Below are 54,659 nucleotides of genomic sequence, written 5' to 3' on the forward strand. Positions count from 1 at the left end.
CCCCAGCGCACCACCTTGGCCGTGATGGCTGGATCGACCTGCCATACGCCAAGGCCGATTTGCGGAATGGCGGAGCCGTCGTTCAATCTGATCTGTTCAGGTCTATTCAGGGTAATCTGTTCAGGCATGTTCACGTCCTTCTGCATCGTTCCGCCCGGCGCACGCTCTATCTAGTCTGGATGACCGCCAAAGCGAGTCAATATCAGGAGAATGTGAGGAGACGGACGTGAAGCGCTGATCTCGATGTCCGTTCGGGCCGACAGCGTTCCAGCTTTTGACCCATTGGACTCCAGTACAGGAGCCGCCATTATCGCGGATAATGTGGTATTCTATCGACTATCCGAGGAGGCGACTGCGTTGACCAACAGCTTGGAAGCCGAAGGGGCAAGAGACTGGTCGCCTCTGCTGGTCGCGGCAGAAAAAGGCGATGCGGAGGCGGTTCGATCGGAATTGGCGGCTGGCGCCGATATCAATCAGCCGGACGATGGCGGCTGGTCTGCACTTCACCTTTCAGCCCTCAATGACCACACAGCTGTGGTGGAGGCGCTGATCGAAGACCCGGAAATCGACGTGAATTCCAGAAACAAGTGGAAGAGCACGCCCTTGAGCCTTGCGTCCGCCAGGGGACATTACGCGTGTATCTCAGCCCTGGTGAAACACCCCCAAATAGAGATCAACGCGCGAGCTGACTACTACGGCAGAACGGCTCTTATCGAGGCGGCGAAGAACGGGCATCTCGAAGTCGTCAAGTTGCTCGTGGAGAATGGCGCGGAAGTAAATCTGACCGACAAGACGGGGAGAAACAACGCGCTCATCGAGGCTATCAAGGGGCGGCACTACCAGATCGCGGAATACCTGCTGGATTGTGGGAAGGTGAGCTTTATCAACAAGGAGATGAGGCTAAACGCCCTGATCTGGGCTGGCAGCTGCCACAACCCTCAGCTTATCGAAAAGCTGGAAGCCGCGATCCACGCTTTCTTCGAAGGCAAATAAGGGCCTCGCCCTTACTGTCGCGGGGCGCGTCCGTATCTCCCGTCACGTCGACGCGCTCGATGGCGCAAACAGCCCCGCAGCGCTTCACATAAATTATTCAACCAAACGGTTGACTATCTCAAAGCGTGTGCCTATATTCAACTACATGGTTGAATTAGAGACATCCCAGATGGACGCGGTTTTTCACGCCCTTGGCGACGCCACCCGCCGGCACATGCTTCGCGATCTCGCCGATGGCGAGAAAACGGTAAGCCAGCTGGCGGAACCCTTCGTGATGTCGCTCGCGGCCGCCTCCAAGCACATCAAGGCGCTGGAGAACGCAGGGCTTATTCGTCGAGAGGTGAGGGGCCGCACGCATCTGTGCCGACTAGCCCCTGGACCGCTGGCCAGCGCCCATCAGTGGCTCAGCTTCTACGAGCGCTTCTGGACCGGTCGTCTCGATGTTCTCGAACGCCTTCTTCGCGAAGAGGACGCACGCAAAGCCCAGGATGAGCCCAGGAAATCGCCCAATCCGAAAGAAGGAGACGAGCAATGAACCAGATGAGAACCATCGGCGCCTATGGCGAGCTGACCGAGCCCGCCACGTTCACCATCCAGCGCCTTTTGCCCGGCCCCATCGAGCGCGTCTGGGCCTATCTCACCGAGAGTGACTTGCGACGGCAATGGATGGCCGCAGGCCAGATGGAAATGAAGGCCGGCAGCTCGTTCGAGTTCGTCTGGCGTAACGACGAGCTGACCGACCCGCCTGGCCAGCGCCCCGCGGGCTTCCCCGAAGAGCATCGGATGGAGGGCCGGATCACCGAACTCGATCCGCCGCGCAAGCTTTCCATCACCTGGGGAAATACCGGCGGCGTCTCCTTCCTGCTGGAGGCGAAGGGTAGCGATGTGCTGCTCACCGTCGTCCATCGGCGCCTGCCGGAACGTGCAATCCAGCTCAACATCACCGCCGGCTGGCACGTGCACCTCGACCTGCTGGCCGCCCGCCTGGCGGGTAAGACACCGACCTCGTTCTGGGGCGACTGGAGCCGCCTGCGGGACGAATACGACCGCCGCCTGCCGGCCTGATGTAACTCGCGGCGGCCATCCCTGAGGTCGCCGCCAGCCACACGAAGCAACGATGATCCGACGAAACGTGCTTGCATCCCGCAAGCCTGATGGAGGAAGTCATGCGTAAATTGATCACTGGAATGAAAATTTCCGTCGACGGCAAGATGGAGGGACCCGAGGGTTACGCTGATTGGGTCGATGCGTGGTCTGAGGAATACGGCCTGACGCCGCAAATCGATGCCTGCCTGCTTGGCGGCGTCATGTATGCTGGCTACGAGCGCTACTGGAGCGCCATCCAGAACGAGCCCGACAAGCCGCTGCCGATGACCGGCAAATTGCCGAAGCCGGCCGAGCTCGAATGGGCCCGCTTCGCCGCGCAGACGCCGCATTATGTGCTGTCGAACACAATGACTTCGGCGGCCTGGCCAAAGACGCGCTTCGTGCGGAATTTCGAGGATATCGCTGCGCTGAAACAGCAGCCCGGCAAGGACATCTACCTTATGGGCGGCGCCCGAATTACCGCGAGCCTTATCGATGCCGGGCTGGTGGATGAACTCAGGCTGATCGTCTATCCGCTGCTCGCCGGTGAAGGAAAGGCGCTGTTTGGAACGGCGAAGAATCGTCGTGGGCTCGAACTGCGCAAGGTTGAGCAGCTGTCGGACGGCCGCGTCGGGCTGGTCTATGGGATTGGCTAAAGCGCGTCGCGTTCGATCGGCCTCATGGGACGCGCTTTAGATTCTTTGTTATGCATGTCGTTATCGCAAACCGATACACACTTTTGCGCGACATGCATTAGCGCCAACGTCAGGCAACGACACCGCGGCAGGCCCAGGCGACATTGGCAAAGGACCTCGGGCCGTCGGGCCGGCCGGCCTCATAGGCGTCGCGCATGGCGGCGTCGGTGCGCGCCCGCTCTTCTGGATCGAGCGTGGCCACATACTTGCCGAGCGGCCCTTCGCCGGCGGCAATCGGCGCCCAGTAATCATCGAAGTTTTGGTAGTCCATGCGGATCATCAGCTCGGTCTCCGTAACGTCGCGGAGACCCTGCTCGACAAAGGTCCGTTTCATTTCGCCCGGCTGCACCATCGGCTGGGTGCAATAGCGGGCGCGCAGCTGGCGTCCGCCTTCACTGAGCACTGCCACCGTGTCGATCATCATGCGCATTCCGGGCATGCCGCCGAGATGGTCCCATACGGTCGCCGCGACCACGCCGCCCGGCCGCACGACGCGTCGCATCTCAGCGACTGCCTTGCCGGTTTCGGGCACGAAATGGAGCACGAGCAGCGCCAGGGCGCGGTCAAACGCGCCGTCCTCAAAGGGCAGAGCGCAGGCATCCGCCTGGCGGATTTTTATCCGCGGGTCGGTGTTGCGCCGGATTGCCTCCTCGACGAAAACGGCCGAAAAATCGATCGCGGCGATCTCACGGAGTTCAGCGGCCTTGACGAGCGCGAAGGTCAGGCTGCCGGTGCCACAACCGACGTCGAGGATCTTTTCGCCGTCCTTAAGGCCCGCGAAGTCGATGAACAGCGGCGCGAGCCTTTGGCTCCAGCGACCCATGAGCTGCTCATAGCCGGCAGCATGGTGAACATTGAAACTTGAAGTCATCGAACCCTCCCTTAGCATAAGCTAAACCTCGACACAGCGATTGCCAAGGCGGGCGAGCATTCGTCCCACCGTGAGGCGGCCGCTGGCGAAAGCCACCTTACGGATGCCGGGGCGCGAAGACTTCGCCGGCATCGTGGATTTGATGCGGCCGGCGAGCCGACCTCGATCAGTCTGGGCCACCCATTTGGCGGGCAGTCCGCGGCGCTGGCACTGGATCTCCAACACGGAAGGCGAACGACACGACTTTCGTCGCATCCGGATCGACCTCGCAACGAAAGCTCAGAGCGTACCACTGCCCGCCGGCGCGGAACTCGGTCCTGGAGACTTGCATGATATTGCCGGCCTTCAACCTGAAGGGACGCAAGACGTCAGGAAAGTAGGGGGGCGAAGCATGGCGCAACTGTTCGCGCACTTCCCAGAAGCAGAGCTGACCGATCCGATCGGGGCGCGGCACATTTCTCATGGCGGTTGTCGCGATCGGATCACCGGTTGCTGTTTGCGAGAACAATCTTTTCGCTTCTTCAAGCTTCAGCGGCTTTTGCACCTTGGCCGCTCGCTTGGGCTTAGGCGACGCGGATGCGCCAGGCGGCGGAGCGGGGTCTTTGCCGTCTACCGCAGTCACGTCCGGCGGCTGCGCAAGATCCTGTTTATCGGGATCTTGCGGCGCCGTCGGTTGTTCCGAACCATCCTCCGCACTGTTGCCGTCCAGAGACTTGCGAGGGCCGGCGTCCTTCTCGCCGAATTGGAAGACAGGCCTCTGAGGGCCGGCTTCCGGATGCGCCGGCGTCTCGATCTTTGCTTCCGGCGGCTTTTCGGGCTTGGGCGGTTTCGCAGGAGGCGGAGGTTTGGCTTTCTCCGATGGTTTGGGCGGCGGCACCAGATCCACCCCGATGGCCTGCTCCTTCTGCGGCTGCGGGGGCGACACCGGCAGCGCGGACAACAGAAGCGCCGCGGCGAGCAAATGCAGGACCGCGGAGGCAGGCAAGGCCCACCTGAATACCTGGCGCTGATCCCGTATCTCGTCCGTCATCGTGACCGGTGTGTGGAATGAAATATTGGCGGCATCAAGCACCGATGCCGCCAGACGTCGAAATAACCGGTTCATGTCGAGCTTCGACGGTTTTGCGGCGGCCGAGCAGATGCCGCCCAACGCGTTCGTTGGAACTGTCGCCGTCGCTACGAATCGCGCCATCGGCGACTGCCGCGAGGCGCGTCATTCAAATACACGAGGACAGTGGCCGAGCCTGTCCCTAGCGTGGCGTCGGCCAGAGCGCACGGTCAGGGGGTGAACCCGTATTCGGGGGAGGCGAATGTTCGCTCCTTAACGGCGCTGCACGAGAGGGATATTCAGTCATGAATTTCAAAGGTTTGATCAAGCGTGCCGAGACTGTGGAGAGGGCGTTCAAGGAGCTCGAAACCGATTTGGCGGATGCGTTTAGCGAATGTCTCAACGTGGACGATCAGTCGCCGTTGAACGACGTCACTGTCCCGGATGAGACTGTGTCGGATGGGAATCTCGCGGCAATGGATGACAGCTCGCAACTTGAGGCCAATGCGGATGCCTTCGAGACCGCGCGACGGCTGACGCCCCACACGCAAACCCGGCTCGCTGCCTTAAGTGCGGTCGATGGGCTCTTTCACGACGCGCAGGAGTATCTTGGGGAGATCCATGCGAAACTGTCGGAGATCGCGACCTCGCATCATCTGACAGGCGAATTCCTGAAACTCCTCCACGGCGACATTCTTCGCGCCAACGAATTGGAGCTGGCAAATACCAGCTTGACCGCGCAACAAAGAGCACTATCCGAACAGCTCCACGATGCAACCAGAAAGCAGCGCGAGCGCGACAGCGCTATCGAGGCGCTGCAGCAGCACGAGGCGAGCCTGGTCGAGGACAAGGAAGCACTTCGCGGCGCGCTGGCTGCAGCAAGGCTGGAACTCGTCGTGGCAGGCAATGCGAGCGCAAAACGCGAGGCCGAGTTCGGCGAGCTTGTCAAAACGCTCTCGGCCAGAGCGGTCGAGGCCAACAGACGCTCGCGCGAGAACGAGATGCTGCGGGAGAAACATGTCAGCCTGTCGATCGACCTCGACAAGGCGCTGAAACGGGAGGCCGAGGCCCGGCACAGGCTGGACGAACTCTCGACTGTCCACGCCAATGACGCCGCACAGGTTTCGGAACTGCTGGCCGCGCTTGGCAAGAGCGAGAAAGAGGAAATGCGGCTGCAGAAATCGCTCGACATGGCGCAGGCCAAGCTGTCGGAAATGACGGAAGCGGCCCGCATCAGGGACGGGGACAGGGAAGCCGAACTTGCACGCGGTGTCGCGGAGATGACCGGCTTGCGTTCTGAGATCGAGGATCTCCGATCGCGACTGGAAGCCGCCTCGAACCACAACAGCGAAGCCGTCAGCGAGATCGCCAGGCTCAAGGCTCAAGCGAGCGACGCGGTGGCCGAAAAGCAAATCGCCGAGGAAAAATTGTCTGCTCTCATGAAGGAGAGCGAAAGCGACAAGATGAACCTTTCCGCGGTCAGCGCGAATTTTTCGCAGCTTTCCCTGCAGCAGGCATCCGAACAGATACAGTTCGACGTCCAGCGGCAGGAATGCGAGGATCTGCGTGCCGAAGTCGCGTCGCTTCAAGCCCGGGTCAAGGAACTGTTGCCCTATGAGCGGCTCCACAAGGTCACCAACGCCAGACCGCGTGAAGACGGCGTGGTCGAGATCACCGCTGCGGTGGCGGAGAAGGCCCGCGCCAGCAGGCGGCGCCTTCGCCTGCGCGCGGCATCCTAGCGGCTGTCTGAATTTCGACTGGTGCGAAACCGACATCCGTCAATGGATGGCGGGTCGAGCGTGAGGCTGGCCTTCCCTGCGTCGGCCTGCAATAGTGCACGCCGGTGAAGCGGAGGGGGCTGAGCATGCGGCTATTCATAAAGCGGAACCACCTCCGTTGGAGGATGTTGGCCTTCATCGCTATCATGGTGCTTTTGCCGAAAGCGGCGTCGGCCGATACCATCCCACCCGACAGGATCGCCGCGGCCCTTGCGAAGCTCGAATTACTCGCCGAAGGCGTCGTCGCGGATGGTAGCGTGCCCGGTCTGGCCATCGGCGTCGTGCATGGCGACGAGGTGATCTTCCTCAAGGGATTCGGGCATCGCGAGACCGGCAAGCCGGAGGCCGTCGACGCCGATACGGTCTTCCAGATCGCCTCGCTCTCCAAACCGGTCTCAGCCACCGTCGTGGCGGCGCTGGTCAGCGACGGGATTGCTTCGTGGGATTCGAAGATCGCCGACCTCGATCCGGCTTTCCGGCTCGCCGAGCCCTATCCGACCAGCGAACTCACGGTCCGCGACCTGTTTGCGCACCGCAGCGGGCTTCCCGGCACGGCGGGCGACGACCTCGAGGACATTGGCTATGACCGCGGGGAGATCCTGCGCCGCCTGCGGTTCGTGTCGCCGTCGTCGAGCTTTCGTGCCGGCTATTCCTACAGTAATTTCGGACTGACCGAGGGTGCCGTCGCCGCCGCGAAGCCGACGGGCAAGCCCTGGGAAGAGGTCGCCGAAGAGAAGCTCTATCGTCCGCTTGGAATGGCCTCGACCAGTTCGCGTCATTCGGACTTCATCAAGCACGCCAACCGCGCCGAACTCCACGCCAAGATCGATGGCGCCTGGGCCGCGAAGGTCCAGCGCTATCCGGATGCGCAGGCGCCAGCAGGCGGCGTCAGTTCCACCGCACGCGATCTCTCTCAATGGATGCGCCTTGTGCTCGGCAACGGGGCCTACGCCGGCAAGAGACTCATTGCCGCCGATGCGCTGGACCAGACACATATTCCCTTGATGGTTCGCGGCAAGAACCCCGTCTCCGGAGGCGAGGCCTTCTACGGCCTCGGCTGGAATGTCGAATTCGGCCGGCACGGGCTGGTCTGGGGTCATGCGGGCGCCTTCAGCACCGGCGCACGCAGTCTGGTGATGCTCTTCCCCGAGGAGAAGCTTGGCATCGTCGTCATCGCCAACGCCTTTCCGACAGGCGTGCCGGAGGGACTGTCCGACAGCTTCGCCGATCTCGTCTTCGACGGAACGCTGGGGAAAGATAAGGTAAAGGCATGGAATGATATCTATGCAGGCATGTTCGGGCCGGTGATTGCGGCGGCCAAGGCCACCTATGCCGTGCCGCCCTCTCCGGCAAGTCCGGCCGGGCCAGCCAGTGCCTATGCCGGCCGTTACTTCAACGACTTCATCGGCGATGCTATTGTGTCGGGCGAAGGAGAGGCTCTTGTCCTCAAGGTCGGGCCCGCCGGTGCGCGGTCCTATCCACTGAAGCATTTCGACCGCGACCTCTTCGTGACCTTCCCCGATGCCGAGATGCCGGACAGGCCCTCGGCCGTCAGCTTTGTCATCGACCCCGACGGCAAGGCGTCGGCCGTGACCATCGAGTTTCTCAACGACAATCATCTCGGCACGCTGCAGCGCGAGGGTGATTAGCCGTCGCGGGGCGGGCGAGCCTTTGCCGGTTCAGGATGCCGGGCCGAACTGGAGCAATTTGAAGCAATCGCCGCTGCCCGGCGTCGCTTGCGTCAGGAAGGGTTTCGACCGGTCGATCCATTCTTGGTGCGACCTGGCATCGGCTTCGATCTCATTGGCCGGTGCAAGCTTGACGAAACCGCGCCCCTTGCTGAACAGCCAGCATGCGCGGCCGAGAAACCGCCTGCTGCGCTGGCGCAGGAGGTCGGCATCATAAAAAATGTCGAGCACCTCCTGCTTGATCTTCCGCTCCTTTTCGGGATTGGCGATCGCAACCTCGATCGCCTCGCCGCCGATCGCATCCTGCAGGTCCTTGTAATCCAGGGCGATCTGAGTGGTGGCATATTTGATGTCGCTCTCGTCCCGGACGATGTTGAACCATAGCGTTGGGTTGAGCTCGTTGACGACGAACGATGCTTCGAAATCGCGTGATAAATTCAGGGTATCGAACCCCTGAACATCGACGTCGCGTTCGACCAGAAGGATCTGCGAAACCTGCTTGGCGAGCGCCGTCCCGTGGGCGCTGACCGCGGCATTGTTGCCGCCGAGTTCCGGACTGACATAGGCGCCGCCATCATCCAGCAGCGCATCGAATTCGCCAAGGGCCTCCACGACGGCGCCGCCGCGGGCAATACGCGCCGCCAGTTTGGCGAGAACCTGCTGGAGCTCCGTTTCGCGTTTACGCTGGTCCTGATAGTTCTGCTGGAAAAAGAAGATGAACAGGGACACGCCAATGCCGATCAGGATCACACCCAGCTGCGAAAAGATGTTGCGATAGTATTCCAGCAGCTTTTCACGATGGCGTACGTCGTCACGCACACTGTGCGCCACACGGAGATTGACGATCAGCGAAACGACCAGGAGCCCGGCACCGACCAGGATCAGGCCGCCGATCAGCAGGTAGCCGTAGCCAGAGTTCAAATCCATTCTTTGCCGCGCTCCCGAAGCCCCAGACAGCGCAGACTAATACCGTTCGGCTTCAACACCTACGTTTTCATAGGAGCGCCGGCGAAGGATTCCCACCGTTCGGCCGCTGTTCTTACAGCCAGGTCTATGCTCGCCGTCCGCCTCGTTTCGTAGCGGTCTTCTCGCAGCCGAATTCAGGCCGCGTGCTTGGAACCAATGACGGGCGAGACTGTTCAGCTATGACTTTGATACGACGCCGATGTGCCCGGTCGGCTGGGCATGCGGCGATCTTGAGGAGTTCTCATCATGAAGATTTCGTCCAGATTTCGTTCAGTCGCGGTTGCCGTCATCGCCGCCGCGGCAGTTAGCTTTGCCAGCGTCGCGCATGCCGACAGCGGTACGATCCGCTTCGCCATCTACAAGGCGGCCTTTTTCATCGGCGGCTCCGGAGGCGAGGGCACACTGACCTTCCATGGTCGCCGATATCCCATCTCGGTCGGCGGCATCTCGGGCGGCCTCGCCTTCGGCGCCTCCAAGACCTATTTCAAAGGTACCGTGCGCCACATACGCCGCGCCCGGGATGTGACGGGGGTGTACGGTGCAGCGGGCGGTGGCGGCGCGCTTGGCAAAGGAGCCCAGGTGATCGTCATGACCAATGACAAGGGTGCCCAACTCGAACTCACAGGCAGGCAGGTAGGTCTGCAAGTCAACGCCGATCTCAGCGGTATGAGCATCTCGCTGAAATAAGGGCAGTCATTGCATTCGTCATTCCCTGGATGGGCCGGATTTGGCCGCTCCAAACCGCAGCCCATCCATCAGCAGCGACACCAATCGGCGCGAGCGGTCGCGCCAGTCCTTGGTGTCCGGGGCCGAATAGATGCCGCCCAGCGCATGCAGCACGTCGGAGGCATCGACGTCGCTGCGGATCGAGCCGTTGGCGACCGCGGCATCGATCAGCCGCCGCAAAGCCAGCGTCACCCTGCCCGAAACGTCGGAGAACAGGGTGGAGTTGGTTGTGAGCAGGATGCGCAGGCTTGTCGACAGCCCGCGCTTGGTGGCGATGTAGTCGACGAAGCGCTGCATCCATTGTTCGAGCGCGACGTCGGGCACATGATCGTGGGCGAGTTCGTCGGCCGCCTGGCACAGTCCTTCCACTTCGCGCCGATAAACCACCTCGACCAGATGCTCGCGCGTTGGGAAATGCCGGTAGAGCGTGCCGATGCCGACGCCGGCCTGACGCGCAATCTCCTCCAGCGAGGCATCGACGCCATGCGCGGCAAAGGCTTTCGCCGCGACCTCGACCAGTGCGTCGCGGTTGCGCTGCGCGTCGGCGCGCAGCGGTTTTGCAGCGGCGGCTTCGGCCTTGTCTCCAGATATGACGGGCGGCTCTGCGGCCAATTTTTTCTCCAGTGTTGATCCGAATAGGGCAGGCCCCGTTTCAACAACGGAGACGCCTCCAACTTCGTTACGCCTCCGACAAATATAATCGCAAGTAAATACAATCACAGGATCGAGTCTGGGCCGGCGTTCCGCATCTTGCCTGTCCCGGTGGATGACGACGGAGGATATTTCCTGGCGCGGCCGGCACTCCTCATCTGTTCGGCCGATGCCCTGAGGCAAAAATGAGCCGACATTGAGCACGATCCCCTCAGGATCATTGGACTGTCCTGCCCCTACAGACAGTCCAGAGAGCACCACCGGCTTGGGCCGGTGGTGCTTTTTTACCACCCTCCTTCGGCGCCCCAATGGTCCGCTCGTTGCTCTGTTTCGAGTGTTGCGGCTGAATCCGAGCGATTGTCGGCGCGCGAGCGGTTGCCGCGGCGGCTTCAGGCTTGGCATGACGGCTGCTGCCCTGCCAATTTTTTCAATTTCGATCGATTTCGATCCGGGGCTTGAACAGGGCAGAGCAGGTCCCTACGTAGTAAACGGAGGCGCCTCCGATTTGTGGAGCGCCTTTATCATGTAATCACGGGATCGGGTATGTCACGTCTTTCGACCTCGCAAGCTGCAGCCTTCCCAGAGGTCGCGCCAAGTCGAACCGAGCCCTTCCGCCCTGCCGGGCATCTGCCCCGCAAGGGGGAGATTAGCCTTCACCTAGCCATAAGCTGACCTTGCCGCTCGCCGGCCGGGCACCAGATCATCCCCTCCCGCGTCAAGCAACTGGAGCCAGACGCCCCATGACAAGCATAACCCGAACTCCAATCCAACTTCAAATCAATGGACATCGACGTGAACTGGAGGTCGAGCCGCGCGTTACGCTGCTCGACGTCTTGCGCGACCATCTCGGCCTGACCGGGACCAAGAAGGGATGTGACCAGGGCCAGTGTGGCGCCTGCACGCTCCATATCGACGGCCAGCGCGTGCTGGCCTGCCTGACGCTTGCCACTCAGGCTGAAGGCAGGGACATCACCACCATCGAAGGGCTTGCCGGGGAGGATGGCACGCTGCATGCGGTGCAGGCCGCCTTCCTCGAACAGGACGCCTTCCAGTGCGGCTATTGCACGCCGGGCCAGATCATGTCGGCGGTCGCCTGCATTCGCGAGGGCCATGCCGGTTCCGACGAGGAGATCCGCGAATACATGGCCGGCAATCTCTGCCGCTGCGGCGCCTATCCGCATATCGTCGCCGCCGTGCGCCAGGCGGCAATGGAGGCCGCATCATGAGGGACTTTTCGTATCTCCGCGCCGGCTCCGTCGATGCAGCCCGCCAGGCAGCGGCGCTACCGGACGCCATGCTTTTGGCCGGCGGCACGACGCTTGTCGATCTCGCCAAATGCGGCGTTGCCGAACCCGAGACCGTGGTCGACATCACCCATCTCAGGGGACTGGATACGATTGCCGTCGATGACCGGGGCGCCACGATCGGCGCGCTGGCCAGGATGAGCCAAGTCGCCGACCACGCCGATATCAAGAGCCGGTTCCCCGCCGTCTCGGAAGCATTGTGGCAGGCCGCATCGGCGCAGTTGCGCAACATGGCGACGATCGGCGGCAATTTGATGCAGCGTACGCGCTGCCCCTATTTCCGCGATCCGGCGAATTTCCCCTCTTGCAACAAGCGCTCGCCCGGCAGCGGCTGCTCGGCGATCGGCGGCGTCACCCGTGGTCATGCCGTGCTCGGCACCAGCGAAGCCTGCATCGCCACCTATCCCGGCGACCTGGCGGTTGCGCTCGTCGCCTTCGACGCGATCCTCCATCTCGGCGACCGTCAGGTCGCCGTCGATGATTTTTTCCTGCCGCCGGGCAGCACGCCCGAACGGGAACATGCGATCGAACCCGGCGAGATGATCACCGCGATCGGCATTCCCGCTTCGGCCGCCGCCCGCCGCTCGACCTATCTCAAGGTCCGCGACCGCCAGTCCTATGAATTCGCCGCGGCAAGTGCCGCGGTCGGTATCGAGTTCGAGGCCGACGGAAGGACGATCCGCGATCTGCGCGTCGCGCTTGGCGGCGTCGCCACCAAGCCATGGCGCGCCCGCGCCGTCGAAGAGGCGCTGAAAGGCAAGGTGCTCGAGCCGGAGGTCGTCAGGCAAGCCAGCCTGCTCGCCGTCGAGGGCGCCGTCGACCATGGCGCCAACCACTACAAGATCGAACTGGCGCCGCGCGTCGTCGCCCGCGCCATCCTCAAAATGGGAGAAACGGCATGACCGTTCACGAGTTGAGAACAAGACCTGGCGATGCCAAACGCGGCGACGCTTCGGACGGCGCCGTCCTCGCGGATCAGGTCGGCGGCCGGCTGTCGCGCGTCGACGGACCGGCCAAGATCACCGGTGCCGCCAAATACGCCGTCGAGCAGCAGCTCGAGGGGCTCACCTATGCGGTGCTGGTCGAGAGTACCATTGCCGCCGGCCGGGTGCAGTCGATCGACACGGCAGCGGCCGAAGCCGCGCCGGGCGTGCTGCTGGTGCTGACGCCCGACAATTTCCTGCCGCTGAGAACCGCCACGGACTGGCTGGGCACGCCGCCGCCGGCTGTTGCCTATTGCCCGCTGGCGCGCAGCATCACCTTCAGCGGCCAGCATATCGCGGCGGTGGTGGCCGAGAGCTTCGAACAGGCGGTCGCAGCCGCGGCGCTGGTCAAGATCGCCTATGACGAGGCGCCGGCGATCGTCGACCTCAGCGATCCGAAAGCCGGCGACGGCATTGCGGTCGATGCGATGACCAAGGAGTGGGGTGAGGCGGAGACCGCGTTCGCCTCGGCTCCGGTCAGGATCTGCAACGCCTACAACACGCCGCGCGAATACCATGCGCCGATGGAGCCGCATGGCCTGATCGCAAAGTGGCAGGACGACCAACTCACGGTCTGGGAGCCGAGCCAGTGGCTCGACGGCATGGCGCGGACCTATGCCGAATGGTTCGGCGTGCCGTTCGAGAATGTGCGACTGGTCTCGCCCTATATTGGCGGCGGCTTCGGCTCCAAGGCGTTCGCCTATGGCTACGGCGCGGTGGCGGCAGTCGCCGCGAAAATGCTGGGACGGCCGGTGAAGCTGGCGGTCAGCAGGCCGCAGACCTTCACCGCCTATGGCGGACGGGCGGCGACGCGCCAGACCGTGGCGCTCGGCGCCAACGCAGAGGGTCAGATCCAGTCGATCGTGCATCGCGGCGTCAACGAGACCTCGGTCGACGGCATGTGGGTCGAGCCGCTCGGCTCGGTCACCTCGGTCATGTACGCGACGCCGAATTTCTCGTCGCGGCAGAACGTCGTGCGGGTCAACACGGTGGTGCCGGGGGCATTGCGCGCGCCGGGCGAGAACCCGAGCGCCTTCGGCATCGAAAGCGCGATCGACGAGCTCGCCTATGAGGTCGGTATCGACCCGCTGGAAATCCGTCTCAGGAACTATGCCGAGCAGGATCCGCATGCGAAGAAGCCGTGGTCGACACGGCAGCTGCGCGAGGCGTTCGCGGCCGGCGCTGAAGCCTTTGGCTGGTCGAAGCGGACGCCCCAGCCGCGTTCGATGCGCGACGGCAACCAGTTGATCGGCTGGGGCGTCGCCGCCGGCACCTACCCGGTGCGGCGCGCCTATGGCGAGGCGGTCGTGCGCATTCTCGCCGACGGCTCGGTTGAGGTCGAAAGCTCGTCGATCGACATGGGGCAGGGCACCTACACGATCTTGGCGCAGACCGCCGCCGAGGTGCTGGGCGTGCCGGCGGAAAACGTCATCGTCAAGCTCGGCGATTCCCGCTATGCCCGTGCCGGCGTCACCGGCGGTTCGCGGCTGGCCGGGGTGATGACCGGCGCCGTCCACAAGGCGGCGAGTGCCGCGCTCGACCAGTTGGTCGGGCTCGCCATCAGTGATCCGGCTTCGCCGTTCCATACGCTGCAGGCCAACACGCTCGTCGTCGCCAATGGCCGCATTTCGTCGCCGCGCGGCAACGGCCCTGAAGTTTCCATCGCCGAACTGCTCAGCAGCGTCGGGCGCCAGCATATCGAGGCCAAGGGCGACACGATGCCGGCCAATTCGACGGTCGAGGACCGCTACAAGAACTACACCACCATAGCCATGGCGCTGCCGCACACCGAGGGCGACTATTCCCGCCACAGCTGGTGCGCGCATTTCATCGAAGTGCGCGTCGACGAGGACTTTGGCACGGTTCGTGTGTCGCGCGTGGTATCGGCGCTGGATTCGGGCCGGCTCTATAACCCCAAGCTCGCCGAAAGCCAGTGGAAGGGCGGCATCATCATGGGCATCGGCCAGGCGCTGCTCGAGGAAGGCATCGTCGACCGCCGCCACGGCCGCATCGTCAACAACAACCTCGCCGACTATCTCATCGCCACCAATGCCGACATTCCCGACATCGAGGTAATCTCAGTCGGTATTCCCGACCCGCATTCCTCGGTGCTTGGCGGCAAGGGGGTCGGCGAGCTAGGCATCGTCGGCGTGGCGCCGGCGATCGCCAACGCGGTATTCCACGCCACCGGGAAACGGGTGCGGGATCTGCCGATCACGCTGGAGAAGCTGATTTAGGCGGACGCGGTGGAACTGCCAATCTCCCCCCTCGTGGGGGAGATGCCCGGCAGGGCAGAGGGGGGCGTGAAGGATCGCCAGCGTTCAGTTCAACTTTGATGAGCTGAGAACCTTACGTGGGTGCGCGAACTGCTTGATAGGCTGGAGGGACAGCGCCCCTCTCTGTCCTGCCGGACATCTCCCCCACGAGGGGGGAGATCGGCAGCTTGAACGCCCTGCCTTTTCAGGCTCACCACGACAGACTGAACGCAAGCTTGCCGAAATGCCGGCCGCCGGCCGCCATGTGGGCGTAGGCCTCGGTCGCCTGGTGCTGGCTGTAGATTGTGTCGATGACCGGATCGATACGGGCGGCGCCGATAGCGCGCGCAGCGTCGCGCAGGTCGGATACCGAACCGGTGTTGTTGCCCACTACCTTGAGCGCCTTGATGATGATCGGCAGCAGGTTCGTGGTGGCCTCGGCGCCGGTGACGAAGCCGATCGCGAACACCGTGCCGCCGGGCGCCGCGGCATTGATTGAGCGGGCGAAGGTGGCCGAGCCGCCGGTCTCGACGATCAGATCGGCGCCGAGGCCGTCGGTCAGCTCGAGCACCTTGGCGTCCCAGTCCGGTGTCTCACGATAATTGATGAGATGATCCGCACCCAAGGCCTTGGCGCGGGCCAGCTTTTCGTCCGACGACGAGGTGATGATGACCGTGGCGCCGGCTGCCTTTGCCAGCTGCAGGGTCAAGATCGACACACCGCCGGTGCCGAGCAGGACGACGACTGATCCGGGCCCGGCATCGGCGGCGCGGATCGCGTTCCAGGCGGTGGTGCCAGCGATCGGCAGCGTTGCTGCCGCTTCGAAGGACAAGTGAGCCGGCATCGGCACGACGGCATTGGCCGGCAGCACGACATATTCGGCGAGCGAGCCGGGCAGTGTCAGCCCGCGCATCTCTCTGGTCTCATAAGGCCGCGGACGGCCGCCGATCCAACGCGGTTTTGCATGGGCGATGATGCGGTCGTTGACGGCGAGCCTCGACACGCCCTCGCCGATGCCGACGATCTCGCCGGCGCCGTCGACGACGGGAATGAGCGGAAAGCTCGGGCCTGGATAGTTGCCGCTCGCGATCGCGACGTCGACAAAGTTGAGGCTTGCGGCGCGCAGGCGGATCAGCACTTCGCCGCGCTGCGGTTCAGGCGTGGGAACGGTGGCCGCGCGAAACGCGTCCAGTCTCGGGGCAGTCAGTTCGATCGCTTTCATGTCTCACTCCGGTTGATGGGCCGATTGACGGGCCGGGATTGAGTGAAACTAGCTGCTGCGCTATTGGTATATAATCCTTGGCTTTTACATTTGAGCTCTGCGCCAGATGCAGCAATCGCACGAACCGGCAGCATTGGCCGAAATGGCCGCCTTCGCGGCAATCGCCGAAGCACGCTCCTTCACCAAGGCGGCGGCTCGCATCGGCCGCGACGCAACGATCCTGTCGCGGCGCCTTGCCTCCCTGGAAGAGCGGTTGGGCGTGCGCCTGCTGCACCGGACGACGCGAAGCGTGTCGCTGACCGAGGCGGGTTCGGAGTTCCTCGTCCGCATCCGCGCTATCCTGGCCGCCGTCGACGAAGCCGAGGCTGTCGCGTCGGCGCATGCCGGCGGCGGGCCGCGCGGCGTGCTGCGGCTGGCGCTGCCCGGCTCGTTCGGGCGCATGTGGATCGGCCCCCTGCTGCCACAGTTTCTCGCCGAATTTCCCGACGTCCGTATCGAGGCCGAGTTCTCCAACCGCTTCGTCGATCTCGTCGCCGAGAATTTCGATGTTGCCGTTCGTCTCGGCGCGCTGGAGGATTCGCGGCTGGTGGCGCGCAAGGTCGCGACACGGCGGCGGCTGCTGTGCGCCGCGCCGTCCTACCTCGCCCGCCGGGGCACGCCGGCTGCGCCGGAAGCGCTGCTGGAACACAGCTGTCTCGGCTTCTCAGGCTTCCAGACCTTTCCGGCCTGGGAGATGACCGACACCACGGGCCGCCGCGTCAGTATCGAGGTCTCCGGCCCGCTGGTCACCGACGACGCCGAGGTCCTGGTCGAAGCCGCCGTGCAAGGCGTCGGGCTGATGATGAGCACGGATTGGCTGGTCGGACGCGAGCTCGCCGACGGCCGGCTGGTGCCAGTGCTGGAGGACTGGACCCTTGCCGACGAAGGGGCCGTCTATGTCGTCATGCCTTCGGCCAAGGGGCAAGCCGCCAAGACACGTGCCTTCGCCGACTGGATCGGCAAACGCTTTGCGCCGGTCCCGCCGTGGCAGAGGTGAGGGTGCTGATCTCCCCACGAGGGAGATTATGCGCTCCTCCCTCACTTCCCGCCCTGCTTGATGAAATGACCGAGCAGATCCATTGGCACCGGAAACACGACCGTCGACGAGCGCTCGCCGGCGATGTCATGGAGAGCCTCGAAATAGCGTAGCTGCATGGCTTGCGGTGCTTCGGCCAGCATCTTGCCAGCCTCGACGAGCTTTGCCGCCGCCTGTTGTTCGCCGTCGGCATTGATCACTTTCGCACGCCGCAGCCGTTCCGCCTCGGCCTGCTTGGCGATGGCGCGGACCATGTTCTCGTTGAGGTCGACATGCTTGATCTCGACATCGGAGACCTTGATGCCCCAGGCATCGGTGCGCTGGTCGAGAATCTCCTGGATATCGCTGTTGAGCTTGTCACGTTCGGCCAGCATTTCATCGAGCTCATGCTTGCCGAGCACCGAGCGCAACGTGGTCTGTGCCAACTGGTTGGTGGCGGTCATGAAGTCTTCGACCTGGATCACCGCCCGCTCGGCGTCGACGATACGAAAATACAGCACCGCGTTGACCTTCACCGAGACGTTGTCACGCGAGATCACGTCCTGCGGCGGCACGTCCTGGACCACCACTCGCAGGTCGACCTTCACCATCTGCTGCACGAAGGGGATGAGGATGATAAGGCCGGGGCCCTTGACCCCGGTGAAGCGGCCGAGCGTGAAGACCACCCCGCGCTGATATTCCCTCAGGACGCGAATGGCCGCGGATAAGAACATGACCACGACGAGCGCTGCTGCCAGATAGGCCACATAACCGATGATCATTGCCTTGCTCCATCGCTTCCCACATTGCGGCGCCGTATCGTCAGCACAAGACCCCTGACATCAGCCACCTCGACGCTGTCGCCCACCGCAAGCGGTTCGTCGGCTTTTGCCCGCCAGCGCTCGCCCCGGGCGAGCACGTGGCCCTCGCTGCCCTGCCAGTCGAGAATCTCCGCCGGCAGCCCCTGCATGGCCTGTGCGCCAACACGCGGAACGTTCTTGCGGGCCGCCCACAGATAGCTGCCGGTCAACAGCGCCAGGCCGAGCGTCAGGACGGCGGCGGTGCCGATAACGGCCCACGACATCTCGAAGCCGGGCCCCTCGATCTTGAGCAGCATGGCAGCGCCCAGCAGAAACGCAGCCACGCCTCCCAGCCCAAGGACCACTGTCGGGTTCAAGGCTTCGACGACGAGAAAGATGATGCCAAGCAGCATCAAGGCAAGGCCGGCATAGCTGATCGGCAGGAGATTGAGCGCATAGAGGCCGAGCAGAAGGCAAATCGTGCCGATCACGCCAGGCGCGACCGCGCCCGGGCTCGTGAATTCGAAGACGAGGCCATAGACGCCGACCAGCATCAGGATGACGGCGATATTTGGGTCCGTGATGACGGCGAGAAGCCGGATGAGCCAGCCTGGTTCGAGCGTTTCAACCGGCAGCCCTTTCGTCGCCAATGCCTCTTTCTTGCCGGCGATCTCGACGGTCCGGCCGTCGGCCAGTTGAAGCAACTCGGTGGTGTCGCGGGCGACGAAGTCGATGACATGCTCCTGCAGCGCCGCGCCGGCCGACAGGCTGGCCGCCTCGCGCACGGCCTTTTCACCCCATTCGGCATTGCGCCCGCGCAATTCAGCCAGGCTGCGGATCAGGGCAACGGCGTCGTTCGTCGCCTTGGCGATCATCGCATCGCCCGCGGGTGCGTTCTTCTTGTCCTTGTCCGCCTCCGGGCCATCGTTCTTGTCGCCGGGAAACGATGGCAGCGGCCCGCCCATCTCGATCGGCGTTGCCGCGCCCAGATTGGTGCCGGGCGCCATCGCCGCTACATGGGTAGCGTAGAGGATGTAGGTTCCGGCGCTCGCCGCGTGCCCGCCGGCGGGCGCGACATAGCCGATGACGGGAACCGGCGAGGCGAGGATAGCGGCGATCATCTCGCGCATGCTGGTAACCAGCCCGCCGGGCGTGTCCATCTGCAGGATGAGAGCCTGGGCGTTTCGGTCCGCGGCCACCGCCAGCGCTTCCTCGAGCTGCCTGGCACTCGCCGGACCGATGGCGCCGTCGATCTCGACGCGCAACACAATTTTCTCCCGGCCGTTCGCCTCTCCGGTTGCGGAAGAGGGACAAACGGCCGCAGCAGCCACGAAAGCCGCGGCAAGCAGGACCGCACGCGCGAGTTTCACGCTCAAAGCTCCATATCTAGGATATGGGCTGGATTTTGCCGAAATCCATGAGAACGCTCATCAAACCGGCCTGGGTGCGGGGTGATGCTTCGCTCTGTCCTTCAGGCCCGAAGCAGCGCCAGCTCTTCGGCGGTCAGATGGCGTGTCTTGCCCTTGGCGAGGTCGCCGAGCTGCAATGGGCCGATCGCAACGCGCACCAGGCGCAGCACCTCGATATCGTGGGCGCCGAGCAGCCTTCGGATATGGCGGTTGCGGCCCTCGTCGAGCACGATCTCCAGCCAAGGGTGCCGCCGCGCAACAGCTCGATCGAGCGGGCCGTCAGCAAGTCGCCGTCGACTGTCGCGCCGGCGCGCAACCGCGCCAGCATGGCCTCGTCGGGCAGGGCGCCGATCTGCACGTGATAGGTCTTGGCGACATGCGAGGCGGGGTCGAGCAGGCGCTGCGCGAAGCGCGTGTCGTTGGTCATCAACAGCAGGCCTTCGCTGGCCTTGTCGAGGCGGCCGACCGGCGAGACGAAGGGCAGGTCGAGGCCTGCCAGGCAATCATAGACGGTGCCGCGGTCCTGCGGGTCGTCGCGGGTGGTAACCAGGCCGCGCGGCTTGTTGAGCATCAGATAGACCTTGCGCTCGGCGGCGACGCGGCGGCCGTCGACCTCGATGCGGTCGCGGCCGGGATCGACGCGCATCGCGCCGTTGCGCACGATCTTGCCGGCGACCCGCACGCGCCCCTCGGCAACCAGAAGCTCGGCCTGCTTGCGCGAGCACAGGCCAAGCTTCGACAGCGCGCGGCACAGGCTGACGCCGGGAGGCTGGGTCCCGGGGGCAGGGCGTTGCCGGGCAATGTTCGGTCGCGGCGACATGGCGTTGCCTGTGGATTCTTGTATACGAGCATCCCACTATAGCCGGCCGCCGGCTATGTCCACGGAAGGGAACTGCATGTCTTTTGCATCGTGCGCAGCAGCTGCGAGGACTTGCATGAAAACAGCCATTCGCCTTTGCCTGCTGCTCGCCTCTCTGCTGACCTCGCCGGCGCATGCCGGCTGGCAGGCGGTCGAAAAGGTCGAGACCTATGCCATCTCAGGGCAATCCGGGCCGGAGCTCTATGCCTCGATCGGCGGCCGCGGGCCGCTGTTCGGCGAGCGCCGCGTCATCGCGCATACCAATTTCAAGCTGACCTGGGTGAGGGACTACCAGCCGCAAGGCGACGCCTGCGTGCTGGTGTCGGCGCGGCCGAAGCTGATCATCACCTACACCTTGCCGAAGCCGGCCGCGCGGCTGCCGGGCACAATCCAGAAGAACTGGGGCGTTTTCGCAGCCGGCCTCGCCGCCCACGAGAAGGTGCACGGCGCCAGCATCATCGACATGGTGCACAAGATCGAGGCGGCCACCATCGGCCTGACCGTCCCCGACGACCGCGGCTGCAGCAAGATCAGGACCGAAGTGACGAAACGGCTCGCCGGAATTTCTCAGGCACAGCGGCAGGCGAGCCGCGATTTCGACCGGGTCGAATTCGGCCCGGGCGGCAAGCTGCGGCAGCTTGTGTTCACGCTGATGACCGGGGAATGATGCTGCGGGGCGGCGCAGGGCACCATATCTGTCGGCCAAGCTCATGCCTGCTCGGTCGGATAAAGCGTCAGGATGTTGACGTTGACCCGTGGCGGCTGCGTTACCGCGTACAGGATGGCGGCGGCGATGTCCTCGCTTTCCAGCTGCTCCATGTCGCCAAGCCTTAGCTCGACCGCCTGGCGCACATCGGCGCGCATATTCTGGGTGAACTCGGTCTTGACGGCGCCAGGCTCGATGCATGTCACGCGGATGCCGTCCTTGCCGATCTCGCGGCGAAGCGATTCCGCCATCGCGCTTACCGCGTGCTTGGTGCCGGAATAGACCACCGAAGGGTGGATATAACGGCCGGTGCCGGAAGAAACGACGACGATGTGGCCGGCGCCTTGCCGTTGCATCGACGGCAGCGCCGCATGGATCGGATAAAGCAGGCCCAGAATGTTGACGTCGACCATCCGGCGGTATTCTTCCGGCGTCGTATTGCGGAACGGCGCGGCGACGCCGACGCCGGCAACTGCAAGCAGAATGTCGAGCCGGCCGTACTCCTGCAGGACCCGTTCGACCATCGCCGTGGCTTGCGCTTCGTCGGTGACGTCGACGGCAATCGGCAGCGCGGTGCTGCCGGTCTCACGGATCCGCCTCGCCAGATCGTCCAGGCGCTCAGTGCGCCGCGCGGCAATCGCCAGCGTGGCGCCCTCGGCCGCCAGCGCCAAGGCGGTGGCCTCGCCGATGCCGGAGGAGGCGCCCGTCACCAAGGCGATCTTGCCGCTCAGTTTTCCTGTCTGCATCGTTTTCTCCTGACGCTTTGGATACGCCCTGAAGCTAGGGCGCAGACATTCTGGGAACAATGCTGGGAGTTCTTGGGCATGATACGCCGCAGCGCCGCATCCCGCGGAGTACCCCAAGGCATGCGGGACAGCGCCCTCCAGCAAGCCCATGTCTGCGCAATTTTCCTTGAGCGAACGAGCGGGGCTTGACGCGACTGGAGGTGTTGCGTCTTGATATGGGGCTGCGGGGCTTCGCATGAAAACAGCTGATCGACTATGTCTGCGGGTGGCTTGTTTGCATGCGACGCGCTTGCATGCAGCACCGCGATCCTCTGGCGACCGACCGGGCTGAGCGCAAGATGAAGGTCCTCGTCGTCTATTGCCATCCCTGCACCGACAGCTTCAACGGCGCCGTGCGCGATACGGTGCTGGAGACGCTTGCCGAAAGGGGGCATCAGGTCCACCTGCTCGATCTCCATGCGACCGGCTTCGATCCAGTCATGCGCACGCAGGAATGGCGCGGTTACCACGACAAGGCGGCGAACCTGCAACCGGTCCACGAACATGCGCAGGAGCTGATCTGGGCCGAGGCGGTCGTCTTCATTTACCCGACCTGGTGGTATGGCGTGCCGGCGATGCTGAAAGGCTGGCTGGAGCGTGTGCTGGTGCCGGGCTTCGCTTTCGAGATGCCGACCGCACGACGCGGTCCGCGGCCCAAATTGCGGCACATACGCCGGGTGGTGGCGATGACCACATGCGGTGCCACGCCGCTGATGTCGTGGATCATGGGACAGCCCGGCCGGCGAACCCTGCTGCGCGGCTTCCGCTCCGTCTGCCATCCGCTGTGCCGGACCAAATTCCTGGCGCTCTACCGGATGGACAGCGTCTCGGCCGCCGGACGCCAGGCGCATCTGCAGCGGGTCAGGAAAGCGGTTGCCGGTTTTGGCCGCGCTGATGCCATTGCCGCCACGGTGCCTGGCTGATTTGGTCGAGCGAGCCGCCGAGCGCAGCGGGCATCGCTTCGATGTGTCGGATACGATCAGTTGTACAAGTCGGCGCCGCCCCTCATCGCCCTGCCGGGCACTTCTCCCCGTATAGTGACGGGGAGAAGGGGCTGGCCGCAGCGTTGGCGTCGTTTCTGCACCGCCGATGTTTGGCGAAATCACCGATGACGAGGCCCCTCTCCCCGTCACTATACCGGGAGAGGATGCCGGCAGGCAGGTGAGGGGCAACGCAAACGCTTAGAGGGCGAATTCAAAACTGAGAGATTGCCTTGGGTCGCTGGCAGAGGCGCGTTGACTCTCTTCGCCATTTCTGGAATCCTGGAATTATGGACAAGACACTCGCCCTTTCGGCGCTTGCCGCGCTCGGCCAGGAAACCCGGCTGGACGTTTTTCGCCTTTTGGTGCGGGCTGGAGCCGACGGCGTGCCGGCGGGCGAGATCGCTTCGCGGCTCGCCGCGTTCCCGAATACGATGTCGGCCCATCTCAAGATCCTGTCGCATGCCGGCCTGGTGCGGACCGAACGGGAGGGCCGCAGCGTGCGCTATTTCGCCGATATGGCCGGCTTTCGCGATCTGCTGGCCTACCTGATGGAGGACTGCTGCAATGGCGCGCCGGAACTTTGCCAGCCTGTGATCCAGGCTGTGACCTGCAACTGCTAGAAGGGAGGTGCGCGATGAGCGAGCCATACAATGTTCTTTTTCTCTGCACCGGCAATTCGGCAAGGTCGATTCTCGCCGAGGCGATCCTGAACCGCGTCGGCGCAGGCAAGTTCAAGGCCTATTCGGCTGGATCGCATCCGAAGGGAGAGGTTCATCCCTATGCCCTTCAGCTTTTGAAAAGCCTCAACTACGACACGTCGTTCGCCCGTTCGAAAGACTGGCAAGAGTTTGCGGAGCGGGGTGCCTCAGAGATGAATTTCGTCTTCACGGTCTGCGACAATGCCGCCAACGAATCATGTCCGGTCTGGCCCGGGCAACCGATGACGGCGCATTGGGGCGTACCTGATCCTGCAGCCGTCGAAGGCACCGAGGCGGAAAAGCATCTCGCCTTCGCCGAAGCCTACCGCATGCTCAACAACCGAATTTCGATCTTTGTCAGCCTGCCGATCAATGCGGTCGACAGACTTGCGCTGCAGAAGCGCCTCGACGAGATCGGCCGCAATCTGCCGAAGGCCGGCTGAGGTGGTTCAGCTTTCCCGGCGCCTTGTTGCCGAGGCCCTCGGCACGGCTCTGCTGGTCGCCACCGTGGTCGGTTCCGGCATCATGGCTGACAGGCTGAGCAACGATGTCGCCGTCTCGCTGCTCGGCAACACCTTGCCGACCGGGGCGATCCTGGTCGTGCTCATCACCATATTCGGGCCGATCTCCGGAGCGCACTTCAACCCGGCGGTGACGCTGGTGTTCGCGCTTCGGCGTGAAATCGAAACGAATGCAGCGCTGGCCTACGTCGCCGCCCAGATTGCCGGCGGCATCGCTGGAACGTTCCTGGCGCATGCAATGTTCGAATTGCCGATCCTGGAAGTGTCGGCGACGGTGCGGACCGGAGGCGGCCAATGGATTGCGGAGCTGGTCGCCGCCTTCGGGCTGGTCTTCACCATTCTTGCCGGCCTGCGTTCCCGCCCGGATTCTATCCCTTGGCTGGTTGGGCTCTATATCACCGCCGCCTATTGGTTCACCGCGTCGACATCCTTTGCCAATCCGGCCGTCGCCATCGCCCGTGCGTTCTCCAACACTTTTGCCGGGATCCGCCCCACCGATCTGCCGGGCTTCATCGCCGCCGAGCTTTTGGGCGCGTTGCTCGCCGTGGCATTGGCAGGGTGGCTGCTCGCCCAACCGAAACCAGTCGGACAGATGAAAGCTGCGCAATGACCGTCACCATCTACCACAACCCCGATTGCGGCACCTCGCGCAACACGCTGGCCATGATCAGGCAGTCCGGCGAGGAGCCGGAGGTGATCGAATATCTGAAAACCCCGCCGTCGCGCGAAAAGCTCGTCAAACTGATCGCAGCGATGGGCATGACGCCGCGCCAATTGCTGCGCGAAAGGGCACGCCTTATGCCGAGCTTGGCCTGGGCGACCCGAAGTGGAGCGATGACGAGATCCTCGATTTCATGCTGGCGCATCCGATCCTGATCAACCGGCCGATCGTGGTGACGCCGCTCGGCACCATGCTCGCCCGACCCTCCGAAGCGGTGCTCGATATCCTGCCCAAGCCGGATATCGGCCCGTTCACCAAGGAGGACGGCGAGGTCGTCGTCGACACCAGCGGCAAGCGCGTCGCCTAGAGTATTTCGACATTTCTCGAAATTTGCTTTGACGCCACGACGGATCGCGCCTACCTATTTCGATGAAACTCGAAATAATAAAGCTTTGAAGCCATGAAACCAGTCGATCACGCAGGGTCCCTGCCAAACATAGATATGGAGCAACTCCCGGCGATCGATGCCTCTGCGCTGTTCGATGTGGCCGCCTCGGCCCACAAGCCTCGGATCTTGATGCTCTACGGCTCCTTGCGCGAGCGTTCCTACTCCCGCATGGCCACTGAGGAAGGCGCACGTATCTTGACCTGGCTTGGCGCTGAAGTCCGCATCTTCAACCCTGCCGGTTTGCCGCTGCCGGATTCGACGCCCGCCGATCACCCCAAGGTGAAAGAGCTGCGTGAGCTGTCGCTTTGGTCCGAAGGTCAGGTCTGGTGTTCGCCCGAACGTCACGGTTCAATGACCGGTATCATGAAATCGCAGATCGACTGGCTGCCATTGTCGTTGGGCTCGGTGCGTCCCACCCAGGGCCGGACGCTTGCCGTCATGCAGGTTTCCGGCGGCTCACAAAGCTTCAATGCCGTCAACCAACTGCGTATCCTGGGCCGCTGGATGCGCATGTTTACCATCCCGAACCAATCGTCGGTGGCAAAGGCATTCAACGAATTCGAGGCGGCCGGGCGCATGAAGCCCTCGCCCTACTACAACCGCATAGTCGACGTGATGGAGGAGCTGATGAAATTCACGCTTCTTCTGCGCGACCGGTCGGCCTATCTCACCAACCGTTATTCCGAACGCGTCGAAAGCGCGGAAGAGCTTGCCAGACGGGTAAACCAGCGGTCGATTTGAGGCAGACGATTGGCGCAAACGAGGACGGCGGTTGCCCGGTTATTCGATAATGTTCGAAATAAAAGTTGACGCCCTGTCTTCTTGGAAGTATGGCATTTCCATGAAACTCGAAAAAGCAGCCTCGCAACTGGAAGCCCTCGGCAGCCCGACGCGGTTGCAGCTCTATCGGACGCTTGTGCGGGCGGGCGATGAAGGCCTGCCGGTCGGGCGCATCCAGGACAGGCTCGGCATCGCTGCCTCGACGCTGTCGCATCACCTCAAGCGGCTGGTCGACACCGGCCTGGTGACACAGGAGCGGCAGGCGACGACGCTGATCTGCCGGGCCAACTATCCCGCCATGAATGGGCTCATCGGATACCTCGCAGATGAATGCTGCGCCGACGCCACCTGTGCGCCGGCATCGGCGGAAGCGACGGCCAAGACGCCAGCGTGATTTTTTTGGCAGTTTAATTCGAAATTACCGGATGGATGGAAGGTATGGAAATGATCGAAAAACTCCCCGTCGCGGTGATCGGCGCCGGGCCGGTCGGCCTGGCGGCAGCGGTCCACCTCATCGCGCAAGGTATTCCTGTCAAAGTCTACGAAGCCGGCAATACGGTTGCATCCAACCTCAGGGATTGGGGCCATGTTCGGGTGTTCACGCCTTGGCGCTATTGCGTCGATCAGGCGGCCAGAAACCTGCTCGAGGCGCATGGCTGGCGGATGCCGGAGCCTGAGGCATTCCCGACCGCGAACGACCTCGTCGCGGATTACCTCGAGCCGCTTGCAAAGCTTCCGCAATTGTCGCCGTCGATCGAAACCGGTGCCCGGGTCGTCGGCATCTCGCGCTGGGGCGCCGACAAGGTGCTGAGCAAGGAACGCGAAAACCGGCCGTTCATGCTGGTGGTCGAAACCGCCAGCGGCACGCGGCGCGACAGCGCCCGCGCCGTCATCGATGCTTCGGGAACCTGGCAGATGCCGAACCCCCTCGGCGCCGGCGGAATTCATGCCGTAGGCGAAGCGCAATTTGCAGATCGCATCGCCTACGGCATCCCCGATATTCTCGACCGCGACCGCAGCCTTTATGCCGGCAAGACGACGCTGGTCGCCGGCTCCGGCCATTCAGCCGCCAACGCCTTGCTGGATCTCGCCAGGCTGGCGGATATGGAGCCCGGCACGGCCTTCATCTGGACAACGCGCGGCACCGACCTGGTGCGCATCTATGGCGGCGGCGATGCCGACCAATTGCCGGCACGCGGCGAACTCGGCGCCGAAGTGCGCGAACTCGCCGAGAGCGGCGGCCTCAGACTGGTGACGGGCTTTGCGGCTGTTTCGATCCGCGATGCCGACGGCCGGCTGGTCGTCGAAGGCCAGACCAAGGACGGCTTGCAGCGGATTGGCCCGGTCGACCGCATCATTGCCGCGACCGGACAGCGCCCCGATCTGTCGCTGACGCGCGAGCTTCGGCTTGAGCTCGATCCGTGGCTGGAAAGCGTCAAGGCACTGGGACCGTTGATCGATCCCAACGAGCATTCCTGCGGCGACGTGCCGCCGCACGGCCATCGCGAGCTCAGCCATCCCGAGCATGGGTTCTATACGGTCGGCATCAAGAGCTATGGCCGCGCACCGACCTTCCTGCTGCTGACCGGGTATGAGCAGGTCCGCTCCGTCGCCGCGGCGATCGCCGGCGACATGGTGGCCGCCGACAATGTCCAGCTCGTGCTGCCGGAGACCGGCGTCTGCACCGTGCCGCGGATCGGCATTGCCGACACGGGCTGCTGCGGCGGTCCGGCGCCGGTAGCGGTGGATGCCTGCTGTGTCGCCGATGCCGAAGCAAAGGCGATCGGCAAAAGCGGCTGTGGCTGCGGCGTCGCCGCATGAGCCTTCTGGCGCCTTCGCCCACCATCCTGCGCAGCCGCGGCGCAATCATCACCGCGCTTGGCCTGACGCAGATCATGGCGTGGGGATCTTCCTACTATCTTCCAGCGGTCATTGCGCCGGCGGTCTCCTCCGATACCGGCTGGCCGCTGGCATGGGTTGTCGGCGGCCTGTCTCTCGGCTTGCTCACGGCAGGATTGATCTCGCCGCGCGTCGGGTCGTCGATCGAGCGGCATGGCGGCCGCAGCGTTCTGGCGTTCAGCGCCGCATGCATCGGGCTCGGCCAGATCGGGCTGGCTCTCGCCCCTAATCTTGCGGCCTATATCGCAGCCTGGCTGGTCATCGGACTGGGCATGGGGGCTGGGCTCTACGATGCCGCTTTCGCGACGCTTGGGCGCCACTACGGCCACGGCGCGCGCTCCGCCATTACCACGCTGACGCTGTTCGGCGGTTTTGCCAGTACGATCTGCTGGCCGATTTCGGCCTGGCTTCTTGGGGAGGTCGGCTGGCGCGGCACCTGCCTGGCCTACGCTGTCTTTCAGCTGGTGATTGCGCTTCCGCTCTATCTCGTGATCCTGCCCCGCGAGGCGCCGCAACCGGCAGTCGGGCCAGGATTGCCGGTCGGGCCAGGATTGAAAGAGGTGACGCCGGCCGGCGAAGGCAATCCCGATCCGTCGATCATCATCGTTCTGGCCGCCACCCTTACGCTTGCGGCGGTGATCTCCTCGACGGTGTCGGTGCATCTGCTCACCATCCTGCAAGGCAGCGGCATGGCGCTGGCCGCGGCCGTCGGGCTCGGCGCGCTGGTCGGCCCGTCCCAGGTGGCGGCGCGCGCGATCGAGATGACCATCGCGCGCTACCACCATCCGATCCTGACCAAGTTCGCCTCGGTTACGTTTGTGGCGATCGGCGTTTCGGCGCTCTGGGCCGGCATGCCAATCATCCCGCTGGCGCTCGGCTTCTATGGCGCGGGCATCGGCCTGGAATCCATCGCGCGGGGGACGTTGCCGCTCGCGCTGTTCGGCTCGAACGGCTACGCGAAGCTGATGGGCCGCCTCGCCATGCCGAGCCTGATCGCCCAGGCGGCGGCACCCTCGGCCGGCGCATTGCTGCTGGAGCGCTTCGGCCCGCATGGGACGTTGGCCGCGCTTTCTGGTCTGGCGCTGGCCAACGTCATCCTCGCATGCGGCCTGGGCTGGCGGATGCTCCGCTGGCGGCAATCGCAGGTTCAAACCCGATAGGATTTCGACCCGCGTTCAGCGCCGTCAACTGGAGAGCGGGAGATCTTCCACGGGATCGACAAGGAAGGATGCGGCAATCAGATCGTCCGCATCGAGGCGCAGTGAGCCTTTGGCGCCGCCCATAATGGCGGCAACCTTTTGAAACGTCTTGATTTCGTGCTCGGTAATCTGGGCACTTTGCATTCTGGATTTGAGGTCAGCGACGCGCAGCCCCAAACTGGGGGACATTCCGATTTTACGGTTCGACATGGTAAGATGCTCCTCCCCGGCCCATGTTTGTTTTGCCACCCGCCGTTATTCGCATTTCCTCCGCCTGCCTAAATATGAGGCATCGCGAATACAGCGCCCGAACGCCCGATGCAAGGGAAGGTTCCGGCGCGCAGCGGTCACGAAATAATAACACGAAGGAAGCACGGCCGATGGTCGGGCCGAAGGTAGGACTTAGGTACGATGCCCCGCCGGACAGAGGGCTCCGGTGGCTTATCGGCTGGCGAGGACCATGCGGTTGCCTTCGCTGTCGCGAAACTCCGCCACCGTGCGCCCCGGCTGCCACGGCGCATCATGCGGTTCGGTGATGATTTCGACGCCGCCCGCCTTCAACGCCGCGCTCATTGCTCCGACATTTTCGTCGACCAGCACCAATACGGGCTCCGCGCCGGGGGCGTCGTCGGCGCGCCTGATGAAATGCAGGTTCGTCACGGCATGCGGAAATGCCAGCTCGATCCAGCGCCAGCCGCCGTCGCCCATCTTCTGGTCGGCCAGCACCTGACAGGCGAGATGCCTGGTGTAGAACGCCTTGGCGCGGTCCTGGTCGAACACCGGAAGCTCGGCAAACTGGATATGCATGGTCGTCTCTCCTGCTTGATGGCTGCCGCGCAGCCGCCCACGCGGGAAAGACGATGCGGGCAACCGAAAAGATTCTTCCACAAGGAGAATCTTTTCAGCGCAGCCGGTCGTCCTTCGTTCATACCAACCAGTCAGGAGACGACGATGGACTACGCGCTCATTCGATACGGTGTGAACCAAGCCGACCTGGAAGATAACCGCGCGCTGGTCGAAAAAGTGTTCGAAGCACTGGGCGAGGCGGCACCGCCGACGGTGCGCTATCTCGTGCTCGAGCTGGACGACGGCTCGTTCGTCCACATCGTCGGCCAGGACGGCGATTCGTCGGCGCTGACCGGGCTTGCCGCCTTCAAGGCATTTGCGGAAAACCACGCCGAACGCCGTTCGACCCCGGCAATGCGATCGCCTGTCAAAGTCATCGGCAATTACCGTATGCTGGCGGGTCAGAAGGCGGGATAGCGCCTGCCATGCCGCTCGCGCAGAAATGGGATGCTACGCCGAAAATGAACAGGGCGACGTTGGAGGCGATGCTCGTCGGGTTGCGGCCAAGGCTGCATCGCTACTGCGCGCGCATGGCCGGCTCGGTGATCGACGGCGAGGACATCGTCCAGGAGGTGCTGATCAACGCGCTGCAGGCGATCGACGGCGGTGCGATGGTCGAACGGCCGGAGCAATGGCTGTTTCGCATCGCCCACAATGCCGCGCAGGATCATCTGCGGCGGCGCAATCGGGAAAGGTCGCGCATGACCGAGGCCGACATGAGCGTCATCGAGGATCCCTCCGGCAGCGCCGACAGCCGGCTCGCCGCCCAGACCGGCCTGCGCGCCTTCATGCAGCTTTCGGTGCCGCAGCGCAGCGCCGTGATCCTGGTCGACGTGCTCGGCCTCAGCCTGCATGAGACCTGCGAAGTGACCGGCGCGACGCTCGCCGCCACCAAGGCCGCGCTGCATCGCGGGCGGGCGCAGCTCAAGCTGCTGGCGCTGCAGCCCGAGCAGGCGCTCGCGCCGAAGCTCGACGCCGATGACGAGCGCCGGCTGCGGCGCTATGTCGACCTGTTCAACGCGCGCGACTTCGACGCGGTCAAGGCACTGATCGCAGAGGACGTCCGGCTCGAAGTCGTCAACCGCGTCCGCCTGCGCGGCAAGGCCCAGGCGTCGACCTATTTCGGCAATTACGACCGTATCAGCGACTGGGCATTGTCACTCGGCTTCGTCGACGGCAGGCCGGCGATCCTTATCCGCGACCCGCAGGCGGCCGACGGCACCGTGCGCGGCTTCGTGCTGGTTGAATGGGCGGGCGATGAAATCATCCAGATCCGCGACTTCCGCTATGCACCGTGGTGCCTGGTCGATGCGGAAATCAGGGCCGTGGAGAGGTGAGGCGAGCGCTGGAAATGGTGCGGAAATGGCGCGCGGAGGCGACAGGGCCAAGGTTGCGCCACCGGACAAGTCTGCCATCGCCTCGATCACTAAGCTGAGGGGCTCGCTTCCGATTTCGGGAGCGGTATCGTCGCGAAGAGGATCTACGGCCCACACCCGTCATGCTCGATACAGAGCGGCGCCAGCTTTCGGATCAGGCAGCCTCCTCCTGGGTGACCCAAACGCAATTGCCACATGGCAGCAAGTTCTTAGAGCGGTTCCGGTTCTCCTGGAACCGGTAACTCGCTCTAACTATCTGTTTTGCCGCATCTATTTGGCTGCAAAATTCGCTAGCCGATACGCACGCGGCGCGTCACCTGGCCATTGCTTTCCCAGTATGTGTGTTTCTTGGCAATCAAGGGATCGTCCATCGCCGGTTGAATTTGTCCCGTGGTGCTGACCGCGCGCGAGGTCACCGTGTGTTCTCCAGGAGAGGGATTTGCCCAATCCAGGGACCAAATTTTCCAGGCGTGTTCTGCCTCCTCACTGTGGTCAATGGTCGCTGGTGCCCAAGGCCCCTGATCGATTTGCACTTCGACCCGTTCGATCGGCGCCCCCCAGGCTGCTCCAATGATGGAGTAATCTGAATCTTTCCGGGTAACCTTCGCGGGCGCGGACTTTATCAGCGCTCGCCCGACCGAAGTCTCGGCCCATACGGTCTCGCCGTTGTGGTCCTCCTCCCGGATGGTGACATAGTCACGGGCCATCAGAAGGCTCATGAACCGCGTATCGCGAACCTCGATGCGTTTTAGCCACTTGACGTTGGCGATCCCGTACCAGCCTGGAGCAATGAGCCGTACCGGGAAGCCATTGGCCGCCGGCAAGGCGGCTCCATTCATTTCATAGCAGAGGAGATTGTCGGGGTTCATCGCGTCGGCGAGCGACATGCTACGAGCGAAGTTCTGCTTCATTTTTACGTCGCGTATCGGGATCTCGCCTGTGTCGGTACCGAAAAAGACGACCTCGATGCCCTTCTCCAGAACACCGGCTTCCTCGAGGATCGGGGCGAGCGGCGTCCCTGCCCAACGGGCATTGCCGATGCCGCCGGTGAAAAAGGGAAACCCGTGATTGCCCGAGCACTCCACTGTGAAAACGACCTCCTGCCGCGGTCGCGCCCTGATGTCGGCGAGCGTTAACTCCAAGGGCTTCTTGACCAGGCCTCCGATCTCCATCGACCATGTCTTCTCGTCGATCGTTGGTCGGTTGAAATGCGAGATGCTGAAGAACTTGTCATTTGGCGTTATCCAGCTGTCCAAATCCTCCCAGACAAGCTGCTTCTGGATACCTACCGGATCGGGATTTTCGGCCGGCTGATCCAGCCACCGAATAACTTCCTCGCTCGGCCGTGTTGGAAAAGCGTAAGCCCGACGCGAGGTATAGAGAGCAGCAATTGCGGCAAGAGCCGCGCTTCCTTGAACAAGAAGTTCTCTGCGCTGAAAATCAGGCATGTTGTTTACCTCCCAGTTGATCCGGAACGGGCTGCAACGTGCCTTAGGCCGTAGCCTGATCACGGATAGGCGACACAATGTGAGGTCTGCCCATCCGGAAGTATCCGGATAGGTCAGACAATCACCGACGCAAGTCAGGCATGTGAAGCGTTGGACGAAACTCTGGCTCGCGTTTCGCATGCCAAGAGTGCGCCTTTGAGAAGGAAGTGTCCACAACTTGGACGGGACATGATGATGATTGCGGCATTCCATGCCGATTTCCGGTCCTGCCAAATCCTTGCTGCTCGGATCGCTGCCGAACGCCCCTTCTGGGGTCATTTCCGGACCTTGGCGGGTTGCGCTCGGAAACGCTTGTTTCGACCCACGTCTGCCGTTCCGATATCGCCCCGCCATCTCCGGGGGGTATGTTCACCCAAATTCGACAAGAAACCGCATTGGCCTGCCGCCTCTTGTCGCGATCACTCTTGGCGCCACAGGATGGCGGCACGGCCGGCGCAGGTGTATGATGATGGTCTAATACTTCGCATCAGGGAGGACAGCATGACGTCTTGGGAAATCAAGGGACGGGAACTCGTCAATTGCACCTGCGAATATGGCTGCAACTGTCAATTCAATGCGCTGCCCGACAAGGGCCACTGCCATGCGGTGGCGGGCATCCAGATCGATGAAGGTCATCATGGCGAGACCGCCCTCGACGGCCTCCGGATCGCGGCGATCTTCAAATGGCCTGGCGCCATCCACGAAGGCCACGGTGAAGCCATCGCTTTCGTCGACGAGAGCGCAACCGACCGGCAGCGTGACGCGCTGCTGCGCATCATGACCGGCCAGGACACCGACCCGTTCGCAACGATGTTCGCCGTTTACGCCTCAACCGTGACAAAAATGAATGATCCGGTTTTCACCAAGATCGATCTCGACCTCGATATCGACGGCCGCAGGGGCCGCATCTTCGTCAAGGACTACATCGAAACGGTCGGCGAACCGATTCACAACAAGGTGACGGGCGCGGACTCGCGCGCTCAGATCGTGTTGCCGAACGGCTTCGAATATGCGGTCGCCGAGATCGGCAGCGCTTCAAGCACAACCAGCGGGCCGGTTCAGGTGAATATGAAGGACAGTTACGGCCAGTTCGCCCGGCTGCATCTCAACAATCACGGGGTGGTGCGAGCCTGACGCGCCGCATGGACGGTGGGTCGCCACTGGAACGGCTGCTCAGACGCGACCGCGTCATCACGATTGCGGGCGTGGCGGCGCTGTGCCTGCTGGGCTGGCTTTATATCGTCGCCGGTGCAGGGCTCGGCATGAATGCGTGGGAGATGACGAGGGTCGCGCTATTCCCCCACCAGCAAACCGCCGACATGACCTCCGATATGTCTGGCATGGATATGTCTGGCATGGACATGAGCGGGATGGACATGAGCGCGATGGCCATGGCGACCGAACCGCGGGTTTGGGGGGCCGCGATCTGGGCGCTGATGATTGCGATGTGGTGGGTCATGATGGTTGCGATGATGTCCCCGAGTGCGGCGCCGACTATCCTGCTCTATGCGCGCGTGCATCGCCATGCGCTCGCACAGGGCCAGATCCAGGACAAGCTCGCGCCCACCGGCGTATTCATGGCAGGCTATCTCCTGGTCTGGCTGGGGTTCTCCGTCGCGGCAGCTGCGTTGCATTGGCTGCTCGAACGCGAGGCATTCGTTACCGCGGCGACGATGAGTTCGCAGAGCCGCTGGCTTTCAGGCATCGTCCTGATCGCCGCGGGCCTGTATCAGCTCTCGCCGCTCAAGAACGCCTGCCTGTCGCATTGCAGGAAGCCGACGGCGTTCCTTTCCCGCCACTGGCGTCCCCACACACTTGGCGCGCTGCGTTTGGGCGCACTGCACGGGGCGTTCTGTGTCGGATGCTGCTGGATGCTGATGGCGTTATTGTTCGTGGGTGGCATAATGAATCTGGTGTGGGTTGCCGGGCTCGCTATTCTGGTGCTGGTTGAAAAGGTGTTTCCTGTCGGCCAGTGGGTTGGCCGGGCGGCCGGCATCGCCCTGATCGCCTGGGGCAGCGCAACGCTTTTGGTCTGACGACCAGGGCCGCCTCGAATGTCGCATTTGCAGGAAACGATCGCTCCTGGCGCCAAGTGCACCGCCCCAGCCAGGCCGGCTCACAACGCGTCGGGGCGGACCGGCGGTGACGTCAAGCTTACGCAGGCATTCAGGCGTCGAGGAACTTTGAATCCTGGCGTCCGTTTATCCGAATGTCGAGTATGAAGGGCTCCGCCATGAATGTCGGCGACGAAAGGACTGTATCCGTTTGGGCGAGAACCGAAGTAGCGTCTGATGCGGTTCCGCTCGAGCGGAGTGAACAGGTCGATGTCGTGGTCGTCGGATCTGGCATTGTCGGACTGTCGGTCGCCTACGAACTGGCCATCGCCGGGCAAAAGGTGGCGGTGCTCGATCGCGGCCGGATCGGAAGCGGCATGACGGCCCGCACCACCGCGCACCTGTCATCGATCTGCGATGACTATTTTTCGGAACTGATCAAATTGCGCGGCGAGGAACTGGCGCGGATTTACTATCAAAGCCAGTCGGCCGCTATTGACCGTATCCAATCGATCCTGGAGGCGGAGGGTATCGCGTGTGATTTCCGCCGCCTCGACGGTTTTCTGTTTCCGGCGTCGGGCAGGAAGGAATCCGTCATCGAGCGCGAACTGGACGCCGCCCGGAAAATCGGTGTCGGCGTCGAGAAAACCGCAGGCGTGCCGTTTGCAGGCTTTTCGGATGCACCGATCCTTCGCTACGCCAATCAGGCGACATTCCACCCGCTCAAATATCTCCGCGGGCTGGCTGCCGGCATCCGCGCGCACGGCGGCGCGCTTTATGCGGAGACCATCGTCGACAAGGTTGAGGAGACCGACAGCGGCGTGCGCGTAAGCACGGTCTCGGGCTTTGCCGTGTCTGCCAAATCGGCCGTTGTCGCCACCAACTCGCCGATCAACGATCGGGTCGCGCTCCATACCAAGCAAGCGCCCTATCGGACCTACGCGATGTCGTTCGAGATCGCGCGCGACGTTTTGCCGGATGGACTCTATTGGGACACGCTGGACCCCTATCACTACGTCCGTCTGCAGCCTGGCGAAGGCAAGACCGACTTTCTGATCGTCGGTGGTGAAGACCATAAAACAGGGCAGGCCGACGACGCCGACCACCGCTTCACGGCCCTGGCGGCCTGGATCAAAAAATTGGTGCCCGACATCGGCGCGGAAGCCAATCGATGGTCCGGGCAGGTGATGGAGACGGTCGATTATGCCGGATTCATCGGTCGTAATCCCGGTGATCGGCGAGTCTTCGTTGCTACCGGCGATTCCGGCCAGGGCATCACCCATGGGGTCGTGGCCGGCCTGTTGATTTCGGACCTGATTCTGAAGGGGGAAAGCCCCTGGCGGGAACTTTACGAACCCTCTCGCAAGACGGTACGGGCGATCGCCGATTATCTAGCGGAGAATGCGACAGCGATCAGGAGTTTTGCCGAGTATGTCGCGCCTGGTGAAATCGATTCCGCCGACAAGCTGCGGCCGGGGCAGGGCGCCATCGTCCGCGAAGGTCTTACCAAAGTCGCGGCTTTTCGCGACGAGGACGGCACGCTCTACAAACGCTCGGCCGCATGTACCCATGTCGGCTGCCACGTTCATTGGAACTCGCTGGAACGCTGCTGGGACTGCCCCTGCCACGGCTCGCATTTTGCCGTCGATGGCACGGCCTTGAACGGGCCGGCAGTATCGCCCCTGGCTCCTGTCGGATAATCTTTTTTCGCCCCGGCCGCGCAGCTCACAGCTCCTTTTCGGCGAGCTCGCGAAACGCGTCGGGAACGGACCGCGACAGTCCGAGCGCGACCGAGGCGTAGCCGACCGCCTCCCAGCCGAAACGATCGCGGATCTTGTCGACGGCGCGATCTGCGGTCCAGCGCGCCGCGCCCCTCCTGGTGCCGGGGCGGCGGCGGTCGTCGTCGAGCCCAAGCGGCAGTTCCAGTTGCAGGCCGGCATGCTGCTCCAGATGCGAGACGGCGATCGCCAGCAGCGAGATGGTTTTTTCGTGCGGATGGTCGATGAGCACCTTGCGCACCAGCGCCTCGGCGATCTCGGCCAGCATGGCGGTTGCCGAAATCGGCTGGTCGAGCGTGATCGAGCGCGTCACCGAGCGCAGGTCGGCAAAGCGGACACGAACCGTCACCGTGCGGCCGGGCCGGGATTTCGCCCGCAATCTTGTGGCGACCCTATCGGCCAGATGCAGCAGCGCAGGCACGAAGACCTGCTCCTCGGCCGGTTTTCGGCCGAGCGCCGATTGCGCGCCGGCCGAGCGCGCCCGGCGCTGCGTCTCCAGCTTGCGCGGATCGCGGTTCCACGCCAGCGCGTTGAGTTTCTCTCCCGCCGCCGGTCCGAGCAGGCGCTCCAGCGCGCCATTGTTGGTCTTCGCCAGCTCGCCGATGGTGTTGACGCCGATGCCGGCCAGCCGCTCCCTGGTGACCGGGCCGACACCCCACATCAGCTCGACCGGCAGGTGGTGCAGGAACTCCAGCTCGTGGCGCGGATCGACCACCACCAGCCCGTCGGGTTTTGCGACCTGTGAGGCGATCTTGGCCAGATGCTTGGTGCGGGCTACGCCGACCGAGATCGGCAGGCCGAGCTCGGCCCACACGCGGTGGCGGATCTTGCCGGCGATCTCGGCCGGCGAGCCGAACAGGTGGGTGCAGCCGGCGACGTCGGCAAAGGCCTCGTCGATGGAAATCCGCTCGACCACCGGCGTGAAATCGCCGAGCACCTTGATCGCTGCATCGCCCAGCCGCTGATAGTCCTTGAAATGGCCGCCGACGAAAATGAGTTGCGGGCAGAGTTCCCGCGCCCGCCGTCCCGGCATGCCGCCGCGCACGCCGAACGCCTTGGCTTCATAGGATGCGGCGAGCACTACCCCGCCGCCGACGGCAATCGGCTTGCCGCGCAAGGCCGGGTCGAGCAGTTGTTCGACCGAGGCATAGAAGGCATCCAGATCCGCGTGGAGGATGTTGGCTTCCATCCGGCCCGTTCGCCCGCGGCGGTTCGAACGCCGCCTTGTCTAGAGTTTTGATGAGAACATAAAGAGAACATTGTGGGCGGATTGTCAAGCGGCGCGGAGGGCAGGTGAAGGGCAATTGTTTCAGTTTGGCGCCCTCTGTCTGCCTGCGTTCCAGCGTTGGTGGTTGGCGAAAGTCGAAGCAACATCCAATCTCCCCCCTTGCGGGGGAGATGTCCGGCAGGACAGAGGGGGGTGGGACGGATCGCCAACTTCGACTTCAGTTGTTGCCAACTCGAATCAGCCTGAGGGTTTGGCTCCGATTGGTTGACAGGTCGGAGGGACAGCACCCCCCTCTGCCCTGCCGGGCATCTCCCCCGCAAGGGGGGAGATCGGCAGCTTCGCCGACGGCGCCTGCTGCAGCGACCTACAGCGCCATCTTGTAGCCGAGATGGCTGGCGGTGAAACCGAGGCGCTCGTAGAAGGTGTGCGCTTCCCGTCGACTGTTGTCCGTGGTGAGCTGAATGAGGCTGCAGCCGCGCGAACGGCACGCTTCAATCGCCCATTCGATCATCAGCTTGCCGACGCCGCGAGAGCGCCATTGCCGGGCGACGCGAACGCCTTCGATCTGGCCGCGCCAGGCGCCTTTCCTCGAAATGCCTGGAAGGAAGCTGAGTTGCAGCGTTCCGACCAATTGCCCGGCCTCGACGGCCACGGCCAGCAACTGGTTGGGATCGGCATCGATCGCGCTGAAGGCATCGAGATAGGATGGCGCGAGCGGCGTGGACGGGTCTTCCCGGTCTGCGCCGAGCGCATCGTCGGCAAGCATTGCAACGATCGCCGGCAGGTCGGGCGCCTGGGCACGACGGAATTCGATCTCGCTCATCGCGCGGAGACATACGGCGCAGTGTTGGCGATCGCAATATCCGTTTTGACTGCAAGGGGGGCGCGCGTCTTCAGGCGGCCTCCAACGCCCAGAGGCGATAGCCGTAGCGGCGGAAGAAGCGGGCGAAGAGGCGCTGCTGCCTGGCGCGGGCGAGGTCGGCGCTGCGCCTTTCCTGTCGCCAGTGCGGCATGTTGCGGAACATCGACAGGAAGCGGGCGGCGTCCTCGATCGCCTCCTCGGCCGACTGCGCCGGGCGGATCGCCGCCAGGAACAAAGCGCGGCTCGGCTTCATCCGGTCGATCGCCGCCTTGCGCTGGCGATGGCCCTGGCGCGCCGTGCGGATGCCGTCCTGGCGGATGGCCGCGAAGGCGGCAAGCATGGCCGGGCTGTCGCCGGCATAACCGCAGGCCTGGGCGAACTGGGCGAGGTCCATCGTCACTCCCTTGCATTCGGTGGACGGAGCGGCCGCGGCTGCGCCGATTCCAGCTTGCATGGTATAGAAGCATAACTCAAATAAATGAACAAGTGAAACTTTCACGTTGGTGTAAGCGGAACCGACTCGACTCCGCCTCGAAAACCGATAATGATGTGAACAAAGCAGGAACAACGATGGGGATGGCCATGGCATTAGCGGGCAAGGAAGCGACGATCGCCGATGTCGTCTCGATTGCCGTCGAGTGCATCGATTGCGGCCGCAACAGGTGGTGGAAGCCGGCCGAGCTCAAGCGGCATGGGGTGAGGCCGGAGACACCGCTATCAGCACTTTCCGGGCGCCTGATCTGCAAGGCCTGCCGGGCCGACGGCCTGCCGGGCGCCGCCGTTTCGATCCAGGCTGCCTTCATCGACGACCGGCAGCGGGCCCGCGCCGAGGCGCGCCTGCTCAACGGTCGAGAGCTGGAGCAATCGAGGCGGGCTTGAGGGGGAGGGCGTGCTGCTCTTCCCTTCTCCCCTTGTGGGAGAAGGTGGCCGAGCGAAGCTCGGTCGGATGAGGGGTGTTGGACGGATCGCTACCTTGATGGCGTAAGTGCTTAAAATCGCGTCTACATTTCCTCCGCCGCGTTCCTTCCAGCACCCTCATCCGGCTCGGCGCTGTGCGCCGATCCACCTTCCCACAAGGGGAGAAGGCAACAAGCGCCCGTCAATACCCCAGCAGTTCCTTGAGCGGGATGACGCGGAAGACGTTCTTGATCGCGTAGCGGTTGAAGGTCAGCGTCTTGGGCGGATTGTATTGCTCGACGATCAGCTCGGCGGCGGTGCGCTTGACCAGCTTCTTGATGAAGGCCTTGCCGTTTTGCTCGTTCTCCTCGGGCAGCGTCTCGATCACCACATGGTCGCCGGGCACGGCCTCGCGGCCGCCGCAATAGATCATCTCGCCGGGCTCGTAGCGCGGCACCATCGAATCGCTCAGCACGTGCAGCGCAAACACGTTGCGCAGATGCCGGATCCCCGGCGGCCGCTGGACATAGCCGGCCGGCTGGCCGTTGAAGGTGAAGTCGCCATCGTCGCCGCCGACGGCGGTGCCGAGAAGCTGGATGTCCATCGGCCCGGCGGGCAGGGGGCCGGGATCGGTGACGATCTCGGCATCGGCAACCGGCCCGGCATCTTCGAGGAAGACGACCTCGCCCTTGCCGAGCGCCACCGGGTCGACGCGCAGGAAGGCGGCGGTCTTCAAAAGGTTCTCGGTCTTGGGCAGGTTGCGCCCGGTTTCCCAATTGCCGACGGCAGCGACGTCGGTGTCGTTGTGCTCGGCAATGTGGCGCATCACCAGGCCGCGCTGCTTGCGCGCCCGGCGGATCGCCGCCCCGACCTTGATCGACAGTGCAGTTTTCACCATGGCTCCATCTGAGGCACAAGATTCGGTTTCGTCTATGCAAGAATAGCTTGCATTACGTCTTAAGTTATGCTCTTATGTGGCCATGAACAAGTCGCTCCGCCAGCTTTCGGTCCTCGAATCCGCCCCCCAGCGCCAAGGAGGCGGCCGAGATAGTCATGTGCCAACCTTTTCCCCTTCGTCCTGGCTGTCCTCCTCCCCGGCCGGGACGATGCCCGAGGCTCGCGCCTCGGATCCGGCAGCGCAAGCGGCCGGAACAGCCGGAGCCGTTCCCCTCACGGCTCCGGCCACGAATTGCCTGCCGGCCGGCAATGCGGATGCCGCGGTTTCCTGCATCCGCACCGACGACGGCACAGTAATCGCCTTCGACAAGCGGGCGGCCAAGGCAGTCTCCGGCGCAACAAGGCAGGCGGCCGAGATGAAGCTCGATCGTAGCAAGCCACGCGAGGGCTGACCGGCTTTCGAGCCTGAGGCCGGCGAAGCCGGCGCCACACAACCACCTTTGCAGGGAATAAAACATCATGGCCGCCCGCTATTCCCCCTCCGAATTGGAACAAATCGAGAACTGGCTGATGAGTGGGCTGTCGGCCGCGAAGATCGCCGCCCGGCTGAGTGCGCAACGCGGCCGCCCGGCCTCGCGCGCGGCCATCATCGGCATCGTCCACCGCACCGCCCGTCTGCACGCCATCGGCCTTGCCAGATCCAAGGGCTGGTGTAGCGGACGGTCGGGCGGCCGGCATGGAAAATCGGCACCAGAGCCGTCGAACTCCGCCGGCCAGGCAGGGGTAGTACCGGCCGAGCACCACTGCCGCCCGGCAAGGCTGTCGGCCAGGCTGGCGCCGCCGGCCTGGCAGCCGGGTCCGGTTCGGATCACGGGGTCCGATGGCGAGCCGCTCGAAATGCCGGCGCCGCGCCCGATCGCCGCCGGCGGCCGCCAGCCGCACTTCGTCGCCATGCGCTTCATCGATTGCCTGTTCGACCGCTGCCGCGCGCCGCTCGACACGACGCCGCAGGAGGATGCGGAAAACGACGCCCCCGGCAGCCGCCCCGGTTTGGACATGCTGTGCTGCGGGCTGCGCACAAGGCCTTCGAAAAGCTACTGCGCCTATCACGCGGCGCGCTTCCTGCGCACGCTGCCGGCCAAAGCGATTTGAGCCCCGCTGGATGACGGAAATTCGCCAGAGCCCGACGACAGAAAACCAGGAGGACAGAGCCGATGAGCAACAAAACCGTCCAAAAGACCAAAACCAGGCTGCCGCGATTGCCGAAGGGCGAGGCCGAGCAGGTGCGCATCCGCAAGGAGATCGGCCATGATTTCGCGCTGCAGGACGACCGGTTCGGCCGCAAGCGGCTGGCCAAGGGGACGCAGGAGGCGGCGCGCCTCTATGAGGTTTCCAATGACGGCCACACCGCGACCGGCGGCATCGTGCGGGTGCGCAATGTCGACCCGCTGACCGGCCTCACCTCGTTGTCGCGCCAGCAGCGCGAGGCAGGCATGCGCTACCGCCAGGATTTCCGCAACTCGTCGGAGGCAAGCGCCAAGCCGATGGCCTGGGCCGAGCGCGTCGACGGCGGCCGCACCGGCAGCGGTGTCGCCGATCACATCCTGTCCGCCGGCCGCGACCATGCCGAGGCCACCAGGGCGCTTGCCCATTGGGAAATCGCCGGCATCGTGCAAAAGGTCTGCTGTGCCGACGCAACGGTCAAGAGCCTGGCCGAACAGGCCGGCGAGCCGCGCGACGTGGTGGTGAAACTACTCAAGATCGGGCTCGACATATTGGCTGTGCATTACGGCATGATGCTGATGCGCAAGCCGAGGTGAGGAGCCCCACCGATCCGGCCGGCACTGCCGGCCGGATCGATCCGTCAACGACGGCAGACACGGATTCTTTCGATAACCCGGTGGTGATGACGCCAGTGCTTGACGACTTCCGTGTGGCAGCGCCGGTGATACCGGTAGCGTGGCCTGTAGTCCTCGTCATAGACGTCATAGCGGTAACGGGGGACGTACTCATCGTCGTAATCGGAATACCGATGATGGCGATAATAATAGTCGTCGTCATAGCCGTTGCCGATGCCGATCGTGACACTGCCGCCGGCATTCGCCGGGCCGATCACGGAAGCCGCCGAGGCGATGGCGATCACCGAGGCAAGCAGGAGCTTCTTCATAGCTACCTCCTTCTTTAACGTCCCTCTAATAGAAAAACCCGTGAGGGGCAGCCTCGTTCCATAGATTGGCAAGATGTCACGAATGAACGAGCCCGAAGTTTAGCGCCTGCTTGCGCGAAAATGCAGCTGGCTGCGCCAGGGTGGGATCGCCGGCGCAGAGTGACCGCTCCTCTCGTCAAGCAGCGACAATCGGGCGCCAGTCCCGCCGCGTTGCCGACGTTTGCCTACAGAACATGGCCCAATTCCAGCAAAACGAAAGCCGTCGCGCCCAGCACAGCGAGGGCGTAGGCCGCATAAAGAACAAGCAGCATCACCTCAAAGTCCCGGACGAAACTTGCGGCAATCCTGGTCTCCTGAGGTTCCGCTTTCTCGATGCTGTCGGTTTCCAGCTGCTCCGTTGCCACGACGACGCAGACGATCCTGTCGTTTTCGGCCGCCTGTAATATCCGTTCGGTCAAATCGACGGCAATCACTGGATCATCGGCCAACTGATCTCGCGGTAGCCAGCTTTCAGTGACAGTCTGGATTTCACGCTTTTTCACGCATGCATAATTGCGCCAACTAAATTAGGTTCCACTAAAATACATGGAATGCATCGACCCAATCGCGATGTGATGAGGCGTGGCCCTCCTGGGCGGTGAACTCCCGCCTGAGGCCCGCATTTGCCGACCGTCAAGGCGAATCTCGATCCGCATCCTCCGATCAAAGGGCGCCGGCTTCTTCATAGGCTGCTACGGTGCGCCATTGCTGGTAGGTCGCAATGCCAAAGCAGCCAAACTCTCATATCGCGAACGCAGCGCCGACGTCTTCAGTGCCGACCGGTTATGACGAAGATCGCATGCTTACTTACATCCGGCTGCTCGACGCGTCGGCTGAAGGGACCGATTGGCGTGAGGTCGCCCGCATCGTTCTGCACATTGATCCGGAGCAGGAGCCGGACAGGGCTTTCCGGGCGTGGGCGACACATCTGGCGCGTGCACGATGGATAACCAGGAAGCGGAACGAGTTGCGCCAATTGCATGATGAGTGGTGGGGATGAGCACTATCTAAGCGGAACTGCCGTCCCGGTCTGGCCGTTGAGGGAGGAGGCCAACATGGAAAAGCGACCAATGACTTCTTGGCGAGCCAATACTTTCGAGCTGTGCTGCCTTCTTGCAGTTCCGCTGTCGCTTATCCTTACCGTTTTCCTCGCGGGTCTCATCCTTAGCTGACCCAGGGATGGTTGCCGTGTCGGTCAACGTGGCACCAAAGCCCGCCTGAAGGATTTCGGCGGGAAAGGCTGCCGGCGCCGTTACTTCACAGCCGCTGCCATCACATCCGAAAACAGCGCCCGCTCCACCGCCGGTTCTAGCGTCTCCGCAAAAGGTGTCGCCAGGTGGTGGCGGTCGCGGAAGGCGAGTTTGCCGTCGATGAAGACGTGGCAGGTGGTCTGGTCGCAGAAGCGGTCGGTCATGTCGATATAGCTGGCGTTGGGTGTCGAGCGCACGATGTCGCGCTCGATCGTGGCGATGTCGTCATTTGCCGCCATGATCCTCGGCGTATCGCATGTCGCGGGCGTCTGGCCCCGCCACAGCGCCCGCGCCACGCATTTGTCGGCGTAGCTTGCATTGTAGGGCACGTCCCTGATGACCGCGACCTTGATGCCGGCCTGGCTGAATGCTTGAAGCGTCCAGGTCAGGCCCGTCCGCCACTGCTCTTGCCAATCGGCGTGCTTTAACTCCTCGGGCGATTCCTTGATCACATTGCCGATCGAGAATTCCGAGATCACCACCAGTTGCGGATTGAGCGCGATGATGTCCTTGACCGACTGCTGGCGCCATTGGTCGCACTCGGTGTAGTCGCGCTTCAGCCGCCAATTCCAGGTCGTCACCCGCGAAGCCCGGCAGGAGGATTTGAGAAAGGTGACGACGCGAAAGTTGTTCTTCTCGGCCGCCTTGATCAGCGGCGTCGACCAATGGTCGGCATGCGAGTCGCCGAACAGCACGACCGAGCGCTGGGCGTCCTTGCGGCCGAACATGCAGGGTTTCGGCTTGACGGTCTCGAAATCGAGCACGCAGCCGCCGTCGCTCGCGCGCACGGTGGAGAGCTGCGCGGCGCTGTCGGCGATGACGTGCTGTTCGGGGCTGAGATTGTGCTCGGCAAAGCGCGCATTGCCGTAGGCCGCGACCACGCCGGCGCCGGTTAGGGCGACGGCGGGCACCAGCGCCCGCGCTGCTCCGGCCATCAGCCAGCCGTTGCGGCGGATCGGGTTCTCGATGAAATGATAGGTGAACATCGACAGAACCAGCGTCAGCGCCGCGCAGGCAAGCCGGTCAAGCGTGGACAGGTTGGGAACCATCATCGCCGCATAGACGATGACCGGCCAATGCCAGAGGTAGAGCGAATAGGAAAGCCGGCCCAGCCATTGCAGGGGCGCCAGCGCCAGCACGGCGCTTGGCAGGTTGCGGCCGCTGCCGCTGAGCAGCAGCAGCACGGTGCCGGCGACAGGCGCCAGCGCATTCACCCTGGGAAAGGGCGAGTCTTCGTCCAGCATCAGATAGGCCCACGCGATCAGCGCCAGCCCGAGGCATGCCTGGAGGGTGGCCAGCAGCGGCCGGTCGCGCCAGATCCTTGCTGGCGCCATGGTGGCGAGGCCGCCGGCGGCGAATTCCCAGGCCCTGAGCGGCGAGAAGTAAAAGGCCCAAGGCTGCGACACTTCGGTCAGCCAGGCGCAGGCGGCGAAGGAGGCTAGGCCTGCGACGCCGATGACGATTATAGCGGTGCGCTTGCCTGGGCGCAGCCATGCGGCGGCAAGAAGCAGCGCCGGCCATGCCAGGTAGAACTGTTCCTCGACCGAGAGCGACCAGAAGTGGATGAAAGGGTTGTTGGTGGCGTCGGCGGCGAAATAGTCAAACGACCAGCGGATCAGCCAGAGGTTGATCATGTAGGCGGAGGCGAACATGGCGCCTTTCGAATAGAGCGCCTGTTCCTCCGGCGACAGGATGAAATAACCCGCGAACAGCGTGGCGAGGATGACGAACAGTGCCGCCGGCAACAGGCGCCGGGCGCGCCGGGCGTAGAAGCGCCAGAGATTCAGCCGCCCGGTTTCGGTGATTTCCGTAACCAGGTGTTTTGTAATCAGGTAGCCGGAGATGACGAAGAAGATGTCGACGCCGGCAAAGCCGCCGGGCAGACCGGAGAGACCAAAATGAAAGGCAATGACACCCGCCACCGCCAGCGCGCGCAGCCCTTCGATGTCAGGCCGAAATGATGCCGACACAATCACCTCATGCAAGGAATGCCCACCTCGCAGAGGCTCGACCCGATGCGCCGATATTGCAATGCAACAAATCTAACGCAGTGCAACATAGGGGGAGGGCGCGGCTCCTCCAGCTTCTGGCGTGGGCGATTCACTCACATGAGCGATTCAGTCATGAGAGCGATTGATATTGAACCGAAACGAAGGGTGCCGAGGCACTCACGCCTTTTTCAAAAACTCGGTCTTCAGCACCAGGCCCTTTACCTGCCTGGTGCTGCATTCGATCTCGCCGGGATTGCCTGTGAGGCGAATGTTCTTCACCAGCGTGCCGCGCTTGATCGTCTCCGAGGTGCCTTTGACCTTGAGATCCTTGATCAGGGTCACGGAGTCGCCCTCGTGCAGCGCCGTGCCGTTGCTGTCTCTTACGATCGTGTCCGTCATGGCAGGTCTTTCGCGGGGCTCCGGTGCGGAGGTGGTTGGGCCAGTCCCCGGCCTATCCCACGGTTGGCGGGGAGGTCAAGCGGCCGGGTCAAGCCGCGTTGCCGGGGTCAGGTGCATCAGCTATTGACCGGCAGCCATCCCGGCACAATTCAAGACGGAGCCGACCATGACAGACAAGACCATCCTCAAATTCGGCGCCGTCGAGAACGCCGAGACCGGCGATCTCGCGGGATGGGTCGTGGTCGAAGGCGAGCCGACCATGAAGACCGCCGTCCAGCACATTACCGAGGACGGCAAGGTCATGTCGGGAACCTGGCAGGCGAGCCCGGGCACCTATCACGCGACCTACAGCGACTATGAGTTCGTGCACATGATAGCCGGCCGTATCGTCATCACGCCGGATGGCGGCGCGCCTGTCGAAGTCGGCCCCGGCGATGCCTTCGTGGTGGAAGCCGATTTCAAGGGGACGTGGAAGATCATCGAGCCGGTGACCAAGCACTTTGTCGTCAGGATCGGCTGACGCCGAATAGTGCGATTGACGCTTGCGCCCGACTGAACCGAGGGTCCCAAAACGAAGATGGCGGGCATCTCTGCCCGCCACTGCGATTGTGCTGAACCGACGTGCCTAGTTGGCGCCGCCGAGTTGCTTGGTCATCTTGCAGAAATCGTCATGCTCCTTGGCAATGGCCTCGTCGCCGCATTCCTTCATCATCATCGCCTGGTCCTCTTTGGACATGGCCATCCATGCGGTCTTGAATTCGGCTGCCGGCTTCATGGTCTTCATGCCGGCATCGGTAAAGAAGGGCGACATTTTCTGCGGATCGTCGAGCGCCGAAGTGCCAGTGGCACCGGCGGCAAGCGCTGCGCCGGTCATCATTGAAAGCGCCATCGCGCCCATGCAAAACATCTTGATGTTCATGATCATTCCTCCTGAGCTGCTGCTTTGAGGTTGTCCATCAGCGATCTACGAAGGAACGGCGTTTTGACCCAAAAGTTCCACGTTCTGGCGCAAGCATGGAACAGGATTGCTGGTGCCGCCATTTATGCAAAAAATTCTACCGTGACGGAGCTGCCGCGCTGCCGGCAGCAAGCCAAACGACGGCAAATCAAAGCTTCGCTGTAGGAGAGGCTGCGAAGTTGCACGCCGGCTCAATATGCCCGATCATGGCAATGGCGGGGCGGAGGTATCAAGTGGCGGCAAATAGTCGAAACGGCGCGCACCTGTCGGAGACCCGGCGGGCGAGCATTGTTTCCGCGGCCAGGGCGCTTCCGCGCACATCGTTGCCCAGCGTAGCGTCGGTCGTGACGGCCGTCGCGGCGCTCTATTTCGGGCGCGAGGTCTTTCTGCCGATCGCAATCGCCCTGCTGCTTACCTTTGCGCTTGTGCCGATGGTGTCGGCACTCAAGCGAGCCGGCATTCCGCGTCTTCCCGCCGTGATCGCCAGCGTGCTCGGCGCATTCACGGTGCTGGCGCTGTTCTCCTTCATAGTCGCCACACAGGTCAGTGAACTGGCGCAGAACATCCCGCTTTACCAGGCGAATATCCTGACCAAGGTCCGGTCGCTCAAGGAAACCGGCGTCGGCGGAGGCATCGTTTCCAGATTGAGCCGGGTGATCGAACGCGTCGGCCAGGAACTCGACAGACCGGAACCCGCGCAACCCGCCGCCGATCAGCCTCCGCGGGAGCCGATCCCGGTCGAAATCGTCGCGCGCGAACGACCGCTCGAGGTTCTCCAGAATCTGATCGGCCCGCTGCTGAGCCCGCTGGCATCGGCCGGACTGATCGTCGTGGTGGTCATATTCATGCTGCTCGAGCGGGAGGACCTGCGCGATCGCTTCATACGCCTCGTCGGCTACGGCGATCTGCATCGAACCACCGAGGCGCTGCAGGATGCCGGCAAGCGCGTCGGCCGCTATCTGCTTATGCAATTGGTCGTGAACATCGTCTATGCCGTTCCGATTGCAATCGGACTTTGGCTGCTGGGCATACCCAATCCATTGCTGTGGGGTTTGCTGGCGCTGGCGCTGCGCTTCGTTCCCTATATCGGCCCGGTTATCGCGACGCTGCTGCCTCTGTTCCTGGCGCTAGCCGTGGCGCCCGGCTGGTCGCTCGTGCTATGGACCGCCGGGCTTTTCGTCGTGGTGGAACTGATCACCGGCAACGTGATCGAACCCTGGCTCTATGGCTCGCGCACCGGGCTGTCGCCATTGGCTATTATCGTTGCGGCGATCTTCTGGACCTGGCTCTGGGGGCCATTGGGCCTCGTTCTGTCGACGCCGCTCACGGTCTGCCTCGTCGTGCTCGGCCGACATGTGCCGCAGTTCGAATTCCTCGACGTTCTGTTCGGCAACGAACCCGTGCTCGAACCGCACGCCCGGCTTTACCAGCGGCTGCTGGCCGGCGATCCCGAGGAAGCGACGGACCATGCCGAGGAGATGCTGGAGGAAGAATATCTGGTCGAGTTCTACGACAAGGTCGCGATTCCCGCACTTCTGCTCGGCGAGCAGGACCGTGTGCGTGGTGTGTTGAGCGATGAGCAACGACAGCAGGTCGCGGGCAGCGCGCTGACGATGGTGGCGAACCTCGACGACAGCGCGCAGGAGGAGGCGGAAGCGGGCGACACTGCCGCGGCCGAGGACAACGGCTCACGCGAGGACAAGCAGGTTCAGGGGGAGGTTCAGGGCGGGGACGACACCGAACTACCGGATGGCACGGGCATGTCGGTGCTGTGCGCCGGAGGGCGCGGCGAACTCGACGACGCGGCTGCCGCCATGCTGGCACAGGTGCTCGAAGTCCAGGGCGCCACGGTGTTGAGAGCGAGCTTCGCCGATATGGAACCGGGGAGCATTCGCCGCCTTGAGCTCGACGCTATCGATACCGCCGTCGTCGGATTTTTGAACCGGAATTCCGTCAAGCACGGCCGGTTCCTGGTCCGTCGGCTGAAACGCGCCAAACCAAGGTTGCGGGTGGGTATCGTGTTGTGGTCGGAACCCGACAGTGACAACCAGGAGGCAGCCGCCAAATTGGCCAATGAGATCAACGCTGATTTCGTCGCACACGGAATGGTCGGTGCGGTGCTCGGTGCGTTGTCCAGCAATCCGCCGGTGGCGCTGAAGACCACCGCCAAACGCCGCATGCGCCGCCTGGCGCCGGCGCGCAAGAAAGAGCCGCTCGCCGCGGCAAAATAAGCGCGGCGAACGACGGCGGCAGGTGGGGTTATTACCGTTTTCGCGAAAACGGTAATAACGAAACGGATCAGGTTATCTTCGCAAAGTCGCGCTGAACCGTCCGGACGGTGCCGCGGCAAACGGCGCCAACCCTCATACTGTCCAGAAATAGCGCACCGTATGAAAGAACACCGGGGCGGCGAAGACCAGGCTGTCGGCACGGTCCATCATGCCGCCATGGCCTTCGATCAGGTGGCCCCAGTCCTTGACGCCCTGATCGCGCTTGATGGCGGAGGCGACCAGCCCGCCGAGGAAGCCCATCAGGCAGGCGACCAGAGCGACGCCGGCTGCCTGCAGCGGCGAAAACGGCGTCAGAAACGACAGCAGCGCGCCGAGCAGGCTCGATGCCGCCAGCCCGCCGACCAGTCCCTCCCAGGTCTTCGACGGCGAGACCGTCGGCGCCAGGAGATGGCGGCCGAACAGCTTGCCGAAAATATATTGCAGCACGTCGCTGCCTTGCACGGTGATGATCAGGAAAGCGATCAACAACAGGTTGCGGCCTTCGAAGCCAGGCACCTCGAGCGTCAGCAGCGCCGGCACGTGGCTGACGCAGTAGACCGAAATCATCACCGCCCATTGCTGCGCCGAGACGCGCTCGAGAAAGCGCTCGGTGTCGCCGTGCAGCGCGGTGATCGCCGGCATCAGCAGGAAGCAGTAGACCGGGATGAAGATGGTGAACAGGCCATACCAGGCGGTCCACACCAGCCAGTACTGGAACGGGATGACGATGCCGAACATGCCGAGCAGCACCCAGTGGTCGCTGCGGCGGCTGTGTGTCAGCGTCACGAATTCGCGCAGAGCGGCGAAGGAAATCAGCGCGAACAGGATGGTCATGCCGGGGCGGCCGAAGAAGAAGGCAACGGTGATCGCCACCACCATCACCCACCAGGCATTGATGCGCTGGGTGAGGTTGACCAGCGTCGGCGACAACGGTTTTGGCGCGCGCCATGACAAGACGCCGGCGACGACGCTGGCGCTGATCAGCACCGCCAGTAGGCCGACAATCAGAATGAGGGTTTCGTGCATCATCGGCAGCATTTTGCCTTGGTCCTCAATCGTCTCGTTGCGGCCGGGGGTTCAGCGCCAGCAGCGTTTCGCGGGCACGGTCGAGAAAGGCGCGGCGTTCCTCACCCGGTTGAATAGCGATCGGCGCGCCGAAGACGACACGGCAAAGCAGCGGCACCGGCACGAATTGCCCCTTGGGCAGCACCCGCGACATGTTCTCAATCCAGCACGGGATGAGTTCGACATCGGGCCGCGCCATCGACAGATTGTAGAGGCCGGAGCGGAACGGCAGCAGCGGTTCGTCGGTCATGTTGCGCGTGCCTTCGGGAAACAGGATCAGCGAATGGCCCTGATCGAGCACTGACAGCATGATCGAGATCGGGTGCTGCGTTTCATCCGTCCACTGCCGGTGGATCAGCACGGAAGACAGCATGTCCTCGGCAATGAAACGGCGCAGCCGCGTCTTGCCCCAATAATCGGCGGCGGCCACCGCATGGGTACTGGCGCGTTCCTTCTCGCTGAGGCAGGCCGACAGCAGGATGAAATCGCCGTGGCTGGCATGGTTGGCGAAGTAGATGCGCTGCCGGTCCGATGGCTGGCTGCCGTTCCAGATCGGCCGCACGCCGGTGACCGCCCAGGCCAGCGCCGACAGGCCGACCGAGGTCACCGTCTGCAGCAAGGTATAGGTGCTGACACGAAGCTTTGACATGTACGGGCTCAAAAGAATGCCGCGACGACCGAGGCCGCCGCGAACAGGCCGAACGTGATACGCTGCTTGGCAAGCAGGCGGCGCGTGCCGGCTATCCGCTGGTCGAGCGAGCGGCCGCCGGCCGCCGTGGGTTTCAGCCGCATGCGCGCCAGCACATCGTCGACCGCGGCACCGCCGCCTGCCTCGCTGGCGTGGCTGGCCATCAGCCGGAACAGCAGCGCGTCGAACAAAAGCAGGGCCGAGAGAATGATTGTGGCTATGGCACCCGCTGCGGCGATCAGCCAGGCTACCGCCGACAGCGACGATGTTTGCGGCACTGCCGCCAGGCCGACGACCGGCGCCGCCAGCAAGGCAGCGGCAACCAGCAGCAGCGGCCATGCCACCTGCACCATCAGCCCGGCGGCGAACGTCTCGGCCCTATCTCGAAAGGCGGTCATGCCGGTGCGTCCACGCCAAGATGCACCGGCCGGCCCGCGGCGGCGAGCTTGCCTCGCGCCTGAGCCGGCGTGTCGGCCCGGCCGCTGGCGACCAGCCATTCGGCGACGACGGCGGCGCTGCGCTGGAAGCCAAGCGCACAGCAGACCAGCACCGTGCCCTGGCCCCGCGCCGTCTCGATCGCCGCCACCGCTTGCGCACGCGCCTCGCGAGACGGCGGCAAAAGGTCGACCATGGGCAGGCTCACCCAGCGGATCGAGGCGCCACGCGGCCTTTCCAATTCGCCGGCAAGATCGACCACCGTGCCGAAGGCGTCGGCCTCGGCGGCGGTCGGAAAACGGCCGAGGCAAACACCGTCGGCGATGACGATCTGCGCTGGAAGCTTTCGCGTCCACGCCCACACATTGACCCTGGCAACAAGGCGGTAGGGCCAAAGCAGGAGACGGCTGGCCAGCGACACGCGGCCATCAGCTGTTTTCTGGAACACTTTGGCGCCGGCGCCGGCATAGGCGAAAGCGACGATGGCCAGCGCCAGTGCCGGCCACAACAGGATGAGCCACAGCGCCGAGACCAACGCGCCGGCAGCGGCACTGGCCAGCGCAAGGCTTGCGCCGAGCGCATAGAACAGCGCCAGCCGCCGCGCTTTCGGGTCAACGCTCAGGCGGAAGCCGTCGAATGGCAGCTCGCCGTCGCGCGGAAACAGCCACAGAGCGAAAAGGCCGAGCAGCGCGCCGGTCGGAATGTCGATGAAATGGTGCTGCCACGTCGTCAGCACCGAGGCGCCGATCAGGAAACACCAGACATGCCAGGCGGCGCCGGCGATGCCGGTCAACCTGTGACGCCAATGGTCCCAGATGATGACCAGTAGTGCGATGTGCAGCGACGGCGCCTGGTTGAAGGGCTTGTCGAAGCCGCCGAGCACGGCGAACATGAAACCGGGCAGGCCGCTTGTCTGCGGACGCACGAAGGTCGCCGTCAGCGGGAACAGGATAAAGCAGGCGACGGCGATGATCTGCGCCGTCAGATAGCGGCCGGCGAGGCGGTCGACGCCGTTCTTCGAATTGTTCAACAGCAGCGACAGGCCGTAGAATAGATTGATCGACCAGTAGGGCACGATCGTCCAGGCAAGGAACGGGATGCCATGCTCCCAGCCGAAGACGATGCTGCCGACATCGTCGCGCCGCGACGCCAGCCAGTTGGCGAAGCCGTAGGTGGAGTAGAAGAACGGCGCCAGAAATGCCAGCCACAGCGCGGCGCGCAGGACTATCCCGGGATACGGCTCGCGCGGCAAGGCCGGAAGGGCAGGGGCATCGCGAGGCAAGGCAGAGGCAGGCAAGTCCATGCTCAGACGCGCCGGGCGATCGAAACGGTGAAGATGCCCCACTGGTCGATGCGCTGGTCGAGCTTCTCGAATCCGGCGCCCGCCACCAGCTGGTCCATCTCGGCCTGCGTGCGCCGACGCATCACCCAGGCCTGGCCGCCGCGATGCGAGGTCAGGCTGCGCGCGATCATCTCGAGCTGCGGATGCCAGGGCTGGTTGGTGTAGACGAGCAGGCTTCCGGGCTGCATGGCGCCGGCCAGTCCACCGAGCGAGCGGGCGATCATGGCATTGTCGGAAAACAATTCGTAGAGCCCCGAGACGATGGCGAGATCCGGCGCCGGGTCGAGGCCGGCCAGCATCGTGGCGTCGAAGGCGTCACCTTGATGGAACGAGACGCTCGCCGGCAGCTTGCGCTCGGCGATCAGCTTGCGGCCGAGCGAGATGTTGAGCTCGGAGAAATCCTGCAGCCGCACGCTGGCCGGCGGCTCGGCGCATTTCTGCACAGCATCGAGCACGTAGCGGCCATGGCCGGCGGCGATATCGACGATATGGACCGGCCGGCCGGCGGCCTTCAGCGTCTCAGCGGCACTGCCGATCAGCTCTTCCAGATGCAGCTTGCGCTGGCGGATGCCGCGCCAGCCAATAGCATCGAGAAAGGTGCGGTCGATCATGCGGCCGGCGGGGCCGATGCCCCGCGCATCGTTCTCGTAGACATAGTCGAGCGTCGAGCCGGAATCGAAGCCGGTGGCAATCCCGGTCTTCATGCCGGACGACAGCCATGCGCCCATGCGGATCGAGGCGCGGCTCGTTGCCCAGTAGAGACCTTTGGGTGACAGTAGCGGCAGCGGCGAGGCCAGCCGGTCGGCCTCGTCGCGTGTGTAGCCGGCGCGGTCGGCCCCGGTCAGGTCGAGCGGCTTTTCCGGCGCCGCGAACTGCTTTTCGAGGAAAGGCCTGATCAGGTCGAGTGCCTTGTGGCGGTCGCGCTCGCCCAAAGTGTCGTGGAAGAAGCCGGGCAGCACATGCCGCTCCTTGGCCGGGCTCGCCAGATTGACGAAAAACTCGTGCTGCGGTCCATGCCGCACCACCCAGTCGCTGCCGGAGATCAGAAGCTGTGTCGGCACGGTGATGGCGCGGGCATCGGCGACGATGCGCGCTGCGTGGTCGTAGAGTTCGACCAGGATGTTGGAGGCGATCGGCCGGGTGATCAGTGGGTCGGCGTCGAAGGAGGCGATGCGCTCGGGATCATGCGTCAGGAATTTCGCCTTGACGTAGGAATTGACGAAGAAACGGCCCTTCAGCTTCTGCCACAACGCAATGCCTTGCTTGGCGAAGGGCACGTAGAGCTTGACCGAGAAGGCCGGCGAGGCCAGCACCAGGGCGCGAATGTCAGGCGCATAGTCGTGCACCCAGGCGGCGGCAAGCACGGCGCCGAAGGATTGCGCGATCAACGCTATATCGCGCCGGGCAAAGCCGTCACTGCCGATCTCGCGCACGAAGCAATCGATGTCGCGCACCAGCGCGGCAAACGACGGCGCATAGCCGCGCTCGCCGGCGGAGCGGCCATTGCCACGCGCGTCCCAGGCATAGAAGGCGTGGTCGGGCATCTGGAGCTCGTCGACCAG

Annotated in this window: 58 protein-coding genes and 2 pseudogenes (2 of these 60 cut by a window edge); 33 read left to right on the forward strand and 27 right to left on the reverse strand. The window is 63.7% G+C overall.

Annotated features, from left to right (window positions below):
• Positions 1 to 128, reverse strand: partial view of an aldo/keto reductase gene (locus NKH91_RS19850; RefSeq protein ID WP_352451452.1) — the 5' portion only. Its footprint begins 727 nt before the window's first position; 128 of the gene's 855 nt are visible here — the first part of the coding sequence; it begins with the start codon at positions 126 to 128; the stop codon falls past the left edge of the window.
• Positions 129 to 357: 229 nt separating this feature from the next.
• Between NKH91_RS19850 and NKH91_RS19855 the strand changes: the two genes are divergently transcribed.
• The 4 genes from NKH91_RS19855 to NKH91_RS19870 all read left to right on the forward strand — a co-directional run bounded on the left by NKH91_RS19855 (position 358) and on the right by NKH91_RS19870 (position 2,735).
• On the forward strand, positions 358 to 993 hold the full coding sequence (locus NKH91_RS19855; protein WP_352844627.1) for an ankyrin repeat domain-containing protein: 636 nt from the start codon (positions 358 to 360) through the stop codon (positions 991 to 993).
• A gap of 145 nt (positions 994 to 1,138) precedes the next feature.
• A complete protein-coding gene (locus tag NKH91_RS19860; protein ID WP_352481715.1) occupies positions 1,139 to 1,528 on the forward strand; it encodes an ArsR/SmtB family transcription factor in 390 nt (129 codons plus the stop codon).
• Positions 1,525 to 2,058: an SRPBCC family protein gene (locus NKH91_RS19865; RefSeq protein WP_352481679.1), complete on the forward strand. Its 534-nt coding sequence runs from the start codon at positions 1,525 to 1,527 to the stop codon at positions 2,056 to 2,058. The genes NKH91_RS19860 and NKH91_RS19865 overlap by 4 nt, the downstream gene beginning before the upstream one ends.
• A 101-nt stretch (positions 2,059 to 2,159) precedes the next feature.
• Positions 2,160 to 2,735 carry a dihydrofolate reductase family protein gene (locus NKH91_RS19870; RefSeq protein WP_352481678.1) on the forward strand — a complete coding sequence of 192 codons (576 nt, stop codon included), beginning with the start codon at positions 2,160 to 2,162 and terminating at the stop codon, positions 2,733 to 2,735.
• A gap of 109 nt (positions 2,736 to 2,844) precedes the next feature.
• Here the strand turns inward: NKH91_RS19870 and NKH91_RS19875 are convergent, their stop codons facing one another.
• Positions 2,845 to 3,645 carry a class I SAM-dependent methyltransferase gene (locus tag NKH91_RS19875; RefSeq protein WP_352481677.1) on the reverse strand — a complete coding sequence of 267 codons (801 nt, stop codon included), beginning with the start codon at positions 3,643 to 3,645 and terminating at the stop codon, positions 2,845 to 2,847.
• Positions 3,646 to 3,811: 166 nt separating this feature from the next.
• Complete coding sequence (locus tag NKH91_RS19880) at positions 3,812 to 4,795, reverse strand: DUF930 domain-containing protein (RefSeq protein ID WP_352481676.1); 984 nt, start codon at positions 4,793 to 4,795, stop codon at positions 3,812 to 3,814.
• 203 nt (positions 4,796 to 4,998) lie between these two features.
• Between NKH91_RS19880 and NKH91_RS19885 the strand changes: the two genes are divergently transcribed.
• Entirely contained in the window at positions 4,999 to 6,432 is a 1,434-nt protein-coding gene (locus NKH91_RS19885) for a coiled-coil domain-containing protein (protein WP_352481675.1), read from the forward strand.
• Between the two features lie 164 nt (positions 6,433 to 6,596).
• Positions 6,597 to 8,120 (forward strand): serine hydrolase, encoded by a 1,524-nt coding sequence (locus NKH91_RS19890; RefSeq protein ID WP_502896280.1) that lies wholly within the window; start codon positions 6,597 to 6,599, stop codon positions 8,118 to 8,120.
• Between the two features lie 30 nt (positions 8,121 to 8,150).
• Here the strand turns inward: NKH91_RS19890 and NKH91_RS19895 are convergent, their stop codons facing one another.
• Positions 8,151 to 9,086 (reverse strand): hypothetical protein, encoded by a 936-nt coding sequence (locus tag NKH91_RS19895; protein WP_023722353.1) that lies wholly within the window; start codon positions 9,084 to 9,086, stop codon positions 8,151 to 8,153.
• A 285-nt stretch (positions 9,087 to 9,371) separates the two neighbouring features.
• On the opposite strand from NKH91_RS19895, the gene NKH91_RS19900 reads away from it, so the two are divergent.
• Positions 9,372 to 9,812: a lipid-binding SYLF domain-containing protein gene (locus NKH91_RS19900; protein WP_023677323.1), complete on the forward strand. Its 441-nt coding sequence runs from the start codon at positions 9,372 to 9,374 to the stop codon at positions 9,810 to 9,812.
• Between the two features lie 18 nt (positions 9,813 to 9,830).
• Here NKH91_RS19900 and NKH91_RS19905 read toward each other — a convergent pair whose 3' ends face one another.
• Positions 9,831 to 10,463: a TetR/AcrR family transcriptional regulator gene (locus tag NKH91_RS19905; protein ID WP_023722352.1), complete on the reverse strand. Its 633-nt coding sequence runs from the start codon at positions 10,461 to 10,463 to the stop codon at positions 9,831 to 9,833.
• 779 nt (positions 10,464 to 11,242) lie between these two features.
• On the opposite strand from NKH91_RS19905, the gene NKH91_RS19910 reads away from it, so the two are divergent.
• The 3 genes from NKH91_RS19910 to NKH91_RS19920 are packed head-to-tail and all read left to right on the forward strand — an operon-like array spanning position 11,243 to position 15,026.
• Entirely contained in the window at positions 11,243 to 11,728 is a 486-nt protein-coding gene (locus NKH91_RS19910) for a (2Fe-2S)-binding protein (RefSeq protein ID WP_502899007.1), read from the forward strand.
• On the forward strand, positions 11,725 to 12,708 hold the full coding sequence (locus NKH91_RS19915) for an FAD binding domain-containing protein (protein WP_352844623.1): 984 nt from the start codon (positions 11,725 to 11,727) through the stop codon (positions 12,706 to 12,708). The genes NKH91_RS19910 and NKH91_RS19915 overlap by 4 nt, the downstream gene beginning before the upstream one ends.
• Positions 12,705 to 15,026: a xanthine dehydrogenase family protein molybdopterin-binding subunit gene (locus tag NKH91_RS19920; protein ID WP_352844622.1), complete on the forward strand. Its 2,322-nt coding sequence runs from the start codon at positions 12,705 to 12,707 to the stop codon at positions 15,024 to 15,026. Before NKH91_RS19915 ends, NKH91_RS19920 begins: the two co-directional genes overlap by 4 nt.
• 229 nt (positions 15,027 to 15,255) lie before the next feature.
• On the opposite strand, the gene NKH91_RS19925 is transcribed toward NKH91_RS19920, so the two are convergent.
• Positions 15,256 to 16,266, reverse strand: a complete 1,011-nt coding sequence (locus NKH91_RS19925) for a zinc-dependent alcohol dehydrogenase family protein (protein ID WP_023722348.1) — start codon at positions 16,264 to 16,266, stop codon at positions 15,256 to 15,258.
• Positions 16,267 to 16,372: 106 nt separating this feature from the next.
• Here NKH91_RS19925 and NKH91_RS19930 point away from each other — a divergent pair, with 106 nt between their 5' ends.
• Complete coding sequence (locus NKH91_RS19930) at positions 16,373 to 17,302, forward strand: LysR family transcriptional regulator (protein WP_352549412.1); 930 nt, start codon at positions 16,373 to 16,375, stop codon at positions 17,300 to 17,302.
• A 41-nt stretch (positions 17,303 to 17,343) separates the two neighbouring features.
• Here the strand turns inward: NKH91_RS19930 and NKH91_RS19935 are convergent, their stop codons facing one another.
• From NKH91_RS19935 to NKH91_RS19945, 3 genes and pseudogenes are all read right to left on the reverse strand, one after another.
• Complete coding sequence (locus tag NKH91_RS19935) at positions 17,344 to 18,102, reverse strand: slipin family protein (RefSeq protein ID WP_023722913.1); 759 nt, start codon at positions 18,100 to 18,102, stop codon at positions 17,344 to 17,346.
• Complete coding sequence (locus tag NKH91_RS19940; protein WP_352788185.1) at positions 18,099 to 19,490, reverse strand: NfeD family protein; 1,392 nt, start codon at positions 19,488 to 19,490, stop codon at positions 18,099 to 18,101. The genes NKH91_RS19935 and NKH91_RS19940 overlap by 4 nt, the downstream gene beginning before the upstream one ends.
• A 101-nt stretch (positions 19,491 to 19,591) precedes the next feature.
• A pseudogene (locus NKH91_RS19945) lies at positions 19,592 to 20,349 on the reverse strand (pseudouridine synthase).
• Positions 20,350 to 20,464: 115 nt separating this feature from the next.
• On the opposite strand from NKH91_RS19945, the gene NKH91_RS19950 reads away from it, so the two are divergent.
• Positions 20,465 to 21,055: a DUF922 domain-containing Zn-dependent protease gene (locus tag NKH91_RS19950; protein WP_352844621.1), complete on the forward strand. Its 591-nt coding sequence runs from the start codon at positions 20,465 to 20,467 to the stop codon at positions 21,053 to 21,055.
• Between the two features lie 41 nt (positions 21,056 to 21,096).
• Here the strand turns inward: NKH91_RS19950 and NKH91_RS19955 are convergent, their stop codons facing one another.
• The gene (locus NKH91_RS19955) at positions 21,097 to 21,840 is read right to left on the reverse strand and encodes an SDR family oxidoreductase (protein ID WP_352844620.1); all 744 of its coding nucleotides are present in this window, start codon (positions 21,838 to 21,840) and stop codon (positions 21,097 to 21,099) included.
• Positions 21,841 to 22,133: 293 nt separating this feature from the next.
• Between NKH91_RS19955 and NKH91_RS19960 the strand changes: the two genes are divergently transcribed.
• The 9 genes and pseudogenes from NKH91_RS19960 (at position 22,134) to NKH91_RS20000 (ending at position 29,029) form a co-directional block, all read left to right on the forward strand.
• Positions 22,134 to 22,802 carry an NAD(P)H-dependent oxidoreductase gene (locus NKH91_RS19960; RefSeq protein WP_352844619.1) on the forward strand — a complete coding sequence of 223 codons (669 nt, stop codon included), beginning with the start codon at positions 22,134 to 22,136 and terminating at the stop codon, positions 22,800 to 22,802.
• Between the two features lie 347 nt (positions 22,803 to 23,149).
• Complete coding sequence (locus NKH91_RS19965; RefSeq protein WP_023722919.1) at positions 23,150 to 23,482, forward strand: ArsR/SmtB family transcription factor; 333 nt, start codon at positions 23,150 to 23,152, stop codon at positions 23,480 to 23,482.
• Positions 23,483 to 23,496: 14 nt separating this feature from the next.
• On the forward strand, positions 23,497 to 24,003 hold the full coding sequence (locus tag NKH91_RS19970; protein ID WP_352844617.1) for an arsenate reductase ArsC: 507 nt from the start codon (positions 23,497 to 23,499) through the stop codon (positions 24,001 to 24,003).
• Position 24,004: 1 nt separating this feature from the next.
• Positions 24,005 to 24,691, forward strand: coding sequence for an aquaporin (locus tag NKH91_RS19975; protein WP_352844616.1), 687 nt, complete (start codon positions 24,005 to 24,007; stop codon positions 24,689 to 24,691).
• A pseudogene (arsC, locus tag NKH91_RS19980) lies at positions 24,688 to 25,109 on the forward strand (arsenate reductase (glutaredoxin)). The gene NKH91_RS19975 and the pseudogene arsC overlap by 4 nt, the downstream one beginning before the upstream one ends.
• A gap of 93 nt (positions 25,110 to 25,202) precedes the next feature.
• Positions 25,203 to 25,931, forward strand: a complete 729-nt coding sequence (arsH, locus tag NKH91_RS19985) for an arsenical resistance protein ArsH (RefSeq protein WP_352844614.1) — start codon at positions 25,203 to 25,205, stop codon at positions 25,929 to 25,931.
• 100 nt (positions 25,932 to 26,031) lie between these two features.
• Positions 26,032 to 26,364, forward strand: a complete 333-nt coding sequence (locus NKH91_RS19990; protein WP_352844613.1) for an ArsR/SmtB family transcription factor — start codon at positions 26,032 to 26,034, stop codon at positions 26,362 to 26,364.
• 50 nt (positions 26,365 to 26,414) lie between these two features.
• A complete protein-coding gene (locus NKH91_RS19995) occupies positions 26,415 to 27,791 on the forward strand; it encodes an NAD(P)-binding domain-containing protein (RefSeq protein ID WP_352844612.1) in 1,377 nt (458 codons plus the stop codon).
• Positions 27,788 to 29,029, forward strand: coding sequence for an MFS transporter (locus tag NKH91_RS20000; protein ID WP_352844611.1), 1,242 nt, complete (start codon positions 27,788 to 27,790; stop codon positions 29,027 to 29,029). Before NKH91_RS19995 ends, NKH91_RS20000 begins: the two co-directional genes overlap by 4 nt.
• Positions 29,030 to 29,053: 24 nt before the next feature.
• Here the strand turns inward: NKH91_RS20000 and NKH91_RS20005 are convergent, their stop codons facing one another.
• On the reverse strand, positions 29,054 to 29,278 hold the full coding sequence (locus tag NKH91_RS20005; protein ID WP_352481660.1) for a hypothetical protein: 225 nt from the start codon (positions 29,276 to 29,278) through the stop codon (positions 29,054 to 29,056).
• Positions 29,279 to 29,509: 231 nt separating this feature from the next.
• Complete coding sequence (locus tag NKH91_RS20010) at positions 29,510 to 29,875, reverse strand: VOC family protein (protein WP_352481659.1); 366 nt, start codon at positions 29,873 to 29,875, stop codon at positions 29,510 to 29,512.
• A 144-nt stretch (positions 29,876 to 30,019) separates the two neighbouring features.
• Here NKH91_RS20010 and NKH91_RS20015 point away from each other — a divergent pair, with 144 nt between their 5' ends.
• Both NKH91_RS20015 and NKH91_RS20020 read left to right on the forward strand, forming a co-directional pair.
• Positions 30,020 to 30,331, forward strand: a complete 312-nt coding sequence (locus NKH91_RS20015; protein ID WP_352481658.1) for a hypothetical protein — start codon at positions 30,020 to 30,022, stop codon at positions 30,329 to 30,331.
• Between the two features lie 8 nt (positions 30,332 to 30,339).
• Positions 30,340 to 31,251, forward strand: coding sequence for a sigma-70 family RNA polymerase sigma factor (locus NKH91_RS20020; protein ID WP_352844609.1), 912 nt, complete (start codon positions 30,340 to 30,342; stop codon positions 31,249 to 31,251).
• A 329-nt stretch (positions 31,252 to 31,580) separates the two neighbouring features.
• On the opposite strand, the gene NKH91_RS20025 is transcribed toward NKH91_RS20020, so the two are convergent.
• Positions 31,581 to 32,738, reverse strand: a complete 1,158-nt coding sequence (locus NKH91_RS20025; RefSeq protein WP_352844608.1) for a sulfite oxidase — start codon at positions 32,736 to 32,738, stop codon at positions 31,581 to 31,583.
• Positions 32,739 to 33,278: 540 nt separating this feature from the next.
• On the opposite strand from NKH91_RS20025, the gene NKH91_RS20030 reads away from it, so the two are divergent.
• The 3 genes from NKH91_RS20030 (at position 33,279) to NKH91_RS20040 (ending at position 36,531) form a co-directional block, all read left to right on the forward strand.
• Entirely contained in the window at positions 33,279 to 33,911 is a 633-nt protein-coding gene (locus tag NKH91_RS20030) for a DUF1326 domain-containing protein (protein ID WP_352844607.1), read from the forward strand.
• A gap of 8 nt (positions 33,912 to 33,919) precedes the next feature.
• Positions 33,920 to 34,813, forward strand: a complete 894-nt coding sequence (locus NKH91_RS20035; protein ID WP_352844606.1) for a DUF2182 domain-containing protein — start codon at positions 33,920 to 33,922, stop codon at positions 34,811 to 34,813.
• Between the two features lie 197 nt (positions 34,814 to 35,010).
• Positions 35,011 to 36,531, forward strand: coding sequence for an FAD-dependent oxidoreductase (locus tag NKH91_RS20040; RefSeq protein ID WP_352844858.1), 1,521 nt, complete (start codon positions 35,011 to 35,013; stop codon positions 36,529 to 36,531).
• A gap of 25 nt (positions 36,532 to 36,556) precedes the next feature.
• On the opposite strand, the gene dinB is transcribed toward NKH91_RS20040, so the two are convergent.
• From dinB to NKH91_RS20055, 3 genes are all read right to left on the reverse strand, one after another.
• Positions 36,557 to 37,798 carry a DNA polymerase IV gene (gene dinB, locus NKH91_RS20045; RefSeq protein ID WP_352844605.1) on the reverse strand — a complete coding sequence of 414 codons (1,242 nt, stop codon included), beginning with the start codon at positions 37,796 to 37,798 and terminating at the stop codon, positions 36,557 to 36,559.
• 403 nt (positions 37,799 to 38,201) lie between these two features.
• Positions 38,202 to 38,660, reverse strand: a complete 459-nt coding sequence (locus tag NKH91_RS20050; protein WP_023722937.1) for a GNAT family N-acetyltransferase — start codon at positions 38,658 to 38,660, stop codon at positions 38,202 to 38,204.
• Between the two features lie 70 nt (positions 38,661 to 38,730).
• The gene (locus NKH91_RS20055) at positions 38,731 to 39,093 is read right to left on the reverse strand and encodes a hypothetical protein (RefSeq protein WP_031195368.1); all 363 of its coding nucleotides are present in this window, start codon (positions 39,091 to 39,093) and stop codon (positions 38,731 to 38,733) included.
• A gap of 188 nt (positions 39,094 to 39,281) precedes the next feature.
• Between NKH91_RS20055 and NKH91_RS20060 the strand changes: the two genes are divergently transcribed.
• Entirely contained in the window at positions 39,282 to 39,578 is a 297-nt protein-coding gene (locus NKH91_RS20060; protein ID WP_031195369.1) for a hypothetical protein, read from the forward strand.
• Positions 39,579 to 39,798: 220 nt separating this feature from the next.
• Here NKH91_RS20060 and NKH91_RS20065 read toward each other — a convergent pair whose 3' ends face one another.
• Positions 39,799 to 40,494, reverse strand: a complete 696-nt coding sequence (locus NKH91_RS20065; RefSeq protein WP_023722940.1) for an XRE family transcriptional regulator — start codon at positions 40,492 to 40,494, stop codon at positions 39,799 to 39,801.
• Positions 40,495 to 40,702: 208 nt separating this feature from the next.
• Here NKH91_RS20065 and NKH91_RS20070 point away from each other — a divergent pair, with 208 nt between their 5' ends.
• The 3 genes from NKH91_RS20070 to NKH91_RS20080 all read left to right on the forward strand — a co-directional run bounded on the left by NKH91_RS20070 (position 40,703) and on the right by NKH91_RS20080 (position 42,313).
• On the forward strand, positions 40,703 to 40,945 hold the full coding sequence (locus NKH91_RS20070) for a hypothetical protein (protein WP_352844604.1): 243 nt from the start codon (positions 40,703 to 40,705) through the stop codon (positions 40,943 to 40,945).
• A gap of 67 nt (positions 40,946 to 41,012) precedes the next feature.
• Positions 41,013 to 41,645: a high mobility group family protein gene (locus NKH91_RS20075; protein WP_352844603.1), complete on the forward strand. Its 633-nt coding sequence runs from the start codon at positions 41,013 to 41,015 to the stop codon at positions 41,643 to 41,645.
• 62 nt (positions 41,646 to 41,707) lie between these two features.
• A complete protein-coding gene (locus tag NKH91_RS20080) occupies positions 41,708 to 42,313 on the forward strand; it encodes a DUF6456 domain-containing protein (protein ID WP_352844602.1) in 606 nt (201 codons plus the stop codon).
• Positions 42,314 to 42,357: 44 nt separating this feature from the next.
• On the opposite strand, the gene NKH91_RS20085 is transcribed toward NKH91_RS20080, so the two are convergent.
• Positions 42,358 to 42,660 (reverse strand): hypothetical protein, encoded by a 303-nt coding sequence (locus NKH91_RS20085; RefSeq protein WP_352457316.1) that lies wholly within the window; start codon positions 42,658 to 42,660, stop codon positions 42,358 to 42,360.
• A gap of 224 nt (positions 42,661 to 42,884) precedes the next feature.
• Positions 42,885 to 43,202 (reverse strand): hypothetical protein, encoded by a 318-nt coding sequence (locus NKH91_RS20090; protein WP_352844601.1) that lies wholly within the window; start codon positions 43,200 to 43,202, stop codon positions 42,885 to 42,887.
• A gap of 296 nt (positions 43,203 to 43,498) precedes the next feature.
• On the opposite strand from NKH91_RS20090, the gene NKH91_RS20095 reads away from it, so the two are divergent.
• Positions 43,499 to 43,699 (forward strand): hypothetical protein, encoded by a 201-nt coding sequence (locus NKH91_RS20095; protein ID WP_023722946.1) that lies wholly within the window; start codon positions 43,499 to 43,501, stop codon positions 43,697 to 43,699.
• A gap of 252 nt (positions 43,700 to 43,951) precedes the next feature.
• Here NKH91_RS20095 and NKH91_RS20100 read toward each other — a convergent pair whose 3' ends face one another.
• Together NKH91_RS20100 and NKH91_RS20105 are read right to left on the reverse strand one after the other, a co-directional pair.
• The gene (locus NKH91_RS20100) at positions 43,952 to 45,919 is read right to left on the reverse strand and encodes an acyltransferase family protein (protein ID WP_352844600.1); all 1,968 of its coding nucleotides are present in this window, start codon (positions 45,917 to 45,919) and stop codon (positions 43,952 to 43,954) included.
• Positions 45,920 to 46,117: 198 nt separating this feature from the next.
• Entirely contained in the window at positions 46,118 to 46,339 is a 222-nt protein-coding gene (locus tag NKH91_RS20105; RefSeq protein WP_352640940.1) for an alkylphosphonate utilization protein, read from the reverse strand.
• A gap of 166 nt (positions 46,340 to 46,505) precedes the next feature.
• Between NKH91_RS20105 and NKH91_RS20110 the strand changes: the two genes are divergently transcribed.
• Entirely contained in the window at positions 46,506 to 46,859 is a 354-nt protein-coding gene (locus NKH91_RS20110) for a cupin domain-containing protein (protein WP_023722949.1), read from the forward strand.
• A gap of 105 nt (positions 46,860 to 46,964) precedes the next feature.
• On the opposite strand, the gene NKH91_RS20115 is transcribed toward NKH91_RS20110, so the two are convergent.
• Positions 46,965 to 47,258: a hypothetical protein gene (locus NKH91_RS20115; protein ID WP_352844599.1), complete on the reverse strand. Its 294-nt coding sequence runs from the start codon at positions 47,256 to 47,258 to the stop codon at positions 46,965 to 46,967.
• Positions 47,259 to 47,503: 245 nt separating this feature from the next.
• On the opposite strand from NKH91_RS20115, the gene NKH91_RS20120 reads away from it, so the two are divergent.
• A complete protein-coding gene (locus tag NKH91_RS20120; protein ID WP_502899010.1) occupies positions 47,504 to 49,528 on the forward strand; it encodes an AI-2E family transporter in 2,025 nt (674 codons plus the stop codon).
• 132 nt (positions 49,529 to 49,660) lie between these two features.
• Here NKH91_RS20120 and NKH91_RS20125 read toward each other — a convergent pair whose 3' ends face one another.
• The 5 genes in view from NKH91_RS20125 to NKH91_RS20145 are tightly spaced (at most 22 nt apart) and all read right to left on the reverse strand, a layout consistent with a single transcriptional unit that may run on beyond the window.
• Positions 49,661 to 50,596: a phosphatidate cytidylyltransferase gene (locus NKH91_RS20125; RefSeq protein ID WP_352844856.1), complete on the reverse strand. Its 936-nt coding sequence runs from the start codon at positions 50,594 to 50,596 to the stop codon at positions 49,661 to 49,663.
• Between the two features lie 22 nt (positions 50,597 to 50,618).
• Complete coding sequence (locus tag NKH91_RS20130) at positions 50,619 to 51,281, reverse strand: lysophospholipid acyltransferase family protein (protein ID WP_023722954.1); 663 nt, start codon at positions 51,279 to 51,281, stop codon at positions 50,619 to 50,621.
• Positions 51,282 to 51,289: 8 nt separating this feature from the next.
• Positions 51,290 to 51,718 carry a hypothetical protein gene (locus tag NKH91_RS20135; RefSeq protein WP_031195380.1) on the reverse strand — a complete coding sequence of 143 codons (429 nt, stop codon included), beginning with the start codon at positions 51,716 to 51,718 and terminating at the stop codon, positions 51,290 to 51,292.
• Positions 51,715 to 53,058, reverse strand: a complete 1,344-nt coding sequence (locus tag NKH91_RS20140; RefSeq protein WP_352481644.1) for a phosphatase PAP2/dual specificity phosphatase family protein — start codon at positions 53,056 to 53,058, stop codon at positions 51,715 to 51,717. Before NKH91_RS20140 ends, NKH91_RS20135 begins: the two co-directional genes overlap by 4 nt.
• A gap of 2 nt (positions 53,059 to 53,060) precedes the next feature.
• Positions 53,061 to 54,659, reverse strand: the 3' portion of a protein-coding gene (locus NKH91_RS20145) for a bifunctional alpha/beta hydrolase/class I SAM-dependent methyltransferase (protein WP_352844598.1). Its footprint extends 189 nt past the window's final position; 1,599 of the gene's 1,788 nt are visible here — the last part of the coding sequence; the start codon falls outside the window, past its right edge; the stop codon is at positions 53,061 to 53,063.

The sequence above is a fragment of the Mesorhizobium sp. M0894 genome (genome assembly GCF_040319725.1).
Taxonomy (GTDB): domain Bacteria; phylum Pseudomonadota; class Alphaproteobacteria; order Rhizobiales; family Rhizobiaceae; genus Mesorhizobium.

Bases quoted from the DNA above. Each gene is read 5' to 3' on its own strand.
- NKH91_RS19860 (WP_352481715.1), top strand. From the start codon at position 1,139: ATGGTTGAATTAGAGACATCCCAGATGGACGCGGTTTTTCACGCCCTT.
- NKH91_RS19865 (WP_352481679.1), top strand. From the start codon at position 1,525: ATGAACCAGATGAGAACCATCGGCGCCTATGGCGAGCTGACCGAGCCC.
- NKH91_RS19870 (WP_352481678.1), top strand. From the start codon at position 2,160: ATGCGTAAATTGATCACTGGAATGAAAATTTCCGTCGACGGCAAGATG.
- NKH91_RS19875 (WP_352481677.1), bottom strand. From the start codon at position 3,645: ATGACTTCAAGTTTCAATGTTCACCATGCTGCCGGCTATGAGCAGCTC.
- NKH91_RS19885 (WP_352481675.1), top strand. From the start codon at position 4,999: ATGAATTTCAAAGGTTTGATCAAGCGTGCCGAGACTGTGGAGAGGGCG.
- NKH91_RS19890 (WP_502896280.1), top strand. From the start codon at position 6,597: ATGTTGGCCTTCATCGCTATCATGGTGCTTTTGCCGAAAGCGGCGTCG.
- NKH91_RS19895 (WP_023722353.1), bottom strand. From the start codon at position 9,086: ATGGATTTGAACTCTGGCTACGGCTACCTGCTGATCGGCGGCCTGATC.
- NKH91_RS19900 (WP_023677323.1), top strand. From the start codon at position 9,372: ATGAAGATTTCGTCCAGATTTCGTTCAGTCGCGGTTGCCGTCATCGCC.
- NKH91_RS19910 (WP_502899007.1), top strand. From the start codon at position 11,243: ATGACAAGCATAACCCGAACTCCAATCCAACTTCAAATCAATGGACAT.
- NKH91_RS19915 (WP_352844623.1), top strand. From the start codon at position 11,725: ATGAGGGACTTTTCGTATCTCCGCGCCGGCTCCGTCGATGCAGCCCGC.
- NKH91_RS19920 (WP_352844622.1), top strand. From the start codon at position 12,705: ATGACCGTTCACGAGTTGAGAACAAGACCTGGCGATGCCAAACGCGGC.
- NKH91_RS19925 (WP_023722348.1), bottom strand. From the start codon at position 16,266: ATGAAAGCGATCGAACTGACTGCCCCGAGACTGGACGCGTTTCGCGCG.
- NKH91_RS19930 (WP_352549412.1), top strand. From the start codon at position 16,373: ATGCAGCAATCGCACGAACCGGCAGCATTGGCCGAAATGGCCGCCTTC.
- NKH91_RS19935 (WP_023722913.1), bottom strand. From the start codon at position 18,102: ATGATCATCGGTTATGTGGCCTATCTGGCAGCAGCGCTCGTCGTGGTC.
- NKH91_RS19950 (WP_352844621.1), top strand. From the start codon at position 20,465: ATGAAAACAGCCATTCGCCTTTGCCTGCTGCTCGCCTCTCTGCTGACC.
- NKH91_RS19955 (WP_352844620.1), bottom strand. From the start codon at position 21,840: ATGCAGACAGGAAAACTGAGCGGCAAGATCGCCTTGGTGACGGGCGCC.
- NKH91_RS19960 (WP_352844619.1), top strand. From the start codon at position 22,134: ATGCAGCACCGCGATCCTCTGGCGACCGACCGGGCTGAGCGCAAGATG.
- NKH91_RS19965 (WP_023722919.1), top strand. From the start codon at position 23,150: ATGGACAAGACACTCGCCCTTTCGGCGCTTGCCGCGCTCGGCCAGGAA.
- NKH91_RS19970 (WP_352844617.1), top strand. From the start codon at position 23,497: ATGAGCGAGCCATACAATGTTCTTTTTCTCTGCACCGGCAATTCGGCA.
- arsH (WP_352844614.1), top strand. From the start codon at position 25,203: ATGAAACCAGTCGATCACGCAGGGTCCCTGCCAAACATAGATATGGAG.
- NKH91_RS19990 (WP_352844613.1), top strand. From the start codon at position 26,032: ATGAAACTCGAAAAAGCAGCCTCGCAACTGGAAGCCCTCGGCAGCCCG.
- NKH91_RS19995 (WP_352844612.1), top strand. From the start codon at position 26,415: ATGATCGAAAAACTCCCCGTCGCGGTGATCGGCGCCGGGCCGGTCGGC.
- NKH91_RS20000 (WP_352844611.1), top strand. From the start codon at position 27,788: ATGAGCCTTCTGGCGCCTTCGCCCACCATCCTGCGCAGCCGCGGCGCA.
- NKH91_RS20005 (WP_352481660.1), bottom strand. From the start codon at position 29,278: ATGTCGAACCGTAAAATCGGAATGTCCCCCAGTTTGGGGCTGCGCGTC.
- NKH91_RS20010 (WP_352481659.1), bottom strand. From the start codon at position 29,875: ATGCATATCCAGTTTGCCGAGCTTCCGGTGTTCGACCAGGACCGCGCC.
- NKH91_RS20015 (WP_352481658.1), top strand. From the start codon at position 30,020: ATGGACTACGCGCTCATTCGATACGGTGTGAACCAAGCCGACCTGGAA.
- NKH91_RS20020 (WP_352844609.1), top strand. From the start codon at position 30,340: ATGCCGCTCGCGCAGAAATGGGATGCTACGCCGAAAATGAACAGGGCG.
- NKH91_RS20025 (WP_352844608.1), bottom strand. From the start codon at position 32,738: ATGCCTGATTTTCAGCGCAGAGAACTTCTTGTTCAAGGAAGCGCGGCT.
- NKH91_RS20030 (WP_352844607.1), top strand. From the start codon at position 33,279: ATGACGTCTTGGGAAATCAAGGGACGGGAACTCGTCAATTGCACCTGC.
- NKH91_RS20035 (WP_352844606.1), top strand. From the start codon at position 33,920: ATGGACGGTGGGTCGCCACTGGAACGGCTGCTCAGACGCGACCGCGTC.
- NKH91_RS20040 (WP_352844858.1), top strand. From the start codon at position 35,011: ATGAATGTCGGCGACGAAAGGACTGTATCCGTTTGGGCGAGAACCGAA.
- dinB (WP_352844605.1), bottom strand. From the start codon at position 37,798: ATGGAAGCCAACATCCTCCACGCGGATCTGGATGCCTTCTATGCCTCG.
- NKH91_RS20050 (WP_023722937.1), bottom strand. From the start codon at position 38,660: ATGAGCGAGATCGAATTCCGTCGTGCCCAGGCGCCCGACCTGCCGGCG.
- NKH91_RS20055 (WP_031195368.1), bottom strand. From the start codon at position 39,093: ATGGACCTCGCCCAGTTCGCCCAGGCCTGCGGTTATGCCGGCGACAGC.
- NKH91_RS20060 (WP_031195369.1), top strand. From the start codon at position 39,282: ATGGCATTAGCGGGCAAGGAAGCGACGATCGCCGATGTCGTCTCGATT.
- NKH91_RS20065 (WP_023722940.1), bottom strand. From the start codon at position 40,494: ATGGTGAAAACTGCACTGTCGATCAAGGTCGGGGCGGCGATCCGCCGG.
- NKH91_RS20070 (WP_352844604.1), top strand. From the start codon at position 40,703: ATGCCCGAGGCTCGCGCCTCGGATCCGGCAGCGCAAGCGGCCGGAACA.
- NKH91_RS20075 (WP_352844603.1), top strand. From the start codon at position 41,013: ATGGCCGCCCGCTATTCCCCCTCCGAATTGGAACAAATCGAGAACTGG.
- NKH91_RS20080 (WP_352844602.1), top strand. From the start codon at position 41,708: ATGAGCAACAAAACCGTCCAAAAGACCAAAACCAGGCTGCCGCGATTG.
- NKH91_RS20085 (WP_352457316.1), bottom strand. From the start codon at position 42,660: ATGAAGAAGCTCCTGCTTGCCTCGGTGATCGCCATCGCCTCGGCGGCT.
- NKH91_RS20095 (WP_023722946.1), top strand. From the start codon at position 43,499: ATGCTTACTTACATCCGGCTGCTCGACGCGTCGGCTGAAGGGACCGAT.
- NKH91_RS20105 (WP_352640940.1), bottom strand. From the start codon at position 46,339: ATGACGGACACGATCGTAAGAGACAGCAACGGCACGGCGCTGCACGAG.
- NKH91_RS20110 (WP_023722949.1), top strand. From the start codon at position 46,506: ATGACAGACAAGACCATCCTCAAATTCGGCGCCGTCGAGAACGCCGAG.
- NKH91_RS20115 (WP_352844599.1), bottom strand. From the start codon at position 47,258: ATGAACATCAAGATGTTTTGCATGGGCGCGATGGCGCTTTCAATGATG.
- NKH91_RS20120 (WP_502899010.1), top strand. From the start codon at position 47,504: ATGGCAATGGCGGGGCGGAGGTATCAAGTGGCGGCAAATAGTCGAAAC.
- NKH91_RS20125 (WP_352844856.1), bottom strand. From the start codon at position 50,596: ATGATGCACGAAACCCTCATTCTGATTGTCGGCCTACTGGCGGTGCTG.
- NKH91_RS20130 (WP_023722954.1), bottom strand. From the start codon at position 51,281: ATGTCAAAGCTTCGTGTCAGCACCTATACCTTGCTGCAGACGGTGACC.
- NKH91_RS20135 (WP_031195380.1), bottom strand. From the start codon at position 51,718: ATGACCGCCTTTCGAGATAGGGCCGAGACGTTCGCCGCCGGGCTGATG.
- NKH91_RS20140 (WP_352481644.1), bottom strand. From the start codon at position 53,058: ATGGACTTGCCTGCCTCTGCCTTGCCTCGCGATGCCCCTGCCCTTCCG.